Source organism: Flavobacterium gawalongense (assembly GCF_007097265.1).
Classification (GTDB): Bacteria; Bacteroidota; Bacteroidia; order Flavobacteriales; family Flavobacteriaceae; genus Flavobacterium; species Flavobacterium gawalongense.
In genome coordinates this window covers 1-56,913 of record NZ_VJZP01000028.1, presented here as the reverse complement: position 1 = coordinate 56,913, position 56,913 = coordinate 1, and the positions used below count along the sequence as shown (strand labels likewise).

The window sequence follows — 56,913 nt, the reverse complement described above, 5'->3', positions numbered from 1 at the left end:
ATTTTATCAAATTGATTACTCATTATATCCGCATTAAGAGAATCTATCAATATGGTATTCAACTTGTTATTTTTAGGAACAATCTCTTTATTGGCTATTCTCAATGCAAGCTTGATAGCTTCGCTACCGCCTGTTGGATATAAAACAGTGGCTTCTAAAACTCCATCCTTAACTAATTGAATCCCTCCAAATGGACCATTCAGGCCATCAACCCCTATAAATTTTATTTTTTTCTCTAATCCTTTATTTTTAGCAATTTTCCATGCGTTGTATGCTATCATGTCATTAAAAGCATATACATAACCTATGTTAGGCAAACTATCTAATAACTTTATATAGTTTGTTTTAGGATGTCCAAAATCATCTGAATCAATAGTAAAAACTTTAATACCAGGATATTGCTTGACAATTTGTTTAAACCCCAAACTTCTTTCTAAACCAGGTGAAGTATTAAGATCTCCATTAATTTCAATCACATTGGCATGTCCGTTCGAAATTGAAACGATATGTTTTCCGGCGAATCGTCCCACTTCAATATTGTCTGCTCCCAAAAATGCTGTATAATTTGGAGTATTTGCTTTTCTATCCACTATGATTACTGGAATTCCATTAGCTTTGGCCTTCTCTATTACGGGAACAATAGAGTCCGATTCAAAAGGAGAAACTATTATAATACTAGTTTTATCTTTAATCATCCTTTCTATATCATCAATCTGCTTTTTTGCTTTTCTATTGGCATTATAAATCTTCAAGCTAATTTCTGGATGAAGTGAAGCTTCCACCTCCATCGCATGATTCATCGATGTTCTCCAAATATCGTCACCAACACTTTGTGAAAATCCAATAGAAATTTTTTTCCTATCGTTTTCTGATGAATTACAGGAAATTAGTATAGCTATAAAACTTAATAATAGTATGAGACAGGACCCTCTTAACATAGAATTTATGGTTAATTTATAAAAATAAACATACGATATTTAGACCAAAAATCAATTGTTATTATACTTGATTTTTGTAGACCAATATGTATAAAATAATTTATGTAGTTAGATATAGACTTTTTTAAAGTTTCAAAAATACATACTGATTTATTATAATTTCAATCGTGTAGTAATTGTTATTTCTTGTAGAGTTAATATCATTTTTTCTGAATATCAAATGATTTTTTACAATTTTAGACAAATATATAAAAATATGGTATTGTTATTTCATTTTACACAACGATTTTCTTTTTAGAAACTGACAGACAGTTTTTTATCGAAAAGTACTTATTAAAAAATTCGAAATTATAAAAATTGAAAATCAAACATAACTATGCTGATTTAAAAAAGCAAAAAGATTCTAAAAAATGACGTTTGAAAAGCTTTTACTTTAATTTAAATACTTCTCTTTAAAATTAATCATTACAGCAATATGTTTGTATAATTCAGGATGCGCCATTTTAAAAACATGAGGCGTTTCAAAAAAATGTTCCAAGATTACCGATAAAAATTCAAATTGATTTTCATAAGCATACAACCTAAAATACCCTTTCTGGATTAGCTCATTATTTAAAATTGGATCGTTGTAATATTTCATCACTTCATTAAATTCATCAAAAAAGATAATGGCACTTGGATCATTGCTTTTTAAGCAATGAAAATGCAACACATGGGAAAATTCATGTAGACCAAGATTAATATTGTCATTTGAAGTCGCATGCCCCAATAAGAAATCTTCCCACGAAAAAACTATCGCTTTCATTCTTGGGTTGAACTCTCCTTTATGATAGGCTTGATTTACGGTGGAATAATAACTAGAAGGATAAATTATTATTTTGGCAAACAAACTCACAAGATAATTTCTCATTCCAAAAGTCAACATCACATAAGTTCCTGCAATCAGCATTTGCATTTGTTCCGTAATGACAATTTCGTTACCTATGAACTGATAGTTCGAAATAAACTCTTTCACCCTATGTTCAAAATACATTTTCCTTTTAGCGGAAAGCCTATTATAAAATGGAAATTCATTTACTAAAATTTGTCGTTGGTTTAATTTTAATTTCTTGGATAAAGGATACCAATGAATATAAAGTGGCTTATTGAATAGTAAGAGGTTAGCAGGTTCCAGAACTCTAAAAATAATTATTAGAAGGAATAATATCCCAAACAATACGGAAATAAGAAGTTGTTCTGTCATATTTTTTTGTCTCCTTTTAAAACAAAAATACTCCAAAATAATCAAGTTTACTTGAAATTATTTTGAAGCATTTTCGCTTATTTGTGACCGCGGCAGGGTTGACTTCGTCCTACCTTCAAAGCTCCGCTTTGAAAATAGAATAGGATAGAAAAAATTATTCCAAGCGAGCTTGATATTTTTTCTATCCTATTCTATTTATTCGTGACCGCGGCAGGGTTCGAACCTGCAACCCTCAGAGTCGAAATCTGATATTCTATCCAGTTGAACTACGCAGTCTTATAATTTTAAATGTTGATTAACGATTTTATATTTATGATATAAAATCGTTAATCAGCAATCTATTTTTTATGTCAATAATTTTTTAACTATTGTAGAAATGGTTTTTCCCTCAGCAGTTCCGCCTAATTGTGCAGCAGCTAATCCCATAACTTTTCCCATTGAAGCAATACCTGCAGCTCCAGTTTCGGCGATGATTTTTGCAATCACTGTTTCTACTTCTACTTCGCTTAATTGTGCCGGTAAGAATTTTTCGATTACTGCAATTTGAGCTAATTCTGGTTCGGCCAAATCCAAACGGTTTTGTTCTGTAAAAATCTTTGCGCTATCCTTACGTGTTTTTACCAATTTTTGAAGCAATTTTATCTCCTCTTCTGCTGTAATTTCTTCTTTAGATCCTGTTGCTGTTTGGGCTAATAGGATTTCTGATTTAATCGCTCTTAAAGCTTCTAATGCTACTGTATCTTTGGCTCTCATGGCGGTTTTCATTTCGTCCATGATCTGTACTGATAAACTCATACTACTATTTAATTTTAAATTTGCTATTCAATCTAAAAACTGAATACTGATTACTTTTTAAATGCCCCAGATGGTAGTAAAAAACCTTTTTTGGAGAAAATGTATTTTTTCTTGAACTTAAAAAGCGACTTTAGAAGCTCTTTTAAGGACTTAGAAAAAAGCATTTTCGAAAAAAAGCTTGAAACGACAGCTGGATTAAGGCTCGACAAATTTAAAGAAATTTACTGGAATTAACAACAGATTGCTTTCTTCTCGCTACACAAAAAAATAACCCGAAAATTAAATTGAATTTTCGGGCTATCTCATTTTGGTTTGAGTTAGTTAATCTACGTTATCATGTAAATATGAGTTATTAGAACGCAACTGTAAATCGTTGTTGCTGTCTGTCCCCACAGAAATTCTCGAATTTGTATTGTTGGCTTGGTTATTTGAAATGTCTATCCCCAATCTTTTGTAAGCAGGTTCTTTTTCATACTCATCAATTTTAGAAACATTATTATGAAACTTGTAATTGAATTCTTTTAATTTTTTTCTTCTTTCATCAGCTCTCATTCGCAATGATTCTTCAATAGTCATTTCCATAGGAGAAATGGTATCAAAGTCAACGGGCATATTCACTGATGTATTAACTTGTTTCATGGTAATGTTCAACTCAGCTGGGATAACAACTTCTGGAGTTTTTGCAACTGGCTTAGCCATGAAATCATTCTCAGGCTCCATATATTCTTCAAGAGAATATTTGATAATTCCGTTATCAGTCAATTCCGTTACCGGAACAAATTGGACTGCTTCATTTACTTTAATATCACGAGTTTCATTCGTTAGTTCAAACAAAACTTTATTTTCTTCCACTTGTGCTACAGGTTCTGTTTTGAAAAGTGGCAAATCAAAAGAAAAAGTAGTTTGTTCTTGTCTTTCAATAACTTTTGGCTGTACCGCCTTTACTTCTTTAACTTCGGCTACTGGTGAAGTGATTGTAAAATCAATATCAGTAATAGGAGAAACAATTTCGAAAGTCACATCTAAATTTTTAATAAATTCAGACATAACCATCAACTCTTCTTTATTTATTGTTGGAGCAGGTGTTGTTACAACTGGTTCAGGTACAACTACAGTATCTTCTAATAAATCGAAAACAATTCTTTCACTTGAATTAGAAATTGGTGATTCTGTATTCGAATCAAATCCAGCTACAGTTCTATTGGTTAGATTGTGTACACTTCTTTGTTCGTCTTCTAATGTGTGAATTATTTTTTTAGGCTCTGTGTTTACGATTCCATTTTGCTGTTCAATATCAAAACCTGTCGCGATAATGGTTACTGCAATAGCATCCCCTAGAGATTCGTCTTCACCAACCCCCATGATAATATTTGCATTATGACCTGCTTCGATTTGAATGTGATCATTGATTTCTCCAATTTCGTCAATTGTAATTTCATTAGTTCCAGAAACGATAAGCAACAATACGTTTTTGGCACCAGTAATTTTATTATCATTTAACAATGGAGAATCTAAAGCAGCAATAATTGCTTCCTTAGCTCTATTCTCACCTGAAGAAACAGAAGATCCCATAATAGCCGTTCCGCTATTAAACAATACTGTTTTGGCATCTCTTAAATCGATATTTTGAGTATAGTGATGCGTGATTACTTCAGCAATTCCTCTTGAGGCTGTCGCCAAAACTTCATCAGCTTTTGAAAATCCAGCTTTGAAACCAAGATTTCCATATACTTCTCTCAATTTGTTATTATTGATAACAATTAATGAATCGACTTGCTTGCGTAATTTTTCTATACCAATTAAGGCTTGTTCCTGACGCACTTTACCTTCAAATAAGAAAGGCAATGTCACAATCCCTACAGTAAGAATATCTCTTTCTTTAGCTAATTGTGCAATTACTGGCGCAGCACCTGTTCCGGTCCCACCACCCATTCCGGCAGTGATAAACACCATTTTAGTATTGCGATCCAACATTTTTTCAATATCGGAAATACTTTCTATGGCTGATTGTTGCCCAACATCTGGATTTGCTCCAGCACCAAGTCCCTCAGTCAAATGTACTCCTAACTGTATTTTGTTAGGCACAGAACTGTTTTGTAAGGCCTGAGAATCCGTATTACATACGATGAAATCTACGCCTTTGATCCCTTGTTTAAACATGTGATTTATAGCGTTACTACCGCCTCCACCTACACCAATAACTTTTATTACATTTGATTGGTTTTTTGGTAAATCAAATGAAATACTTCCAAATTCTGAGTTGCTCATCATTTTATTTGGTTTTTGATATTTATTATTAATTATTGTGTTTTTGGGCACTGCCCTTATTCTGCATTATCTAAGAAATCTTTAATCTTATCAACATAACGGTCGAAGAAATTTCTCTGAATTCTGTTTACTGTCGAATTCTGTTTTTCATTAGTGTTTCGAACCTCTTCCTCGACTTCATTTTCAGGAACCTCAATCACAACTGGAGCTCTGTAAACTGGAGCTTTTGGTTGTTCGATTGCATCCATTCTTACCGCACTTTGTGTTTTGTTTTCAATACTGTTCATTACTAATCCTACCGCGGTAGCATACAAAGGGCTTGAAATCTCCTCATCTGAATTTCCAGCCAAATGTTCGTTTGGATATCCAATTCTCGTATCCATTCCTGTGATATATTCCACTAACTGTTTGATGTGTTTCAATTGAGCACCACCACCAGTAAGCACTATTCCTGCAATTAATTTTTTACGAGGATCTTCGTGTCCGTAAGCTTTCACTTCCGTAAAAACTTGGTCAATAATTTCAACAACACGAGCATGGATAATTTTAGATAAATTTTTCAAAGAAATCTCTTTTGGTTCTCTACCTCTTAATCCTGGAATAGAAACAATCTCGTTGTCTTTATTTTCTCCTGGCCAAGCTGATCCAAATTTGACTTTCAATAATTCGGCTTGCTTTTCAATTATAGAACATCCTTCTTTGATATCATCTGTGATCACATTTCCTCCAAAAGGAATTACCGCAGTATGACGAATAATACCATCTTTGAAAATAGCCAAATCTGTTGTTCCGCCGCCTATATCAATAAGTGCTACTCCTGCTTCTTTTTCTTCCTGACTCAAAACTGCATCAGCTGAAGCCAATGGTTCCAATGTCAAACCTGACAATTCGATTCCTGAACTTTGAATACATCTGCCTACATTACGAATCGATGAGGCTTGTCCTACTACAACATGAAAACTGGACTCTAATCTTCCGCCATACATTCCTATAGGCTCTTTGATTTCAGATTGTCCGTCAATTTTAAATTCTTGTGGCAAAACATGTATTATTTCTTCACCAGGTAACATCGCCAATTTATTTACTTGGTCGATCAAAAGCTGAATGTCATTCCCTCCAATTACTTCTTCGGGATTGTTTCTGCTTATGTAATCAGTATGCTGAATACTACGGATGTGTTGACCCGCAATTCCCACCACTACATCTTTTATTTTATAGCCTGAATTATTTTCGGCTTCTTGTATCGCTTGCTGTATCGATTGTATGGTTTGAGTAATGTTATTTACAACCCCTCTGGCCACACCTAAACTTTTAGATTTTCCTACACCTAAAATTTCTAGTTTCCCATATTCATTCTTCTTGCCTATCATGGCAACTATTTTAGTTGTCCCAATATCTAGACCTACTGCAATATTCTCTTTTTCCATTATCTATTATTTAGTGCAAACTACTTGTTCCGTAAATCGGAGATCAATCTTTTTATATTTATACAACGAACTATCTAAAACTGCTTTTTGAAAAAAAGCTTTATAATTCTTAAATTTTCGCTCCACATTTATCATTCTACCAAAATCAATTTGATAATCAAAATTTCTATTGAGCATTTTTAAGCTTCCATTCGGCATAATTTCAATTCCAATGATGTTTTTTTTCAAAAACGCATCGTCATAGATTGCGCGAAATAAGTCGGCTAAATCTTCGTTATTTTTTTTATTTATCCCCCCGGATACAAGTGGAACTCTCGCTGTAAAATTAGTTGACAATGACATTCTATTCCCTTCGTAATCAATATAAAAAGAACCACCCTCATTAAAAACTCTAGCTATAGGAGTTTTTTGTTTTACTACTGCTTTCAATACACCGTCAATACTCACAAATACATCTGATTTTTCAACCATTTCTTGTGCATTGAGAGTTCTTTCCAGCTTATTCAAATCTAATTTAACTTTTTGAATGCTTGATGCCTCTCTTTTATTTTCTATTAACAATTTATTAACCGTTTCCTGTTTCACAAAAGGAGCGTTATCTCCTACAAAAACAACAACAGATTTAGTCAATTTTCTGTTTTTATTTCGATTTGAAGTAAACGAAAACAGAAAAATAACCAATACAAACATCAGTAATAATCGAATATTTGTCCAATTAAAGAGTTTCATTTATCGCTTTTTTAATGGATGGCACTAATTCTCCAATATCTCCTGCTCCAATAGTTACAATAACGGTAGCATCGCTAGCTAAAATTGTTGAAATTAAATCGCTTTTAGAGACTATTTTTTTATGATTATTAGTCATTTTATCCATCAACCATTGTGAATTTATGCCTTCCATTGGCAATTCACGGGCCGGATAAATATCTAATAAAACAACGTCGTCAAAAGCAGATAAGCTTTTGGCAAAATCATCTGCAAAATCTCTCGTTCTGCTGAATAAATGCGGTTGAAAAATAGCCAAAACTTTTTGGTTTGGATACAATTCTCTAACCGCCTGATGTACTGCATTTATCTCCGTTGGATGATGTGCATAATCATCAATATAAACTAACTTATCCGTTTTAATTTGGTACGAAAACCTTCTTTTTATTCCTTTGAATGATGCAATGGCTTTTGCAATGGCATCGGTTGGGGTGCCGAATATATTTGCCATTGCAATAGCCATTAATGCATTCATTAAATTGTGTTTTCCCGGTAATCCAAAATATAAATCTTTAATTATCTCATTAGGCGTTTGTACGTCAAAAACATAGCTGCCATTTCCTATTCTAATATTAAAAGCTTTGAAAACAGCATCTTCATTTACAGCACACGTTACGCCTTCTATTGGTAGTTCTTTTGTAATGAAAAGTTTGCTCTTATCTTCTATTTTTGATGCAAATTCAATAAAGGATTCTTCTATCGCTTCACTGGTTCCATAAATATCCAAATGATCCGCATCCATTGATGTAATGCAAGCAATATTAGGATACAAATGCAGGAACGAACGATCAAATTCATCTGCTTCAACAACAGTAACTGTTTTTCCGCTTCCTATTAAATTTGAATTATAATTTTCTACTATTCCACCAATAAAAGCAGTAACATCAGCACCACTTTCGTATAAAACATGGCCTAAAATACTTGAAGTAGTGGTTTTTCCATGTGTTCCCGCTACAGCAAAACAAAAAGTATCTTTTGTGATTATCCCTAAAACCTCCGCTCTTTTTTTAACCTGAAAATCTCTTTCCAAGAAATAATTCCACTCCGAATGTGCTTTTGGAACTGCTGGTGTAATAATTACCAAAGTATTTTCTACATAAAAATCCTTTGGAATTAAATCAATACTATCTTCAAAATGAATTGAAATTCCACTTTCTATTAACTCATTAGTAAGAGCAGAAGGCGTTTTATCGTAACCTGAGACTTGTTTTCCAAGATTCTTGAAATAACGAGCCAAATTACTCATCCCGATGCCTCCAATTCCTATAAAATAGACGTTATGTATTTGATTTAAATTCATATTATTATTATTTTGCCACAAAGGCGCTAAGACACAAATTTTATTTAAAATATTTATTATAATGATTGCATGATTAGATATAAGCCGAATATAATAGAGCCAAACCCCCAATAAAACCTCTCCAATCATTTATATCTTTATGCTTTCTTCTTTTATTGAATACGTAAGACAAAGTGACAATCCCAATTAAAAGAAAAATACAGCCTTTAAAAGCATCATCCATTGACTACTTTATTAATTTTATTATTTCGTCAACAATTTGTTTTGTTGCTTCTGGCATAGCCAATTGTTTTATGTTTTCACTCAGTTGGTTTTGTTTTCCTTTATCTTTCAATAAGGCCTCAAAAACAAGACTGAATTCTGAATCAAGCTCCGATTCTTTAAGCATTAGCGCTCCCTTTTTATCCACTATGGCTTGCGCATTTTTAGTTTGATGATCTTCAGCAACATTGGGAGACGGAATAAAAATCACTGGTTTCCCTACGATACACAACTCCGAAACTGATGACGCTCCTGCACGAGAAATAATAACATCGGCAGCAGCATAAACTAAATCCATTCTTTCAACAAAAGCGACTACCTGAACATTTGCTGAATCGTATTTTTTATAATCTTCTAAATATAATTTTCCGCATTGCCAAATCACCTGGACATTTTGAGAAAGTATATTTTCCAACTCTTTTTCGATTAATTGATTGACTCTTCTCGCACCAAGACTTCCTCCAAGAACCAACAATGTTTTCTTTTTAGAGTCTAAATTAAAATATTGAATTGCTTCCGCTCTTTTACTTTCGATATCTATTAAATCCTGACGCACTGGGTTTCCAGTCAAAATCATTTTCTCTTTTGGAAAAAACCGTTCCAGATTTTCGTAGGCAACACAAATTTTGCTTGCTTTTTTACTCAATAATTTATTGGTGATTCCAGGATAGGAATTTTGTTCTTGAATCACTGTTGGAATACCTGAAATCCCCGCTACTTGCAATAACGGGCCACTTGCAAAACCTCCGGTTCCAATAACAACATCTGGTCTAAAATCCTTTATTATTGTTCTGGATTTTAATAAACTTGAGATTAATTTGATTGGAAAAAGTGCATTGTCAAATGTCAGTCTTCGCTGTAATCCTGCAATCCAAAGTCCTTTGATTTTGTACCCTGCCTGAGGTACTTTTTGCATTTCCATTTTATCATTGGCACCTACAAAAAGAATTTCGGCATTAGGAAAACGAGATTTTAATTCATTGGCAATTGCAATTGCCGGATAAATATGTCCGCCTGTTCCGCCACCGCTTAATATGAATTTATACTGTTTCATTTTTTTTAAAGTTACTGAGTTCCTAAGTTTTTAAAAATTACTTTTTCTCTGAAAACCGAATTACTTATTTAAAAACTGCATGCATTGGATTCGTAGCTTTATCTTCAATAGAATAATCTCCTTCTATCACAACTTCCTCTTCTAATTCTCTATCGATTAATTTCTGCAGTGCTTCTTCTCTTTTGGCAGCATCTTTTAATTCCTGTGCGATTTCTTCCTCCTTTTTAGTTACACTAATGATAATTCCAAGGGCAAAACAGGTCATCCAAATAGAACTCCCACCGCTACTTATTAATGGCAAAGTTTGCCCTGTAACAGGCAATAATTCTACTGCAACTGCCATGTTAATCATCGCCTGAAATATCATGGGAAAACCTAATCCAATAACCACTAATTTCCCAAACAATGTATTGGCTTTATGTGAAGCAATGACAAATCGAAATAGTAATAATAAATATAACGAAAGCACTCCCAAACCTCCTAAAAGTCCGTATTCTTCAACAATAATGGCATAAATAAAATCAGATGAGGATTGCGGCAAGAAATTCTTTTGAACACTTTTTCCAGGACCCAACCCATATATTTTTCCGGAAGCAATGGCGATTTTAGCTTTTTCGATTTGGTAATCATCTTCATCAGGTTTGTCAGTAGTAAAATTTTCAATTCTATTTCCCCAAGTCCCTACTCTACTAAAAAACCTGGAATCAGGAAAAGCTTTGGCAACCAGAATAAAAAAAGCAAGAAATACTATTCCTGAGCCTATTATAACAGCAATATATTTTAACGGATATTTTCCAATAAAAGTCAGCATAAGAATCATGGAAAAAATCAAGGCAGTTGTGGAGAAATTAGCCGGCAAGATTAGTATTAATGTAAAAAACACCGGTAACCAAAGCTCCCATAAAGAAGATTTGAATGTCACTGGTTCTTCTCTGGTTTTCGACAAATAACGTGCTACAAATATAAATAGCACCATGGATGCCAATGTTGATGTTTGAAATGTAATTCCAATAAAAGGTACTTGAATCCATCGACTGGCATTAGCACCAGCGATAACTGTTCCTTTGATTAATGTGTAAGCCAATAATATCCATACAACAGGCAACCCAACTTTAGAAATAGCCCGAAAATAATGATAAGGCACTTTATGTACCCAATAAATAATAGAAAAACCAATACAAATATGCGCTATGTGTTTTACCAAATAGCCTAATGTATTTCCGTTTCCCTGACCTAAGTAGGCCAAATTACTACTCGCACTAAAAACAGGCATAAACGAAAACAAGGCTAATAAGGCCACGAATGACCAAATTCCTTTATCTCCTTTTAAACTGTTAACTAGTTGTTTCATTTTTAATTTTTGTTTAAAGTTTCATTTTGTTTAAAGTTTAGGGTTGAGCAACTTTAAACTTTAAACAAAGAAAACTTTTTTATAGATTCTTAACGGCTTGTTTGAACTGATTCCCTCTGTCTTCATAGTTTTCGAACAAATCAAAACTAGCACAAGCTGGCGATAATAATACTGTATCACCTTTTTCTGATAAACGTTGCGCCATTCTCACTGCATCATTCATGTTATCTACTTCAATCATCATGTCAACCACATTTCCAAATACATCTATAATTTTTTTATTATCTACACCAAGGCAAATAATAGCTTTCACTTTTTCACGAACTAATGACATCAACTCATTATAATCATTCCCTTTATCAACACCACCCACAATCCAAACCGTAGGCGTATTCATACTATCTAATGCAAAAAAAGTGGCATTTACATTGGTTGCTTTAGAATCATTAATGTATTGTACGTTTTGAATTTTCAATACTTTCTCTAAACGGTGTTCTACTCCTTGAAAATTAGACAGGCTTTCACGTATAGTAGCCTTTCTTATTTGCATTAATTTTGCCACAGAGGTTGCTGCCATCGCGTTTTTCATGTTATGTTTCCCTTCTAAGGCAATATGTTCCGTGTCCATTGTAAACTCTTCTTGATTGATTGAAATTTCCATTTTGTTGTTTTTTATATAAGCTCCTTCGCTGAAAGTTTTTGTCAATGAAAAAGGAATTAATTTGGCTTTAGTTGTATGTGTTTTAAACCATTCTGCAATGGCTTCATCATCCGCATCATAAATGAGGTAATCTTCCTCGGTTTGATTCATCGTAATTCTAAATTTTGAATCAATGTAATTTTCATATTTATAGTCATATCGATCTAAATGATCCGGACTTATATTCGTAATGATTGCGATATGCGGTCTAAAATTTATAATCCCATCCAGTTGAAAACTACTCAACTCCAGCACATAAGAATCATATTTATTGTCCGCTATTTGCCAAGCAAAACTCTTCCCAATATTCCCTCCCAATCCCACATTCAATCCCGCTGATTTTAACAAATGATGCGTCAACATTGTAGTGGTAGTCTTTCCATTGCTTCCCGTTATGCCTATTATCGTTGCATCTGTAAAAGGGGCGGCAAACTCAATTTCTGAAATTACCGGAATTCCTTTTGCAATAAGCTTTTTTACTATTGGAGATTTATCCGGAATTCCCGGACTTTTCATCACCACATCGGCATTCAAAATCAAATCTTCAGTATGCTTTTCTTCTTCCCAAACTATTCCATTAATGACAAGAATCTCTTTGTAATTTTCTTTTATTTTTCCGAAATCAGATACAAAAACATCGTATCCTTTTTTCTTACCCAGAATAGCAGTACCTATACCACTTTCTCCTCCGCCTAAGATCACTAGCCTCATATTATCTTAATTTTAAAGTAACAATTGATAATATGGCCAGCATGATCGCAACAATCCAAAATCGGGTTACGATTTTACTTTCGTGATAGCCTTTTTTCTGATAATGATGATGTAAAGGTGACATTAGAAATATTCTTCGGCCTTCGCCAAAGCGTTTCTTGGTATACTTGAAATAACTTACTTGTAAAACAACTGATAGATTTTCGACAAGAAAAATTCCACATAATAATGGAATCAACATTTCTTTTCGAACAGCAATTGCCAGAACGGCAATAATACCGCCTATTGTCAAACTTCCTGTATCACCCATAAAAACAGATGCCGGATAGGAGTTATACCAAAGAAATCCGATCAATGACCCAACAAATGCAGCAATAAAAACCGTCATTTCCCCCGAATTAGGAATATACATAATATTCAAATAATTAGAAAAAATAATATTCCCCGAAACGAACGTAAATATCCCTAATGCGAGGACCGAAATAGCGGAAGTTCCTGCAGCCAATCCATCAATTCCATCTGTTAAATTAGCACCGTTAGAAACCGCAGTAATAATAAAAATAACCACTGGAATAAAAATCAACCAAGCCCATTTTTCATACCCTTCACCTGTCCATGCTAATAATTCAGCATAATCGAATTCGTTATTTTTAAAGAAAGGAATGGTAGTCGCGGTAGATTTTTCTTCAATTGGAGCAGGCGTAATAACCGTTTCTGTTGGCACTTTAAAAATATCCGATTTTGCTGTATCGGTACGAACGGTAACTGCAGGACTAAAATAAAGAACCGTCCCTACTATTAAACCCAGACCTACTTGTCCAAAAACCTTAAATATTCCTTTTAAACCTTCTTTGTCTTTCTTGAAAATTTTAATATAATCATCTATAAAACCAATAGTTCCCATCCAAAGTGTGGTGACAATCAACAAAACGATGTAAATATTATGCAGTTTTGCGAAAAGCATAACTGGAACTAGCGTGGCAAAAATGATGATTAAACCTCCCATAGTTGGTGTACCTGCTTTTTCATTTTGGCCTGCCAAACCAAGCTCTCGAACGGTTTCTCCTACTTGTTGTCTTTGCAGGAAACGGATTATTCTTTTTCCATAAATTGTAGACAATAACAACGAAAGCATCAATGCTAATGCTGATCTGAAAGTAATGTACTGAAAAACGCCTGTTCCGGGAACATCTAATGTTTTGTCTAAATATTCAAATAAGTAATACAGCATATTTTTCTATTTATGGAGTTGGTCTAATATTTCTTTAACTATTTTCATGTCGTCAAAATCATGACGGACGCCATTAATTTCCTGATACGTCTCATGCCCTTTTCCTGCAATCAAAATAATATCATTTGGCTGAGCCAATTGACAAGCTGTTTTTATAGCCTGCTTTCTATCAGTTATAGTCAATGTTTTTTTATAATTTTGAGGTGCTACGCCTTGCTCCATTTCAGTAATAATCATTTCTGGATCTTCATTTCTTGGATTATCCGAAGTAAAAATTGCTTTATCACTCAATTCAGATGCAATCCCAGCCATAATAGGGCGCTTGGTTTTATCTCTATTACCTCCACAGCCTACAACCGTAATTAATTGCTCGTTTTTTGTACGAATGTCATTGATTGTTTTCAGCACATTTTCTAATGCATCTGGCGTGTGGGCATAATCTACAATCGCCGTAATATTTGAATTCGAGACAATAAATTGAAAACGTCCCGAAACACTTTCTAAATCTGATAATAACCGAAGTACTTCAAGACTTTCCATACCTAATTCAACCGCAGTTCCATAAATAGCCAATAAATTATACGCATTAAAAGTTCCAATCAGTTTTACCCAAACTTCATTTCCGTTTATTTTCAACAACAAACCTGACAATTGATTTTCTAATATTTGTGCTTTATAATCCGCATACGATTTTAAGGCATAAGTGAGTTTTTTAGCTGCCGTATTCTGCAACATCACTTGTCCATTTTTATCATCAATATTGGATAATGCAAATGCTGTTTTAGGTAAATTATCAAAAAAAGATTTTTTCACATCTCTATATTCTGCAAATGTTGGATGATAATCCAAATGGTCGTGAGACAAATTGGTAAAAATACCTCCAACAAAATGCAATGCTTCTGTTCTTTTTTGATGAATTCCATGCGAACTCACTTCCATAAAACAATATTCAACACCGTTCTCCACCATTTCTTTTAGATAATGGTTTATTGTAATTGAATCCGGAGTTGTGTGAGTCGCTTTGTATTCAACATCGTCAACTAAAATTTTAACTGTAGACAACAATCCAACTTTGAAACCTGCTTTTTTGAATAATTGATACAACAAAGAAGCAATGGTAGTTTTACCGTTTGTTCCTGTAATTCCAACTAATTTTAAGTTTTGAGACGGGTCTCCAAAATAATTTGCAGCCATAAATGCTAAGGCTGAATTAGTATCTTTTACCTGAACATAGGTAATTCCTTTTTCAAGAGTTTCAGGAAACGTATCACAAATAACTGCAATAGCACCTTGTTGAATCGCTTTTTCTATAAAATCATGACCATCAGAAATTGAACCACGAATAGCAATAAAAACATCATTGCCCTCGATTTTTCTAGAATCGAAATCCATTTTGTTTATAGCGATATCCGTCGAACCTTTTACGGCTTCGATAGCTACTTTATATAATATGTCTTTTAAGATTTTCACGATAATTCTAATAAAATTGTTGTGTTTCTAACTATGTTTTGTCCAGCCTGAAGCGATTGTTTTTTCACTTTTCCAACTCCAATAGCTTTTACCTTTATACCTAAATTTTCTAATAAGGCTACAGCATCCATTCCTGACATTCCTTTTACGTTAGGAATTAACTGCTCTTTCTTTTGTGATTTAACAAAATAAGAATCGTAATTATTTTCTTGTTTTGGTATTTTTCTATCTAAGTTCTTAATTTCATTTGTAGAAGGAGCATCGGTAAAAATCTTTTGCGCGATACGTTTAAAAACTGGACCTGCCACATCGGCACCATAATAATTATTTAGCGCTGTACTTGGTTTATGCACCACAACGATACATGAATACATAGGTTTATCTGCTGGAAAATAACCAACAAATGAAGAAGCATAATATTTCCCAGAACCTCCATCTTTACCATAATTCACTTGTGCTGTTCCTGTTTTCCCCGCCATAGAAAAATCTTTAGAATACAATTTTGAACCGGTTCCTTTTTTGACAACATTTTCCAAAACCGCTTTCAATTTCAAAATAGTTCCTTGCGAGCAAATTCTTGGATTCAAAACTTCTTTATCGTATTTTTTGATGGTTCTGTTCCATTCTTTAATTTCAGAAACAAACTGAGGTTTAACCATTTCACCATTATTAGCAACTGCATTATAAAAAGCCAATGTTTGTAATGGTGTAATAGAAACGCCATATCCAAAGGCCATCCATGGAAGCGAAATGTTTGACCAGTTTTTATCGCTTGGCTGCGGAATATATGGTCGGCCTTCTCCTTTAATCGAAAGTCCTAAAGGTTTGTTTAATCCAAAATTATTAAGATGATTTACGAATTTCGAAGGCTCATTTTTATAATTATCATAAACTGCTTGAACCATAATCGTATTAGATGAAACCTCAAAACCTCTTGCTAAAGAAATTTTACCGTAACCGCCTTCATGCGAGTCGCGAACTTTTTTTCCAGAATAAACGATAACTCCACCTTTACTATCATAAACTGCACTAGTATCCACTTTTTTATCTTCCAGAAGCGCCATTAAATCCGCTAATTTATAAGTAGAACCTGGCTCATGAGATTCTGCTACTGCATAATTTGTTGTTTCATAGTATGTACCGTCTTTCGCTCTTCCTAAATTTGAAATTGCTTTTACATGACCCGTTTTAGTTTCCATAACTACCACACATCCATGATCAGCCTGATACAATTCCAACTGTTTTAGTAAAGCGTGATGCGCTATATCCTGAACATAGACATCAATTGTTGATATAACATCATATCCATCCTGAGGATCAACTTCATTGATATCGCGTATGGGTTTCCACTGCCCTTTTGCTATTTTTTGCTTTAAAATTTTTCCGTCTTTACCGTTCAGATATTTTCTAAAAGCCCATTCAATCCCTTTTCCATCAAGTGTCCCACCATGCGAAGTTCTCTCGTAACCAACGGTACGCTCGGCAATTTTTCCTATCGGATGTTCTCTTACCGTTTCTTGTTCAATAATAATTCCGCCCTTGTAAGCACCCAAATTAAACAATGGGAAGCCTTTAATTTTAAAATACTGCGTGTAACTCAAATTACGGGCTATCAAATAATATCTATTTTTATTTGCTCTGGCTTTTCTTAATTCGTTTTGAAAAAAATTTGATGGCTTTCCTAAAACTAAGGCTAATGAATCTGATAATGACTTAACATTTTTTTCGAATGCTTCAGGTTTTGGAGCCACAGCATCAAAACGTATTTCATAATTTGGAATAGAAGTTGCCAAAAGGCTACCATCAGCCGAGTAAATATTCCCTTTATTAGCAGGAATCACAAAATTTCTAACCGTTCTTTCTTTCGCTAATTTTCTATAATAATCCCCTTCGACCCACTGAATATTTGTCAATTTTACAGCAATCGCAATGGCCATCAAAAAGATAGCGAATGCAACCAGATAAATTCTGTACGATATGTGTTTATCTTCTACTGCCATATTTTTTTCAAAAAGCTTTTCTCTTCTTCTTTTTTAACTTTAATTTTAACAGGAGGAACAGTTGATGGAAAAATTTGTTTTTCTACCATTTTTTCAGAAACGGTAGATTCCATTTTCAGTTTCATTAACTCAGAACGCCTGTCTACAAATTCCGAACGCAACTCTTTAACCTGATTTGTCAACTCGGCAATCTTAAATACTTTTTGCTCAAATCGTTGTGTATTCGCAATCATGACAATAGCCAAAATAATCACAAAAACGATAAAACGCCAATTTTTAACAGCATCATCATCTATAAGAAACCGCGCTTTTAATAGGCTGTAAACTCCGTTTTTCATTTGTCCTCTCCCCGACCCTCTCCAAAGGAGAGGGAGCCGAGATATTAAAAGTTAATATTTATTTTTCCACTTTAACTCCTCCTTTTGGGAAGGCGGGGTGGTGATTAAATCTTTTCAGCTATTCTTAATTTGGCACTTCTCGCTCTGTTGTTTTCTTTTATCTCAGTATTATCCGGCACTATTAATTTTCCAATAGTTTTAAATGGAACAGAAAAATTACCAAAAAAGTCACGTTCAGGCTCCCCTTCAAACATGCCATTTTTCATAAATCTTTTCACTAATCTATCTTCTAAAGAATGGTAAGAAATCACGCTTAATCTACCGCCTGGATTTAATATCTCCAAGGACTGCTCCAAAAACTCTTTCAAAACATCCATTTCCTGATTTACTTCAATTCGAATGGCCTGATACATTTGAGCCAAAATTTTATGGCTTTTATGAGCCGGTAAAAAGCGACCTAAAACCATTTTCAATTGCTCCGTATTTTTAATAGGTTCCGTTTCTCTTGCTTCAAGAATCACTCTTGCTATAGCGGGTGCATTTTTTAATTCGCCATAATCCAAGAATACTCTTCTAAGATTTGTTTCATCATATTCATTTACAACTCGATAGGCATTCAAATCATTTTTCTGACTCATTCTCATATCTAATTCTGCATCAAAGCGAGTAGAAAAACCTCTTTCAGCAACATCAAATTGATGTGACGAAACCCCTAAATCTGCCAAAATTCCATCAACACTTTTCACGCCATAAAAACGCAAAAACCGTTTTATGAATCTGAAATTTTCATTAATAAGAACAAATCTTTCATCTGGCAAGGCATTCGCCAAAGCATCTTCATCCTGATCAAAAGCAAATAACTTCCCGTTTGGACCCAGTCTTTTCAAAATTTCTTTTGAATGCCCTCCACCACCGAAAGTCACATCAACATAAATGCCGTCAGGCTTAATATTTAAACCATCTACTGATGCTTGAAGCAAAACCGGATTATGATATTCCATTGTCGTCGTCATTTATATTTCCCATTACTTCTTCTGCCAAATCTGCAAAATCAACATCTTCACCATTTATTGATTTTTCGTATAAATCTTTATCCCAAATCTCAACAATATTCACTGCCGATGAGAACACAACTTCTTTAGCAATACTCGCAAACATTACTAAATCTTTCGGCACCAACAATCTACCTAAAGCATCTATCTCAACCACTTTAACCCCGGCAGTAAACCTGCGGATAAAGTCATTGTTTTTCTTCACGAACCGATTCAGCTTATTGATTTTTTGCATCATCAAATCCCACTCCTGCATAGGATATAGCTCTAGACAAGGCTGAAAAACGGAACGCTTCAAAACAAAACCGTTTTGAAGTGAAGAAGCCAATTGCTTTTTTAAAGGCGCTGGCAACAGCAACCTCCCTTTAGCATCGACTTTACATTCATATGTTCCAATAATTGTATCCAAGTAAAAAGTTTTAAATGATGTTGAGCAAAAATATAAAAAATATTACCACTATTTACCACTATATACCACTTTGTTAATAAGTTTAACCACTTTTGAATAAAAACCCTTAATTTTTGGACAATCAGAACGTTACCTTCATTTCATTTTATTTGTAAGAAAGATAATGTTATAAAAAAAGGCTGCTAAATACAATGAAATTTTAATTCAAAATGCTAAGAAGAAAAGTGAAATAATTAAAATTTAGAACTAAAAAAAGTAAAAAATAGAGAAACATTTTTACATCAACTCGTATAATTTTACAATTAAAAATTGTTGTAAAAATTCATTTTTATTTATTAAATCCTATATTTGTCAAAATTGAAAATCCGGATTCAAAAAAAATGGAAAAACACTATAAAAAAGAAGGTAGATACAGCTATTATGAAGCTGGCGAAGGAACTCCAATTGTCATCTTACATGGACTTATGGGAGGACTTAGCAACTTTGATGCTGTTGCAAGTTACTTTTCTGCAAAAGGATATAAAATAATCATTCCAGATTTACCTATATACACCCAGAACATTTTAAAAACGAATGTAAAAAGTTTTGCGAAATACGTTAAGGATTTCATCACATTCAAAGGATTAGAAAGAGTAATACTTTTAGGAAATTCGTTAGGTGGTCACATCGCTTTGTACCATACCAAAATGTATCCTGAAAAAGTGGCCGGACTTGTAATAACCGGAAGCTCAGGACTCTACGAAAGTGCAATGGGTGATAGTTACCCAAAAAGAGGTGACTATGAATATATCAAGAAAAAAGCTGAAGATGTATTTTATGATCCAAAAGTAGCTACCAAAGAACTTATCGATGAAGTTTACGAATCCGTAAATGACAGAATAAAATTGATAAAAACATTGACGATTGCTAAAAGTGCTATTCGTCATAATATGGCAAAAGATTTACCAAAAATGCATGTTCAAACCTGTATTATTTGGGGGAAAAATGACAAAGTTACTCCGCCAGATGTTGCAGAAGAGTTTCATAAATTATTACCTAATTCCACTTTATACTGGATAGACAAATGTGGTCATGCTGCCATGATGGAACATCCCGATGAGTTTAATCGTTTGTTAGAGGATTGGCTAACCCATACCCATTTAGCAGCGCACTAATCTTAAAAAGGAGAATTTTACACCTAGAAAAAATGAAAATTAATACCGCCGAATTTATTATTAGTAACTCCGATGTAGCCAAATGTCCGAAAGACTTTTTGCCGGAATATGCTTTTATAGGCCGATCAAATGTTGGTAAATCTTCATTGATTAACATGCTAACTAATCAAAAAAAATTAGCTAAAACATCTGGAAGACCTGGAAAAACACAGTTGATTAATCATTTTTTGATCAACAGCAATTGGTTTTTAGTTGATTTACCCGGTTATGGTTATGCGAAAGTTTCTAAAAAAACAAAATCTATTTTTCAGGAATTTATTACTGATTATTTTGAAACCAGAGAGCAACTAGTTTGTGCTTTTGTTTTGATTGACATTCGTCATGAAGCACAAACAATAGATATAGAATTCATGTCTTATATGGGCGAAAGCGAAATTCCTTTTTGTATCGTTTTCACCAAAGCAGATAAGATAAGCAAAGTAAAAATCGATTCTCATATTGCGGCGTACAAAAAGAAAATGTTTGCTAATAACTGGGCCGAAATGCCTCACTATTTTGTTACTTCAGCTACTGAATCTACAGGAAAAGAAGAATTATTGAGCTATATTGACGAAGTAAATCAAGAAGTTTTCAAAAACAATAGTCAGTTTTAAAAAACACTCCGTTTTCTTTTAAAAATCAAATAAAAAATCCCAAAACTTAAATTTAAGTTTTGGGATTTTTTTGGAACAAGCCTAATTTATTTTGTCAACTCCAATTTTTCTGCAAAATAATCACAAAAATCTTTCATGGTATCAGCCATTTTTTCGTCATCGGTGGCACGTTTGAAAGTTTCAGACATAGCAACTAATGTTTGATGAAAGAAAATTTTCATTTCATCTACTGGCATATCTTTCGTCCATAAATCAATTCGCATACTCTCTTTTGCTTTGCTGTCCCAGATAGACAACATTATAGCTTTAGCCTCTTCCTGTTCTACTCCACCGTCTTTTGCAGACCACATTAATTTTTCAGGAACACGGTTATCATCTAATTCTATTAGAAACTTAATTTCTGATGTATTTTTATTTGACATTACTTTTTAGGTTTATATTTTGATTTCACAAATATTTCTTTCGCATCGGTTTTCAACAAATCAGCAATAGGCACTTCATTATTTTTCATATAAGATCGCACCATTTGCCAACCTATCCAGGCACCAACTTGTCCTGGCGATTCATTATCAATTTCCAAATAAAATTTAGAAAATGGAGCTGGATTAATAAATCGTGGTATTAACTTTTGATCATCGCTGTAGAGCATTTCATTTTCAATAAAATAACGCCACATGTAACTTTCATTTTCTTGACACCACGTTATTTGTTCCGGTGTGTAGCCCATTTTTTCTGCATCACTATAATTTGGCAAAAGTAAGTCTTTTAAATATAATTGTTTGCCAAAATAGATCATTTGACTAAGCATTTTTTTATCAGTAACAGGAGTAATTTTACGCGTTGAAAAACTCGAAACTACATCTGGCATGATTTGTCTTTGCTCAAAATTTTGCTTTATATAGTTAGGAAATTGATAAAATTTATGATTTTTTCCTAAATATAATTCAAGCGAAATAATCACCAGACTATCCGCATAAATAGTCTTATTATTATAATCCATTTCTGAGATTATAGTAATAGCTTTTGGCGTTTTCGTTTGAGGAAAATAATATTTAATGTGTTTAAAAAGCGACTCCAATTCTACTTTTACAGGTTCAAAATTAGCATACTTTTTTTGAACTTCAGTATATAATTCCCTCCAGATTGGATCCTGCATTTTATTCAACCAAATGCTATTATCATTTCCTGCTGGAAAAAAGAAAGGAAAGGCTGCCTTTACTTTTTCTAAATCTTTCGGGGAAGTTTCAAAAAATATTTTGTCAAAGCGCTCTACTTCTAAAGGAATTACTGAAACGGCATTTTCTATCTTATTTTTTTTCTCACAGGATAAAAAAAAGAGACAAAAGACTACAAAAAACAGATTTTTTTTCATATTTATTAATTAAATTTGTGTCCTAAGAATAAAGGAAACGATGCGCAACTAATTTAGTTTGCAAATATACATTCCTGCTTTTTAAAACGTAAACTATTATGACTAAAAAAAGTACAATCCAAGTTGAAAAAGTGAATACTCATATAGTAAATTGGTTAAAAACTTATGCAGAAAATGCAAAAGTTAACGGATTTGTCATCGGGATTTCAGGAGGAGTAGATTCAGCAGTGACCTCTACATTATGCGCACAAACCGGATTACAAGTTTTATGTGTTGAAATGCCAATCCACCAGCCGCACAGCCATGTAACTCGTGGTCGTGAACATATCGAACAATTAAAAAATAGATTCCCAAATGTAACAAGTGTTGAAGCTGATTTAACGTACGTTTTTGAAAGTTTCAAAAAAATAGTCCCGGAGAATGTTGACACACATAAACTTCACTTGACTCAAGCCAATACTCGTGCACGTTTACGAATGACCACATTGTATTACTTCGCTGGTATTTATGGATTATTAGTTGCTGGCACAGGAAATAAAGTAGAAGATTTTGGTGTTGGATTTTACACTAAATACGGTGATGGCGGAGTCGATTTGAGTCCTATTGCTGATTTATTGAAATCTGAAGTTTATAGCCTGGGGGCTTATTTAGAAGTTCCTGATTCGATTTTAAAGGCATCTCCGTCTGACGGATTGTTTGGCGATGAAAGAACTGATGAAGATCAGTTAGGAGCCAGTTATGACGAGCTCGAATGGGCAATGAATGAAGATCAAGCAGGAAAATCAGCAAATGATTTTACTGGCAGAGAAAAGGTGATTTTTGAAATTTACAAGCGTTTAAATACAACCAACAAACACAAAATGAACGCAATACCAGTTTGTTTAATATAAAATCCTAAAAAAATCATATTTTATATTGATTTTCAATTAATTACAGAATTTTTTTATTAAATTTACTATCCAAAAGATAAACAACACTTAAATAAAATTAAATACCATGATTAAAGTATGTTTAGCCGACAATTATCCCGTAGTGCATTTTGGAGTAAAATCTTACTTTAAAGACCATGCCGAAATTTCAATAGTTGCCAATGTTGGTAATTTTTTGATGGTACGAGATATACTGCTTACCAAAGAGATTGATGTATTAATATTGGATTTGGAATTAGAGGGGCTTTCAAGCATTTTCGAAGTAAAATCAGTTTTGAAAAACTTTCCAAAAACAAAAATTATTATATTCAGTGGTCTTTCTGAACAAATTTATGCACCAAATGCTATAAAAGCCGGGGTTTCAGGGTTTATTCACAAAAAAGAAAAACTAGAAACTTTAGGAATTTCAATTATCAAAGTCCATCAAGGAAAGATAATTATTAACGAAACCGTTAAGAAAAATCTGGCATTAATTGCAAAACAAAGTAAGAGCGAACGATTGTATCGAAAGCTTTCTAATCGTGAGGTAGAAGTTTTACGCTATTTAAGCGATGGAAAAAAGAATCATGAAATAGCCGAAATTCTAAAACTCAACGAAAAAACAATTAGTACTTACAAATTAAGATTACTAACAAAACTGAATGTTACCAATTTAGTAGATTTAGTAAACAAAGCAAAAACATTAGAAATCGTCTAGTAATACCTAGACATTACTCTTCCTAATTTTTTTGAAAATGAATGGATTAGCGTGTTATAATCCATAATCATAGACATGGGCTCTGTATTATCTGAATTCGCTTCTGATACTATAGAGCTTTTTAATTCTTCAATGATTTTGCCCACTAAATACCATCTTAAAGTTAAAATGGTCTCGGAAACATTCTGAACTATTGTATCATTTTTAGACTTTGGAAAAATATTCTGTCCCTCCCAATTGTGCAAAATAACTCTTTCATCTTCCATCAAAATATCAGTTACTTCTTGTGCAAAATCTGACTGTAAATGCATCAAATATTGCTCTAAACTAAAGTTTTCATTTTGATGATAGAAGTTTATCAAATCATTGAATATATCCCGAAACAATGGATTTGCTAATTCAACCTCATCCTCCTGCAAACTCAAATAAATTCTCTGATATACTTTATATTCCTTCTTTTCTAAAACATTTTCGATTTCACCATCCTCATTTGTTTTCAAAAAAGCATCTTCAAACTCTTCTGTTTTATTTCCATACAACAAAAGAATCTCGATAATTTTTCTTTCTAAACGATATAGAATATCGACTTTTTCAGCTTCAACCGGATTCTCATCTTTTACAACCTCAAAAACTTTTTGCTCTTGTTTTTGTTTTTTTCCAACTTCAGAAACATCTTTTTGAACTAATTGTGCCAAGGTACTCACAAGCACTTGCTCCGAAATATCCATGATTCTGGAACATTCCTGAATGTAAATTTCTCTCTGAATTCTATCTGGAATTTTAGAAATACTCAATACCATATCCCGAATTAAATCGGCTTTTTTTATAGGATCATTCTTCGCTTCATTCATCAAAAGCGAGGCTTTGAACTGAATGAAATCTTTTGCATTATTTTCGAGATATAAAACTAAATCATCATAGGATGTTTTTTTGGCAAAACTGTCCGGATCCTCTCCATCAGGAAAAGTACACACTTTCACATTCATTCCTTCCTCAAGAATCAAATCGATTCCTCGAATAGAAGCACGAAGTCCCGCTGCATCTCCATCAAAAAGAACGGTAATATTCTTTGTTAATCTGTTTATTAAACGGATTTGGTCTGGTGTCAGAGCCGTTCCAGAAGAAGCAACTACGTTCTCAATTCCAGCTTGGTTGAACTGAATCACATCTGTATATCCTTCAACCAAATAACAATTGTTCAGCTTCGCAATTGATTGTTTGGCTTGAAAAATTCCATAAAGGATTTTACTTTTATGGTAAATGTCACTTTCTGGAGAATTCAGGTATTTTGCCGCTTTTTTATCATTCGTAAGAATACGACCTCCAAAACCGAGTACTCTTCCTGACATACTTTGTATCGGGAAGATAACGCGTCCTTTGAAACGGTCAAATGGTCTGTCTTCTCTAGCAATTGTCAAGCCCGTACTTTCAAGAAACTCTATTTTATATCCTTTTCCTAAAGCTTCTTTTGTAAAAGCATCCCAGGTTTCTGGAGAATATCCTAAACCAAATTTCTTTATGGTCTCATTAGTAAAACCTCGCTCTTTGAAATAAGAATACCCAATAGCTTTGCCTTCCTCAGAGTTTAAAAGTGTATTATGAAAATAGGTTTTTGCAAATTCCGAAACCAAATACATACTTTCACGAACATCAGTATTGGCTTTCTCTTCATCAGTTTGTTCCGTTTCCTCAATTTCAATATTGTATTTTTTGGCTAAATAGCGAATGGCTTCCGGGTATGTGAAATGTTCGTGTTCCATCAAGAAAGCCACAGAATTACCCCCTTTTCCAGAACTAAAATCCTTCCAAATTTGTTTTACAGGAGAAACCATAAACGATGGTGAGCGTTCTTCAGAAAATGGGCTGAGCCCTTTGAAGTTACTTCCAGCGCGTTTTAATTGCACAAAATCACCAATAACCTCCTCTACACGAGCAGTTTCGAAAACAGTATCTATGGTGGCTTTTGAAATCAAATTGTATGAAATATTTAATACTTGAAAAGTTTGCAAAAATACACAAATCAAACTTGATAATTCAATTTCTAAAAACAAAAAAAAGCGTTTTTTTCGAAGTGCTTTCCAAAGTATAAAAACTAATTCAACCCAACTTCGACATACCTTACCTTTTTTTGGACTCTGATAAAAGAAATACATTCGTTCACCATAATTCTTCTAATCCAACCTTCGAAACTTCCCTTGTGCTGAAAATTTTTCAGATTGGTAAAAACTTTCATAAAAGCAGTAATCATGATATCTTCGGCTTGATGAATGTCTTTTATGTATTGTCGACAAACACTTAACATTTTTGGAGAAAACTGGGTGTAAATTTTCTGTTGCGCCTGCCGATTACTTTCGACAGCTAACTGGATCAATTCATTTTCCTCCTGATGTAAGTTGATTACTTTCAAAATCTTTATAAAGTGTTTCTATTAGCATAGACGATTAGCAATGCGAAAAGGTTGCATCCTAACTTGGGGATTTTTCGAATTCATAGTTCGAAAATAAAAAAAGCCAATAAAATCAATGGCTTATGAAATAAAATTATTTGGAAAAAATTATTTTTTTCTTTCAATAACATAGTTTACCATCAGAATCAACGCATCTTTAAACTCAGAATCGGGATAATTATCTAAAAGCAAAAGTGCTTCTTGCTGAAATTCTACCATTTTTTGTTCCGCATAAAGCAATCCATTATTGCTTTTTACAAAAGCAATAACCTCTTTCACCCGTTTTTTATCTTTATTATGGTTTTTAATGGAGTTAATCAACCAACTTTTTTCTTTTGAAGTACACGTATTCAAAACATGAATAAGAGGCAAAGTCATTTTCTGTTCTTTGATGTCAATTCCTGTTGGTTTTCCAATGGCTTCATCCGTATAATCGAATAAATCATCTTTTATTTGAAAAGCCATTCCAATAAGTTCACCAAATTTCCGCATATTCTCCACCTGAACTTCATCCTCGACAACTGATTTTGCACCAAGAGCGCAACAGGCAGCAATAAGTGTTGCTGTCTTTTTTCGAATGATTTCGTAGTAAACATCTTCCGTGATGTCAAGTCTTCGGGCTTTTTCTATTTGTAGTAACTCGCCTTCACTCATTTCGCGAACAGCGACAGAAATAATTCGAAGCAAATCAAAATCGCCATTATCAATAGAAAGCAACAATCCTTTGGATAACAAATAATCACCAACCAAAACTGCAATTTTATTTTTCCAAAGCGCATTGATAGAGAAAAAACCTCTTCGCCGATTGCTGTCATCCACTACATCATCGTGAACTAATGTCGCTGTATGAATCAGCTCGATAACGCAGGCACCGCGATAGGTTCGTTCATTTACAATACCTCCAGAAACCATTTTAGCAGTTAAAAAAACAAACATGGGACGCATTTGCTTTCCCTTTCTGTTTACGATATAATAAGTGATTCTATTTAACAAAGCCACTTTGGAAGTCATCGATTCATAGAACTTTTTTTCAAAAAGTTCCATTTCATCGAAAATCGGCTGTTTTATTTGTGAAGTAATATTCATTTAGATTTCAAATATACTATTTTAAATAAAAAACTTTGTCTATTTCCTGTAAGTATATATTTTTTTGTGCATTTCCTATTTGAAATCAATGATCAAACTCAATTCTGTTTCATAAGAAAAATTGAACACAACCTCAGTCAGGATTTATATATTGACATCATTATTACATTTTCACAAAACTATAAATTGCACAAACATAGGACTAAACTCCTGAAAAATAATTTATTCGAATCGATTTTTTCTATATATTTATAACTTAATTGAGCCCCAATTAAACCTTTTTATAATTTATTTATCAAAAGAAAAACCTTAACCCCATTTATCATGAAAACAAAAATCTTATTATTTGGAATGATTTTGAACATTCTTGCATTTACAAGTTGTTCGCCAGACCCTAATTCTGCTACTGCAGATGCAACTGTAACCAGTAACGATGTTGCTGCTACTCAGAAAATGGATAATGCCATAGACGATATTTCACTTATCGTTGATAATCAGTACGAAGTAAGTGAAGGTTCCACAACTGGAAAAAGCACTGAAAATTACCATTCATTGTTACCTAACTGCGCATCCGTTAGTGATTTAGGGTCAACAACTTCCGTTAGAGTCTTGACCATTACTTTTGGAACTGAAACTTCTGCCTGTATATTTAGAGGACATTCTCTAAAAGGACAAATTATTTTAACTCGCACTATTGGAACCACTTTTCCTAAAATCATGACTGTTACCTACCATAATTTTTATGTAAATGACAACAAACTAGAAGGCACATCAACTTGGAAAAGAGAAATACTAGGCAGTGGAGACACTTTACATCCAAAAACCACATTTACCATGACTGGCATGACACTAACCACGTCAACAGGAGTTTACACCCGTAATGGGGATCGTGTAAGAGAAATGACTGCAGGGTTTTCAACCCGTTTAAGCCCAACTGATGATGTATATTCAACTTATGGCACATTTACTACAAATCATCCAAATGGAACTGTTTTTACTACTTTAATAGAATCAGCAACACCATTAGTTCATAAAACCGCTTGTAGTTTAATACCAGTTCCTATGTCATTTCCTGTATCTGGAATAGTAAAACTTTCAAAAAATTCACACCACGCAACAATTGACTACGGAACAGGTGATTGTGATAATTTAGCCATGCTATCCATTGATGGTGGTGCAGCAACTCAAATTACTTTGGGTAACTAATAGGTTTACCAATATTTTCATATTCGTTCAAGACAAAAAAAGGAGTTCAAAATTGGAGGCCGCTGAAAAAGTCCCTCTTTCCAAAAAACTATTAAAAAAGCAACTAAATAAGGCTTTGATTTTATTTAATCTCCGTTTTTTATTCAAATTTAATTTTATGAGACCAGAAGGTCTTTATAACAACTAAAAGGAGCGAAACCATGGTGTTTTCGCTCCTTTTTAAGTATTTTCATTTTCCGTATTTCAGGTAGTTTTTCAGTGCCCTCCAAAATTGAACTCCTTTTTTTATGCTTCTTTATTGGCTAATTGACCACAAGCAGCATCTATATCTTTTCCGCGGCTACGTCGTACTTTCACAACAATACCGCTGGCTTCAAGTGCTTTTATGTAGGCATTAATAGATTCTTCTGAGGCTTGCTGGAATTCTCCATCGTCAATTGGATTGTATTCTATTAAATTAACTTTACAAGGAACATATTTACAGAATTTCACCAAAGCATCTATTGAGGCTTTATTATCATTGATATCTTTCCAAACTACATATTCATAGGATATCTTACTTTTGGTTTTTCTGTACCAATATTCCAATGATTCACGTAAATCAGCCAAAGGGAAATTTTCACTGAAAGGCATGATTCGAGAACGAATTTCATCAATTGCTGAATGTAAAGAAACCGCGAGTTTAAATTTCACCTCATCATCAGCGAGTTTCTTAATCATTTTTGGCACACCAGATGTTGAAAGCATAATTCGTTTGGGTGACATTCCTAAACCTTCCGGTGACGTAATCATTTCGATTGCTTTCAACACGTTGTTGTAATTCATTAGCGGCTCTCCCATTCCCATAAAAACAATATTTGACAATGGATGATTGTAATACAAACGACTTTCTTTGTCGATGGCAATTACCTGATCATAAATTTCTGCCGGTTCTAGATTACGCATTCTTTTTAATCGTGCTGTAGCGCAAAAATTACAATCCAAACTACAACCTACTTGACTTGAAACACAAGCTGTTGTTCGAGTATTTGTTGGAATCAAAACAGATTCCACCACCAAACCATCATGCAAACGAACAGCATTTTTCACGGTTCCGTCTTCACTGCGTTGCATGGTATCTACTTTGATATGATTGATAACAAAGTTAACCTCAAGCATAGTTCGTGTTCCCTTGGAAACATTTGTCATATCCTCAAAACTATGCGCGCCTTTGCTCCACAACCATTCATAGACTTGATTTCCACGAAAGGCTTTGTCGTTATTAGCCACAAAAAAATCACGTAATTGTTCTTTTGATAAGGCTCGTATGTCTTTTTTATCGATTTGCATGGTGCAAATTTAATGACAATTTGTTGATTTGTTGATTTGATAATTTGATAACTTTGCCTTCTATTGAAAAAAAATCAAAAAATGCATTTCATTTCACAAGAATTAGAAGATTATATCGAGCAACATTCTGAAAAAGAGCCAGCTTTATTGGCTGCTTTGAATAAAGAAACCTACCAAAAAATTCTACTGCCAAGAATGTTGAGCGGTCATTTTCAAGGTCGTGTTTTGAGTATGTTATCTAAGTTGATTCGGCCGGTGAATATTCTTGAAATCGGGACTTATACGGGTTATTCTGCCTTGTGTTTGTGTGAAGGAATGCAGGAAAACGGAACGCTTCATACGATTGACATCAAAGAAGAATTGGTTGATTTTCAGCGCAAGCATTTTGACAAATCACCTTGGGGGAAACAAATTTCCCAATATCTTGGAGAAGCTATTAACATCATTCCAACGCTTGATATGAAATTTGATTTGGTTTTCATTGATGCCGACAAAGAAAATTACCTCAACTATTTTGAGTTGATTGTTCCAAAAATGAATAAAGGCGGAATTATCTTATCGGATAATGTGTTGTGGAGCGGTAAAGTTCTCGAACCATTGAATCCTAAAGATTTGAGCACAAAAATATTATTGGAATACAATAATCTATTAGCAAATGATCCCCGAGTAGAAACAGTTTTATTGCCTATTCGCGATGGATTGACCGTGAGTCGGGTTCTTTAGATTTCAGGTTGTAAATTTTAGATAGCAGAATTCAGGTTTCCGGTTTCTGGCAGTATTAATTTTTTAAAAAAAATAAGCTTTTAAAAACCAATGCCCTAGCCCTGATTAAAACGAAAATCCTTTTTATTTTTTTTTTAAAATAAAAAGATTGAAGTGAAAAGCAGGAAATAGCTCCAAAACCTTCTAACTATCTTTTCGAGGAAAATATTTTAATTGTGCTGCTTTGTATATCTTAAACATTAAGAAGCCAAAAATAAATCCAAACAAAAATCCAGCAAGAATATCTATTGGATAATGTAACCCTAGATATATTCTGCTGTATGCAAATATCAACGGCCATAAAAACAGAAAGCCGAAATATTTGATTTTGTTTTTAAAATTGAAATATAAAAAAGTAGATACGGCCATTGAATTAGCGGCATGTCCAGAGAAAAAACTATAGGAATTACGAAATTGTACAACTCGAATAAATGAATTTATTTCTGGATTATTACACGGTCGCAATCTTTGAAATCCATTTTTGAATAAATTGGTTGTTTGATCTGTAATTGTTAACAACACCGCTATAAATAAAAGTAAGTATAGGGTTTGTTTTGCTCCCAATTTTTTATAAAGCAGGTACGCTAACAGCAAAAATAACGGAATCCAATTACTCTGTCTGGTAATAAACAGCCATAATCCATCATAAGTTTCAGACCCCAAACTGTTCAGGTAAATAAATAATTCGGAATCGAGAGAAAGTATTTTTTCCAACATTACATCTGGCGTTTTATGGGACCAGTAATGTCGTCAATTTCTTCTTTTGCTTTTTCTGTTTCAGTTGTTGTATCCCCCAAAAGATTGTCTTTGGCCTTATTTATTTCTGACGTAATATTTCCCGTCATATCGCTGAATGATGAAGTGTCTCCTAACAGATTATCTTTCGCTTTATTGATTTCCGATGTAATATTACCTCTTATATCGTTCAATGATTTTGTATCAAAACCATTAGCCTCAGCCCCTTTTTGAATTTCACTTTTTATATCGTTGGTCGCATTTTTTATCTGCGCCATCGCTTTTCCCATAGTACGTGCTATTTCAGGCACTTTATCCGAGCCAAAAAGCATGAGTACAATAAACATTATAAAAATTAATTCGCCTCCTCCTATACCAAACATATTTTTAGATTTTTCTTGAATACAAAGATATCATTTTTTGAATCTCAGTATTTTAATTTTTTCATAAAAAAAGAGACTCCAATTGGAGCCTCTTTTATACTGTTCTTATTAGTCAAATTTTGATTTCACTTCTGATTTTGGCCAAGTGTTATTAGTAACATCTATATCAGCAGTTTCCAATTTCGGGTCAATCTGAATCTTTTTTATTACTTTTTCAGTGGCATACACTTTCTTGGTCGTTTCATTATTTTTTCTCCAAATTTGTGCCGGATACTTGAAAGTTTCTTTGGTATCATCCTCATAAGTAATTTCAACAATAATTGGCATCAACATTCCCCCTGGTTTATTGAACTCTATTTCATAGAAATATTTAGGCGTCTTCATCGTTGCTTTTTCTTCGGCTGTAAGTTTTTGGTCTACATATTCTGAAAGCAATTTCACTTCCTCTATTTTCAATGGTTTCTTGTCCGAAGGATTTAATTCTTCGCTTTTCTCTGAAATTAAATATACGAATGGGCCTTTATCTAAACCAAAACGTCCTTTTCTTATCTTAGCATCTTTCAACGCTGCTGTAGGAGTTTCAGAAACATAATATTGTTTCACTTCATTTATACCAATATCAACAAAATCAGTTGAATAAAACCAGCCTCTGAAAAACCAATCTAAATCTACTGCCGAAGCATCTTCCATAGTTCTAAAGAAATCTTCAGGTGTAGGGTGTTTGAATTTCCATCTATTTGCATACACCTTAAAAGCATGATCAAATAATTCTCTTCCCATAATGGTTTCCCTAAGAATATTTAAACCCGTAGCTGGTTTTCCGTAGGCATTATTCCCAAACTGAATAATGCTCTCAGAGTTTGACATGATAGGTTCCAGAAACTTTTGATCTCCACTCATATAAGGAACAATATTTTTTGCAGGTCCACGTCTTGAAGGAAAATTAGTTCCTAATTCCTGTTCTGCCATAAATTCCATAAAAGAGTTTAACCCTTCATCCATCCAAGTCCATTGACGCTCATCAGAATTAACAATCATTGGAAAAAAGTTATGTCCTACTTCATGGATCACCACTCCTATCATTCCATTTTTCACTTGTTCACTAGTTACACCATTTGCATCAGGGCGACCAAAATTCCAACAAATCATAGGGTATTCCATTCCTTGATCTTCCGCAGATACTGAGACTGCTTTTGGATAAGGATAGTCAAAAGTATGAGAAGAATAACTTTTTAAAGTATGCGCTACCATTTGTGTTGAAGTTTCTCCCCAAAGCGGGTTCGCTTCTTTAGGATAAAGTGACTCAGCCATTACAACTTTAGTACTTAATTGTACCGCCATAGCATCATAAATAAACTTTCTTGAAGTGGCAATACCAAAATCTCTTACGTTTTTAGCACTAAATTTCCATGTTTTTTTCTTGTCTGAAAATCCTTTTTCATTGGCTTCAGCCTCAGCTTGCGTTACAACAACAACCGGTTTATCGAATGTTTTTTGTGCCAATTCATATCTTTTTACCTGAGCTGGTGTAAACACTTCGCTTCTATTCATCAATTCTCCTGTTGCATCCATAACGTGATCTGCAGGAACCGTAATATTTACATCAAAATTTCCAAAAGGTAAAGCAAACTCTCCTCCTCCCCAAAATTGCATATTCTGCCATCCTTCCACATCATTATAAACCGCCATTCTTGGATAGAATTGAGCAATTACATACAATCTATTTCCTTCTTTTTCGAATGGTTCATAACCGGAACGACCGCCATCCTGAATGTAGTTATTGATATTGTACCACCATTTAGTTGAAAATATAAATTTTTCTCCTGGTTTAAGAGGAGTAACCAGATTAATACGCATCATGGTTTGATTTATAGTATAAGACAAAGGATTTCCTTTTGCATCTTTTACATATTCAATTTTAAATCCACGATCCAATCCTTGTTTAAAATATTGATTTGCAAACTTTTCAGCAGGTAATACTTGTTCTATTATTTTACTTTCAACTAAAGGAGATTCTGAGTTTTTAGCTGCTTGATTTTGATCTAACTGCAACCATAAATACTCTAAACTGTCTGGAGAATTGTTATAATACGTTACCGTTTCAGAGCCACTTAATTTGGCGTTTTTATCGTCCAACTCCACGTCTATCTTATAATCAGCTTGTTGTTGATAATAAGCTGATCCTGGAGCTCCGGAAGCGGTACGAAACATATTAGGCGTTGCTAATAAGTCATACATTTGACTAAACTTGTTAGTGTCGTACTTTCCTGATTGCTTTGGGGTTAATGTGGTGGTTTTTTCTTGAGCAAATAGAATTACTGGAAAAATAAATAATAATGTGATTTTTTTCATGTTATAGAATGCCGATTATTTAAGCGTGTGAAAATAATAATTTTTAACAAATTACTTGCATTTTATTAGTATTTTAACATTTCACTCCTATTAGAATTTGTAAAGAGTATACTTTTTTTCTCTCCTAATACATTAACATGGGTAATATTTTGCTGTTCGGTATTCCAATCTATCAAAACCGTATTGAAAATTTCAAGCGAATTAATTTTGGCAATTTCCTTTACGTTGCAATAACAAATAAGGATATCCCCTTCCAGCTCTTTGCTTAAAAAATTAACAGGCTTTGTTTGCCCATTTACTTTTACAGAGAATTTCTCTAAAAAATACTTCTTTAGTAAAAGCATTTCTTCAGGTGATTCTTTTTCGGTTCCTAAATACACTTTTTTGTTGTACTTTTTTTCTAAAGCATTATTCAAATCATCAACAAAAATGCGAGAGGTAATTTGGAGCATTTTCTTTTCGGCAGCATAATTGACCTGATATACTGCAACATAAAATTTATGAACACTGAAAGCGGTTAAACTCAGGAATAAAATTCCAATAAAGGCATATAAGATTGTTTTTTTCATACGAAGATTCTATTTGTTTTTTAATGGAATATGGCATCGCCATTCTTCATTATTATTATTATTTATCTTACAAATTTTTTATTTTTATTTGTGTTCGATGATTTTCAATTGTGATTTTGAATCATGGCGATTTCATCCGAAGATTCTATTTGTTTTTTATCGGAATATGGTATCGCCTTTCTTCAATCTTATTTATCTCACAATTTTTTATTTTTATTTGTGTTCGATGATTTTCAATTGCGTTTTGGAATCATGGCGATTTCATTTTTCAAAAGTAGTAATTCTTTTAAATTCTTTGTTTTTTGTAACAAGGAAATCCATCACTTGGAATTCATTGCCAGGTTTCATGACTATTTTTGACTTGGAATCATTCTCACAAAAAATAAGAAAAAGACCAATTTCATCATCATTTAACTTTAATGTGTTCGTGAAAAAGGAGTAACTAACTTTATTCATTACCAGTTCAGTAAAACTTTTATCACTTGTAAAATCTGTTTTTTCAGGATTGTTTTTTCTCAAAGCTTTTAATACATCTTTGTAAATTCGCACAAAATCCATTCCTTTTTCAATACTTCCATCGGATGGCATCGTCCTATTTTTTGGAGAAGACTTCTCATCATCAAAATATTGCATATCGACATACTTTTGTGAATTTCCTGAAATCGGATTTATTTTTTTGTCCCCATAAACCACCACTTCTGGCAACAAATTGACAAATGCAACCAGTTTCACTCTTAATAATGGGGTTGAAATTTCTTTTTGGGTGAGAACTATTTTTTTTGATTTAAAAGTTAAGCCAGAAAAAACCAATGTATCTTTGACTTTTGCCAAAATACTAAAAAAACCTTGTTGGTTTATAACCGTTCCTGTTTTGGAATTAACATTAAAAACAATCCCATTTTCTAACTTAATGGAATCATTTACCACTTGACCATACAATGTTTTTCTTGTCAATTGACTAAAACAAAATTGACAACACAAACACAAAACCAGTATTACGATTTTATTTTTCATTTGTAATGATTTTATTATAGTTTTCAGACAAGCCAGCAATTAAAAACATGATCAATGTTTTATTTTTAGATTTTAATGCCACGGTAAAACTGGCATCATCAACACAATAATATTGAAAATCTTTAATATAATCAGCAGAAATTTTTAGGATTTCTGTATAATATTTATCTTCAAAAAGCGGTGCAAGCCGGTTCAACGACTGTTCTTTATTCTCTACCGCTATTTCTTTTTTAAGCATCGCTTTACGACCTGAAATAGTATTTAGCAAACCATCTATACCACCACCGGAAGTTGCGGTGTATAATTTTCTTTCCGCTGGCGTATATTTCTTTTGACCATAAGGAATAATCCCTAAGTTTTCCGCAGTTATTTGTGGATTTTCATTGACAATAACTTCTTTGAGCACAATGCTTTTTGGCGACATTTGAATCTTAAGAACCTCCGGTATCAAATCCTGTTTACTTATTCTTCTATGTAAAGTTACAAGATTTACAGCAGAAAAAACCAAAACATCTCCTTCTTTTGCGAATAGCGAGAAGAATCCATTCTTATTTGTTACGGTTACTTTTTCAGTAGATGAATTGACGATTTTTATGCCTTCAACAGCGATTGTATCGGCACTAATTTTCCCACGAATTTCTTTTTCAATACTGGTTTGACCAAAAGAGACAGTAGCTATGAAAAACAAAACAAGCAGTAGCATATTATTTATTTTCACTGGCTATTATTTCGTTATATTTTGTGGCTAATTCGCCCAATAAAAATTCAATTGTTGTTCTATTCTTTGAATCCAAAATTTTTGTGAATTTAGCATTCTCAACGGCAAAATATTCGAATCCTTTTACGTATTCAGAAGGAATTTTTAATTTATTTACAAAATGGTCAACATCAAACAGTTTCTCCAATTGTTTTAAATAAGACTCTTTTTTCTCTACTTCCAGTTGTTTTTTGAGCATACCCGTTCTGCCAGAAATAAAATTGAGCAATGGATCGGCTGAAATTGAACCGCCAGCCATTCCCGATAAACTTGCAGATGCATTAAGATCTGTTGCGGTATATAATTTACGTTCCGCCACTGTATAGGATTTCTGTCCTTTTGGAATTATACCAAGTGCAACTGCATTGATATTATCGTATCCTCTTTTAACGATAACTTCTTTTAATTGATTCATGATTGGCTCCATTTTTACATAAAGGAAATCATTTTCAAAATGTTTTTGGGTCAAAACAATACGAATTCCTTTAAATTGCACCGCAGAAAACATAAGTGTGTCTCCTACAACTGCAGGTATCGAAAAATATCCGGATTTTTCAGTAATAACTGCTTTTTCAGTTTTTAAATTTATCACATAAATCCCTTCTAAATTCGACATGTCAGCAATTATTTTTCCGTCCAATTTAACAGGAATAGATTCTTGCGCAAAAGCCTTTGAAGCAATTAAAATAAAAAAAATGCATACAACTCTACTCATTAGATGATAATCAAATTTCGATTATTGGTATGTTGTAAAAGTATCTTACTCTCTTCCAAATTAATTATTAACGACTTGGTAAAAATATGTTAATTAAAAAACGGAATCACAACATAAAAAAACACAATTTTATATCTTTAACCCAAACTATTCTTTACAAGAAAACACAATGAAAAACATACTTATCGCCAGTACATCTACCCTTCATGGCGGGGACTATTTAGAATATTTATTACCTAAATTAAGCTTGCATTTTTTAAATTGCAAAACGATACTTTTTATTCCTTATGCACGTTCAGGAGGTGTTTCACATGAGGAATATACTTCAAAAGTTGCTTTGGCTTTTGCCAAAATAAATAAAACAATAAAAGGAATTCATGAATTTGAAGATGCAGCTGAAGCAATCCAAAATGCAGAAGGTATATTTACAGGAGGCGGTAATACTTTTTTATTGGTTTCACAATTGTATAAAAACAAAATAATGACCGTTCTTGCTGACACCGTTAAAAAAGGAACTCCTTATTTAGGAACAAGTGCCGGAAGTAATATTTGCGGACTGACGATGCAAACCACCAATGATATGCCTATTATTTATCCGCCAAGCTTTCAAACTTTAGGATTAATTCCTTTTAATTTGAATCCGCATTATTTAGATGCTGATGAACAATCAAAACACATGGGCGAAACGCGCGAAACAAGAATAAAAGAATTTCACGCTTTTAATGCTATTCCGGTTTTAGGATTACGAGAAGGAAGCTGGTTAGATGTTAAAGGCGAAAAAATAACTTTAAGAGGAAACTTATCGGCGAGACTTTTTAGACAAAATCAAGATCCTGAAGAATTAGAAAGCGGAACCGACTTGAGTTTTATAAAATGATTCTGAAATGAATTCATACTAAATAAAAAAGCCGAAACAATTACGTTTCGGCTTTGAAGAGCGAAAGACGAGGCTCGAACTCGCGACAACCAGCTTGGAAGGCTGGAGCTCTACCAACTGAGCTACTTTCGCATAAAAATTTTAAATAAAAAACCTCAAACCTAAATTTGAGGCTTAGAGCGAAAGACGAGGCTCGAACTCGCGACAACCAGCTTGGAAGGCTGGAGCTCTACCAACTGAGCTACTTTCGCATTAACAACGGTGCAAATATAATTAATAAGTTTGCTTCAATGCAAGTTTTTTTTCTTAAAAAATTGCAAACTTACCCCCACAGCCCTTTTTATTAAAGCGCGTACAAATCATAAAGAATTTAATATGAAAATATTATACCTTTATTAAGCTGAAAAAACATTTCAAAAAAATAATGCAAAACATCAAAAAAATAGCTGCACTGGAGACATTTCCGGTAAGACATCCTGTCCTTCGAGCCGACAAATCGATAGACAGTTGTCATTTTGATGGCGATAATTTAGAAACCACCTCCCATTTTGGTTTGTTTGACAAGAACAATATCATTGGTGTTATTTCAATATTCGAAGCAAAAAATAATTTATTTGCTGCAGAAAAACAGTATCAAATTCGGGGCATGGCGGTTTTAAAACAGTATCAAAAAAAGGGTTTTGGCGAAAAGCTCATTCTCAATTCAGAGAAACATTGCATGGACCAAAAGGCAAATTTAATTTGGTTTAATGCCAGAAAAGAGGCAATTGGTTTCTATGAAAAAATGGGATACCAAGTTAAAGGATTGCCTTTTGAAATACTAGGAGTCGGTGAACACGTTGTCATGTTTAAAAAAATGAGTGATGAATAAATTATTCCTAATACTATTACTGTGCATCGTAACCAGTTGTAAAAGGGAAGAACTAAAAAGCGAGGTAGTCTTAAAAAATGAGGCTCCTAAACCTCGTATTCAACCTGAATGCAAATCAATTAAAATTGGCTCTACTTTACTAATTTCTTTTAACAATAAAGCACTCACCGATTTTTACAAATCTACTAAATACAGAACGATTTGGCAATCTGAAGAAAATAGAAAAATCATTTTAGCAGAACTCCTTAAATCTGATGAGGAGGGATTAAATCCAGAAGATTACAAAGTAAAAGCATTAAGTAATTTTGAAAAAAAATCAGCAACACTAAACGATTCTGATTTAGCAAAATATGATGTTTTACTGACCGCCAGTTTTCAAAAATACATTTCACATTTGACTAACGGAACACTGAACCCGAGAAAATTGTATAAAAATTGGGACTTGAGAGAAAATTACATTGATATAAATGAGACAATGACACATTTATTAGACAGCGATTCCTTAGCAGATAAAATAGAACAATTAAAACCCAATCATATTGTTTACAAAAGATTGAAAAAAGCACTAAAATTAATTAACACTCTACCAAAAGATAATTTCAAACCGATAAAAATTACTGAAAAAATTACTCCAAATGACACTAATCCTTCTATAGTTGACATCAAAAAAAGATTGATTTATTGGAAAGAATTACAACCAAAAGATAGTTTGACTCCCGTTTACGACGAAGAAACAGTAATTGCCATAAAAAAATTTCAAGTCCGTCACGGTTTAGGTCCGAACGCGATTATTGATGAAGGAACGATTGCCTCCCTCAATTTTTCAAAACAACAACGTATCCATCAAATTATTGTCAATTTAGAGCGCTGGAAATGGTATCCAAAAGAAATGGGAAAAGAATATATAATCATTAATATTCCTGATTACAGATTGACCTTAATTAAAGACCAGGACACTTTGAGAACTCATAGAGTAATAGTAGGAAGAGCCAAAAGAAAAACACCAATCCTAAGTTCAAAATTAACCCAGGTGGTTTTTAATCCAACATGGACTGTTCCTCCAACTATTTTGAGAGAAGATGTAATTCCGGCTATTTTAAAAAGCCGAAGCTATTTAACAAATTCAAACATTAAGGTATATGATAGCAATGGCAGAATAGTAAGTCCTTATGAGTGGCAATTATCCCAAGCCGAAACGTATCGATATGTTCAAAGTCCGGGAACTTTCAATTCGTTAGGTATGGTAAAAATTATTTTTCCAAATCGCTTCTCTGTTTATTTACACGATACAAATCACAGGGATTATTTTGACAAAATAGATCGTTCGTTGAGTTCCGGTTGCGTCAGGGTTGATAATCCATTAGAACTAACAGAGTATTTACTGGACGACGCTGCCAATTGGAATCTAGAGAAAATTACAAAAATATTACAAAGCGAAAAAACAAAATTTATCAAAATCAAAAAAGAGGTTTCGTTCCATTTATTATATTGGACTGCTTGGAGCGAAAACAACAAATTGATTTTTAGAGATGATATTTATGCCCTTGACGCCAATTTATACAATAAATTACGAAATTGATGCAGCTGCTAATTTAGAAACTCTTGAAGGATGATAAATAAAGAAACACGATTTGTTTTTTATTGCACTGATAATTTCTTTAGATAACTCTACCGGTACAGCAGGACAGCCTTGACTTCTTCCTAATCTGTGGTTATTTTTAATAAACGAATTAGAAACATATTCGGCTGCATGCATAACTACACCTCTTGCTCTCGCATTGTCGTTAACTCCTTTTTCTAAACCATCTAATTTAAGGGACATTCCATGTTTTCCATTGTAAATTTCACCTGTAGCATAAAATCCTAAACTGCTTTTATACGATTCAGCTGAGTTTGAAAAATTAGAAGCAAATTCTTCTCCAGTATTTCTTCCATGAGCAACAAGAGAATGAAACAATACGTCACCAGTAATCAAATCAATCACCCAAAGTCTTTTAGTATTGGAAGACAAACTAAAATCAACTAAGGTTAAGATGTCTTTCTTTATCAATCCTTTTTCTTTCAACAAGTAATACCCTTTCAAAGCGACAGCGAAGCTTTCTAATTTAGGCAAAGTGAATTTGTTGGAATGTAAATTATTATATACCATTTCAATTTTAGTCTCAACACCAGATTCTACCGTTTTGGCATAAACCACTGGTTTAGCATTCTTTGGCTCAGAAAAGCTTGTTTTACTCAGAGAGAAGGAAACAAGTACAAACAAAATTGCAGGAAATATCTTATAAATCATTGATTATCTTTAAGTTATAAATTAATTTAGGGTTGCAAACGTACAGCAAAAAATAACAATTAAAAAAAATTTAACAAAACTTTAGTCCAACTATAACGAACAATGAAGGGAAATATTGAGTAAAAAATCATAAAAAAATCACTTTCTATGTTAATTTTGTTATTTTTGTTTTGATACAATCCTAATTTATGTCCAAATTTCAGTCTGCAGCACTAATTTTTTTAATATTCTATAGTTTCAATACCTATAGTCAAAAAAAGGTTCTTTTAGCAAAATCTACTACAGAAAATATCACTATCGATGGCAAAATTAACGAGGAAATTTGGAAAACAGAATCAGTAGCTACCGATTTTGTCATGTTTCAACCTGACAATGGAAAGCCGATAAACACCAATAAGAAAACCGAAGTTAAAGTACTATATGACAATAACGCCATCTATATAGCTGCTTTGTTATATGATAATGAACCCGATAAAATTAAAAAAGAAATAACAAACCGTGATGTTTTTGGGGTTTCCGATAACTTTTCAGTTTACATCAACGGCTTCAACGATGGGCAACAAGACTTCCGATTTTTTGTGAGTTCAGCAGGAGTCCAAATGGATTGTTTAGCAACTGAAGACAGTGAAGATTTTACATGGGATGCCATTTGGGATAGTGAAGTGACACTAACTGACTTTGGTTGGGTAGTCGAAATTAAAATTCCCTATGCAGCTTTACGATTTTCAAATGCTGATAAACAAACCTGGGGTTTAAATTTTATGCGTGAGATAAAACGAGATGTTCAAAAATACACTTGGAATCGTGTAGATACAAAAATTGGTGCAGTAATTCCGCAAGCGGGAATTCTCGAAGGAATTAAAAACATAAAAACGCCTACCAGGCTTTTCTTAATCCCTTACTCATCTGCCTATTACCAAGAAAATGATATTGGCTCAGGAACCACTTTCAAAGCAGGACTGGACATTAAATACGGCATAAATGATTCTTTTACACTCGATGCTATTTTGGTACCCGATTTCGGACAGACAAAATTTGACAATGCTATTTTAAACCTTGAACCTTTCGAGCAAAAGCTAGATGAGAACCGACCTTTTTTTACAGAAGGGACCGATTTATTCAATAAAGGAGGACTATTTTATTCCAGAAGAATTGGTGGAGCACCTAGCACAGAACCTATAATTGCAGCTAACGAAGAAATCATAAATTATCCAAGTACTGTTGATTTGCTGAATGCTGTGAAAGTTTCCGGAAGAACAGAGAAAGGTTTAGGAATTGGTTTTTTGAATGCTGTTACTGAAAAAACCTACGCTACTATTCGGGATAATGACACGAATGAAACACGAAAAGAAGTCATCGAACCATTGACTAATTATAATGTTTTGGTTTTTGATCAGCGTTTTAATCAGAATTCATCGGTTTCTTTTGTAAATACAAATACCACTCGTAATGGCGGCTTTAGAGATGCCAATGTTTCCGCATTATTATTTGATTTAAGTACAAAAGAAAACACGTATAATTTATACGGGGATTTTAAATACAGTTCTATCAATGCAATTGAAGATTATGATGGTTTTAAAACTTCATTAAACTTTGAGAAAACAAGTGGAAAATACCGCTATATACTTTCTGGAAAATACCTATCTAAGGATTATGACATAAATGATTTAGGAATCATTTTTTACACCAATTATCACAATGCCTATGCGAATGCCAGTTATAGAATTTTAAACCCAACAAAAGTTTTCAACACCTTCAAGATAGAGCAGGAAGTCAATTTAGAAATACAAAATACTACTGGAAAATTACAAGAAGGTTGGTATAAATCTGTCATAAAGGCTACATCACGAAACAATGATTATTTTGAATTAGCTTTGATAATAAATCCATTAGAAACGTTCGATTTTTATGAGCCACGTAAAAACGGCAGATATCTACAAATCCCCAGAAAAATAACATCTTATTTTGGAACTGAATTCAATAGCAATAATGCTTTTACTTTTGACTTCACCCCAAGTTTCACAATATATGACCAAGATGATAGAATTACTTACGGTCTCGCTTTAGGCCCAAAATACAGGTTTAATGATAAATTTTCGCTATTTTACGTATTAGATTATACCCGTAAAAAAAATGACAGAGGTTGGGTGGCATTTGACAATATGGGAATTATTTTTGCAGAACGCAATAGGGAAATACTACAAAATGATATTACAGGTAAATATGCACTAAACAATAAGATGACCATCAATTTAACGGCGCGTTATTACTGGTCCTATTCTGAAAATCATGATTTTTTTACTTTACAGGATAATGGTCATCTAGTTCAAAACAACAATTATTCCATGAATAAAAACAGAAATTTTAACTCTTGGAATTTTGATTTATCCTATTCCTGGTGGTTTGCTCCTGGTAGTGAAATATCTATTTTATATCGCAATTATGCACAAGAAAGTACAAGAGATGTAGAGAAAAATTTATCCACAAACTTTAAAAATGTTTTTGACAGTAACCTGACTAATATTTTTTCAATTAGTCTTCGCTACTTTATTGATTATAATGTGGTAAAAAATAAATTCTAAAGCTATTATAACTACCACTCTGTTAAAATAAAATTCAAAAACAATCGTTTTTCAAATCTATGAATTAGGCTTAATAATGTAATTATTATTTTTCTTCTAAAAACTGTAACAATTTGTTAAAAGCATAGTCTATTATTAAAATTATATTTTTTGGAACTTCCTTTTCATCAATCATCCCATCAATCAAAAAAATTATGAGAAAAATACTTTTCATAAGTGTCCTCTTGTTTTCATTCTTTGGCTACAGCCAAAAAAAAGTATTACAAACTAAATTCATTTCAGACAATATAATCATAGATGGAAAACTGGATGAAAACATATGGAAATCTGTTCCAGCAGCGAAGGATTTCATCATGTTTCAGCCAGACAACGGTAAACTTATTCCAGAAAATAAAAAAACCGAAGTAAAAGTTTTATATGACAATGATGCCATCTATATTGCTGCAGCAATGTATGATGATGAGCCTAAGAAAATCCTGAGAGAAATAGTCCAAAGAGATAATTTTGGTGCTTCAGACATTTTTGGAGTTTTTGTAAATGGTTTTAATGATGGACAACAAGATTTTCGTTTTATTGTTTCTGCATCAGATGGACAAGCTGACTGCATAGGAACAGACACCAATGGAGAAGATTATTCATGGGACGCTGTTTGGAAAAGCAAAGCTACTATTACCAATTTTGGTTGGGTTGTAGAAATGCGAATTCCATATGCGGCTTTGAGATTTTCCGGCGAAAAAAAACAGACTTGGGGCCTTAATTTCTTTAGAGAAATAAAGCGTGATAAACATAAATACAGCTGGAACTTTATTGATTCAAAAATTGGAACTTTCACACAACAAACTGGAGTTTTGGAAGGAATTGAAAATATAAAAACTCCTACACGACTTTTTCTTTTACCCTATTCTTCTTTTTATGTAAATGCAAATTCACAGCAAAAAACGTACGGAACAATCAAAGGTGGTCTGGATATAAAATATGGCATAAACGATGCTTTTACACTTGACGCTATTCTTATTCCAGATTTTGGACAAACAAAATACGATGATCAGATTTTAAATTTAGGTCCTTTTGAGCAACAATTTAATGAAAATAGATCTTTTTTCACCGAAGGGACCGATTTATTCAGCAAAGGGAATTTACTCTATTCAAGAAGAATTGGCGGTAGGCCTTCAAATTACCCGACAACTGCAAGTAATGAAGAAATTATTGACAATCCTTCAAGTGTTAATCTTATCAATGCTTTAAAAGTATCCGGTAGAACAAAAGATGGTTTGGGAATAGGAATACTAAATGCTGTTACTGAAAAAACGTATGCATCAATACAGAACAATGACACTAAAGAAATAAGAAGAGAATTAGTGGAACCATTGGCAAATTATAATGTTTTGGTTTTGGATCAACGCTTTCGCAAAAATTCTTCTATTTCATTTATCAATACGAATGTTACCCGAAACGGGAGTTTTCGTGATGGAAATGTTTCAGCATTAGTTTGGGACTTAAATACGAAGAAAAACACCTATAATCTTTCTGGAAATTTCAAATACAGTTACATAAACGATATTGAAGACAAAAAAGGAACTGCGACATCGTTAAACTTCGGTGAAACTTCTGGAAAATACAGATATAGTATAGGAACAGAAATACTATCAAAAGATTTCGACAACAATGATTTAGGAATTAATTTTGAAACCAACTATTATGCAATTTATGGAAATGCAAATTATAGAATATTAAATCCGACCAAATATTTCAATTCGTTCAATACTAATATCAATATGTACACCCAGTTTCAAAAAGAAACAGGAAAAATTCAAGGCAATAATATCAATTTTAATATTAATTCAAACAATAAACAAAACCATTATTTTGGATTAGGAATAAATGCCAATCCAATCGAATCCCATGATTATTATGAACCTAGGACAGAAAACAGGTATTTAATTTTTCCAAAACGAATGGGAGGTTGGTTTATGTTTTCTTCTAATTACAATAATAAATTTGCGATTGACATCAATCCATCATTTGCTGTTTTGAGTGAACCTGGAAGAAATTCATATGGTTTCGATATAGGCCCAAGATACCGTTTCAATGATAAATTTTCATTGAATTATAGCTTTAGCTTTTTTAGACAAAACAACAACAAAGGATATATAGACAGTGTAGAAGATGATTTAAATGCTATAACGCCAAACGCTATCATTTTTGCAAATAGAAATGTTCTTACGTACTCCAACTCTCTTTCCGGAAAATACTCTATCAACAGTAAAATGACTTTTAATCTTTCCTTGCGCCATTATTGGTCTTTTGCCGAAAACAAGAATTTTTTATCATTAGAACAAAACGGAAGACTAACGGATTATATGAATTATACTGAAAATAGAAACTCAAGTTTTTTCTCCTGGAATGGTGATATATCTTATTCTTGGTGGTTTGCCCCAGGAAGTGAAATTTCTATTTTATATAGAAACAACGCCGCCAATTTTCAAAGAGAAATCGATAAAGACTTTGGAAAAAAAGTTACTACTTTACTAACCAACGATCAACTAAAACATGTTTTTTCTATAAGTATTCGTTATTTTATAGACTATAACGCCGTAAAAAATAAATTCTAAGTTGCATTAATTTTAAAAAACTACGGTTTCTGCAACAAAATTATCATTATTTGTTATTGTTATGTTACGAATGAATAATAGTGATTTGGATTTCTTCGAACATTTTTAGAAATGCTTTATCTTTGTTCAAAATATATTCCAATGAACAAAAAAGTAATTCTTATGATTTTGGACGGTTGGGGAAAATCTCCTGACCCTAAGGTATCTGCAATTGATAATGCCAATGTACCATTTATAAATAGCCTTTATAAAAATTACCCAAGTGCCCAACTCAGAACCGATGGTCTAAATGTAGGCTTGCCGGAAGGACAAATGGGAAACAGCGAAGTAGGTCACATGAACCTTGGCGCTGGACGAATAGTATATCAGGATTTAGCTAAAATAAATCTTGCCGTAGCACATAATACTTTGGCAAAAGAACAAGTATTGGTTGATGCTTTTACTTATGCTAAAGAAAACAATAAAAAAGTACACTTCCTAGGTTTGGTTTCTGATGGTGGTGTTCACTCGCATACTTCACATTTACGTGGTTTAATTGATGCAACACAGCAATACGGATTACAAAAAGTTTTCATTCACGCCTTCACTGATGGTCGTGATGTTGATCCAAAATCGGGTAAAAACTACATTCAGGATTTAGAAGATTATATCGCAAATACTACCGTGAAAATAGCTTCTGTAATTGGACGTTATTATGCAATGGATCGTGATAAACGTTGGGAAAGAGTAAAACTAGCTTACGATTTATTAGTAAATGGAACCGGTACCCACACTAAAAATCCAGTTGCATCGATAGTAGAAAGTTATGAAGTTAATGTAACTGATGAGTTTATTCATCCAATGGTTGTGGTTGATGATAACGATACACCGCTTGCGACTATTGAGGAAGATGATGTAGTTATTTTCTTCAATTTCAGAACGGATAGAGGAAGAGAATTAACTGAAGCGCTTTCGCAACAGGATTTTCATGAGCAGAACATGCACAAATTGAACTTGTATTATGTAACGCTTACCAATTATGATGAAACGTATAAAAACGTAAATGTTGTTTATAATAAAGATAACATTACCGAAACCCTTGGTGAAGTTTTAGAAAAAGCACATAAAAAACAAATTCGTATTGCAGAAACGGAGAAATATCCTCACGTGACTTTCTTCTTTTCCGGTGGGAGAGAATTACCTTTTGCCGGTGAAAGTCGCATCTTGAAAAATTCTCCAAAAGTAGCCACTTATGATTTGCAACCAGAAATGAGCGCATTTGAACTTACTGATGCTTTAGTTCCTGAACTTGAAAAAGAAGAAGTGGATTTTGTATGTCTAAATTTTGCCAATGGCGACATGGTAGGTCATACTGGAATTATGAGTGCTGCGATAAAAGCTTGTGAAGCTGTTGATAAATGTGTTGAAAAAGTAATTACAGCCGCATTAGCTCATAATTACACTACCATTGTAATTGCAGATCACGGAAACTGCGAAACTATGATAAATCCTGATGGAAGCCCTAATACAGCACACACAACAAATCCAGTTCCAATTATTTTAGTGGATAAAGACTTAAGGGTTATTCATGATGGAGTTTTGGGTGATATTGCTCCAACTATTTTACAATTGATGGGCATTGAAAAACCGGCAGTTATGACGTGTCATTCTTTGCTGTAAAACTTAGAAGTAATTTGAATCAAAATATTTTAAATCCGATTTAAATATAATTCAAAAAAGCTGTTCTAATCGGAACAGCTTTTTTATTATCAAAAATTTGACATCAAAAGTTCTCATAAAATTGTACTTTTGCAAACTGAAAATTCGAAATTATGATTATTGTAAAATCACGTGAAGAAATAGAATTGATGCGAGAAAGCGCATTGATCGTATCAAAAACATTAGGAATGATTGCTTCTGAAATAAAAGAAGGTGTCACCACTTTATATTTAGACAAATTAGCCGAGGAATTTATTCGTGATCACGGAGCCGAACCAAGTTTTCTTGGTTTGTATGGTTTCCCAAATTCACTTTGTATGAGTCCAAACGCGCAGGTGGTTCATGGAATTCCAAATAATAAACCATTGGAAAGTGGTGATGTAATCTCTGTAGATTGCGGTGCCTATAAAAATGGATACCATGGAGATCACGCTTATTCTTTTGAAATTGGTGAAGTAGCTCCTGAAACTAAAAAATTATTGCAAATAACCAAAGAATCTTTATACGTAGGAATCCGAGAATTAAAATTAGGAAATCGCGTAGAAGATGTTGGAAATGCTATTCAAAGATATACTGAAGCACATGGATACGGAGTTGTTCGTGAATTAGTGGGACACGGAGTAGGACAAAAAATGCATGAAGATCCCGAAATGCCTAATTATGGCAAAAAGGGAAGAGGAAAACTTTTTGTTGAAGGAATGGTAGTGGCTATTGAGCCTATGATTAATATGGGAACCCGAAACATCAAACAATTAAAAGACGGTTGGACAATCCTTACCGCCGATGGAAAACCAAGTGCGCATTTTGAGCATGATGTTGCGATTATCGATGGAAAACCTGAGATTTTATCAACTTTTGGATACATCTACAAAGCATTAGGAATTGTGAGTAATGAAGAAGATGAGTTTAGAAGAGAGCCTTTAAAAATCTAACACGAATTTCACAAATTTCCACGAATTAGCTTTAAAAATTAAGCAAATCCAAATTTAAAAGAATTACTAAATGACTGATCTTTATTTAAAAGAAGAAGCCTATCAAATTATTGGGCTTTGCATGGAGGTCCATAAAATTCTAGGTAAAGGTCATAGTGAAAAAGTTTACGGAGATGCATTAGAATATGAATTCAAGAAAAATGAAATTCCTTACAATCGAGAATCAAAATATCATATAGAATATAAAGACATCATATTATCCAGTTATTATTTTGCTGATTTTGTAGTTTTCAATGAAATTATTTTAGAGATAAAAGCAATTGAAAGTCTTTCTAATGGCGAAATAAAACAAACATTAAATTATTTAGCAGCTTCGCAGAACAAACTTGGATTATTAGTCAATTTTGGAGAAGACAGCCTTAAATATAGAAGAATAATACTTTAACAATAATCTAAGATTCGTGAAATTCATTTTTTTGCATCGTATTTAATTCGTGTAAATTCGTGAAATTCGTGTTTAAATTTATTTCTAAATTGTGAAAAAACTCTTTAAACTTATACTCAATACCATTCCGCGTCCTATACTTATTCGTTTAAGTTACGTGGCCCGTCCAGTTCTTGCAGTTGCATTAAAAGGAACTCAATTTACGGATCCTATTGACGGGAAAAGTTTCAAAATGTTTTTGCCTTACGGTTATGGAACACAAAGAAATAATGTTCTTTCACCAAGTACACTTTCATTGGAAAGACACCGTTTGTTGTGGTTGTATTTGAATGAAGAAACTGATTTTTTTCAATCTGAACTCGTTTCAGATTCTTCGGTTACAAATACCAAAAGAATAAAATTAAGAGATGCTGAAACGAATTCAGCACTAAAAGTGTTGCATTTTGCACCTGAACAAGCCTTTTATAAATTGTTTAGAAATCAGAAAAATCTGGATTATACCACAACCGATTTATTTTCGCCTTTGGCAGATGTGAAAGCGGATATTTGTGATTTGCCTTTTGAAGATAATCAATATGATGTTATTCTTTGCAATCACGTTTTGGAACATATTCCGGATGATACGAAAGCGATGCAGGAATTATATCGAGTTTTAAAACCAGGCGGAATGGCGATTTTACAAATCCCACAAGATTTATCCAGAGCCACTACTTTTGCAGATGATACCATTACTGACCAGAAAGAACGCGCTAAAATCTTCGGGCAATACGATCACGTTCGTATTTATGGCCGCGATTATTTTGATAAATTAAGAAGTATCGGTTTCAAAGTCGTTGAAGAAGATTATACTAATAAAATAGCACCGGAATTAGTAGAAAAATATTGCTTGGCCAAAGGCGAAATTATCCCTGTTTGTTTTAAATAGATTTGGGACAAATCAAATAGGACTACCCTATAATTGGCATAATAATAGTATTGCTTAATTTGTTATATTTACATTTCAGCAATTCAAGATATATGCTTAAAGCTCTTTTTCAAAAAACAGTTCTGCTTTTTATAATCACTTCGGCTACTGCACAAGTAGAAAAAGAGGTTGCTCCGCCCTACAATATTAAGACGATTTCTTTTGTACAAAGTGAACAAAATGTAATTCCAATTTTTAAATTAGGAGAAGGATTTCAGTTGCAATTTGATGATCTATTTGGCAATGAAGCTGATTATTACTACGAAATAACACATTGCAACTATAATTGGAATCCAACAGACATCCCTAAAAGTGAATATTTAAGAGGTTTTGACAACCAAAGAATTTCAGATTACACTAATTCTTTCAACACGTTACAAATCTATTCCCATTATAGACTGGCTATTCCAAATCAGTTTACACAATTATTAATCAGCGGTAATTACATGCTGAAAATTTTAAACAACGACAAAGAAATTGTTTTTTCCAGAAAATTCGTTCTTTATGAAGATGTTGTCACCGTTCCTATCCAAATAAAAAGGGCAAGAACCGTTAGTAATTTGGAATCTAAACATAACTTGGAATTTACTATTAAATCGAGTACAATTACTTTTCAAAATCCATTAAAAAATGTGAAAGTAGTTTTACTCCAAAATGGACAATTCAATGACGCAATTACAAACATTGTCCCTCAATACACTATTGGAAATGATTTAATTTATAAATATGATACTCAAACCCAATTTTGGGCAGGAAACGAGTTTTTGTATTTTGAAAACAAAGACATTAGAGCTGCTAATAATAATGTAGCCCGTGTAGATTCGAATAATGAAATTTACAGTTCTTATTTATATACAAATGATGCCAGAACAAATTATCCGTATTCGGTAACACAAGACGTCAACGGAAATTTTGTTGTTAAGAACATAAATGCGACCGACAGTGAAATCGAAGCCGATTATGCCTGGGCATATTTTAGCCTTTCGGCACCTACTTTTAGAATTAACAAAGACATTTACATTACCGGAATGTTCGATAATTATAATCTAACACCAGAATATAAACTGGATTATAATGAAAAAAAGGGCATTTACGAAAAAGCAGTTTTAATAAAACAAGGGTTTACAAATTTCCAATATACAGTTGCAGATAGCAAAGGAATTATCGATCATGAAAATGCAATTGACGGAAATTTTTATCAAACAGAAAATGATTATTTTATAATGGTCTATTATCGAGAAAATACCGATCGATATGATAGAGCCATCGGAAAAGGGACGGCAAATTCATTAAATATTATCAACTAAAAAAACTTTTCGAAAAATGACTATACGAAATCAAATTTTTGTAAATTTGTCATTATTAAGCACCTATTCATTTATTTATTATGGTTTCTCAAATAACAAGAGGTATAAAAATATCGGTATTGACTAGTTTTGAAGGAACCTACTTCAAAAACTATAAGATTCACTTTGCCTTTAGTTATGAAATCACAATCGAAAACCACAGTAAAGATTCTGTTCAGTTAATTTCTCGCCATTGGGAAATTTTTGACTCACTAAATGATCTTGAAATCGTAGATGGCGAAGGAATAATTGGCAAAAAACCAGTTCTTAAACCAGGTGAATTCCATACTTACAGCTCTGGTTGCTTATTGTCGTCTCCTTACGGCGCAATGAAAGGCTATTTTAACATGATCAATTTTACTTCCACAAAAAACTTCAAAGTGATCGTGCCTACTTTTAGATTGTGCGCTCCTTTTGCTTTGAATTAATACTTTATTTTCTAACACTATTTTAAATTCTCTATCTAATTACTAATAGTGTACAATTTCCCTTTATATTTCATTTTTACATACATTTTCTGCTCAATTTTATCGTTTATTTTAGAATTTATTTGAATTTTCACACACAATCGATATAAGAAAAACAGTCTTTAAACTATCTTATTTTTACCCACAATAATTCAATGCTACCTTTTAAGTTATGTCCACATCCATTTTTTATTAAAAATTAAATAATAAAAAACATCCCAAATAAACACACACAAACACCAGGTACGTATTTTCTTTTATTACTTGATAAATGCTAAATATAACTTATTATCTAAATTTTATTGTGATATTTGACTCTATTTTAACCTAATAAAAGAAATTATTAAAAATATCCTTTGTACTTTTGTTGAATAATTTTAAAAAATTGTTTTTATTAAATCATCGATAAGAAAGTAATGATAAAACAAATAACAGGATTATTCGACAAGCATGTATTATTTTGGGAGAACCCAAAAATAATTAAAACCATAAGTACTTTTTTAGTAGTAATTTTCATAGCTTGTGGAGTATGTAGCTTTTTAGTATCTCAAAAAATAATTTCTTTAGGTCACTTCAATTCTTTATTCAAGCATCGTTTTTTTGCTGTTGAAGTAGTTTTTACCATTCTACTAATTTTTGAATTATTGAGCCTAATATTTGTATTGCCAAAATCCGTAACCCGCTCTTTAGGCAAACAATTTGAACTGCTATCTATGATATTTTTACGGGATGCCTTTAAAGAGTTTAGCCACTTAGACGAATTCGTGTTATGGAGTGACTCAAGTAAGTCTATAATTAATATACTTGTTTATTCCTTTGGTGCACTTACCATTTTTACAATCATGGGGTTTACGCGTAAATTGAATCGCGAAATTCAACTATCAGAAACCTATATCAATCAATTTCAATTTGTACGTATTAAAAAAATGCTGGCCATCTTTTTATTACTGTCCTTTTTCTATATAGGTTTTAACGATTTTATAACATTACTACAAACAGGTGTTTTTTTGCATTCGTTTGAAACATTTTACACAGCCCTAATTTTTACAGATATTGTCATAGTACTTGTCTCATTAAGATTCACAACAAATTACTACAGAGTATTTAGATATTCCGCATTTGTATTAGCTACAATTTTGATCCGAATATCATTAACTCTAGAACCCTGTTACAATGTAATACTAGGAATTATAACTACACTTTTTGTATTCACATTGGCAAAAGTGTATCATTACTTCCAAAAATGGTTAACTCATAGAGAGCTAACAACTTAAGGAAAATAAATTTTAATCCTAATAAAAAAAAGCGTTATGAAAAACAAAAAATTAACTGCACTTCTGCTAATTACTTGTACTATGATGTATTCTCAAAACAAAGAATTGAAATTGTCAGCTTTGAAACAATCTACATCTAGTATTTTGTTGGTAAGACCTGCTAATTTTGGTGTAAATATTCAAACATCGGAAACGAATTATTTTCAAAAAGAACTGAAAGGAATAAGTCCAGAACAATTAAAAAATATAGCGTTAAAAGAATTTGATGATATGGCAGAAAAACTAAAATTAAAAGGAGTTAATGTTAATGTAATAAATGACACACAACTTCCTGTTAAACCAGATGCTGTATTCCCTAATAACTGGGTAAGCTTTCACCCTGATGGAAAAGTTATATTATATCCAATGTTAACGCCAAATAGATTGGCAGAAATTAGGCTAGATATTATTGATTCGTTAAAAACCAAATTCGCAATCTCTGAAATAATAGATTTTTCAAAGGAACATTATAATAAAAAATACCTAGAAGGAACTGGCAGTATTATATTTGACCATGTTAACAAAGTTGCTTATGCTTGCTTATCTCCACGAACTGACAAAGATTTATTTGTAAAAGTAAGCGATTACTTGGGATACAAACCAGTTTATTTTCATTCGTATGATAAAGATCATAAAGAAATTTATCATACTAATGTTATGATGTGCATAGGTTCTCGCTTTGCGGTTGTATGTTTAAACAGCATTACAGATAAAAATGAAAAGCAGCAACTTGTTAAATCACTTACTAAATCAGGACATCAGATTATAGACATCACATTTGAACAACTGAACAATTTCGCTGGAAATATGCTTGAACTTAAAACCAAAAACAATAAAACAATCTTGGCAATGTCGCAAAGCGCATATAATAGTTTAAAATCGAGCCAAAAAAAGGATCTTGAAAAATACTGTGAACTTGTCCCTCTTTCGATAAAAACCATTGAAACAATTGGTGGAGGAAGTGTACGTTGTATGATAGCTGAAATATATTCGAAATCAAAGATCTAATAAAATCAATTACATTGCTATACTTTAAATCACTAATAAAATAGAGTATAGAAATGGCGCATTTAACACAAATAGTTATCAAAAATTCAAATAAACCTTTGTACTTTTGTTACAAAATAAATAATTCCTAAAAATAGGATTGTTTAATTGCCTAATTGTTTAATACTCAAATAAAATTATCATGTTAAAAGGATTTTTTCATGTACCAAAAGCGGTAAACGAACCTGTAAAATCGTATGCTCCCAATTCGCCAGAAAAAGCAAAAGTACTAGAAGCATACCGCCAAATGTGGCAATCTAAAATTGACGTTCCATTATACATTGGAAGCGAAGAAATTAGAACTGGCAATACCAAAAACATGACAGCTCCACACGATCATAAACATATAGTAGGAACATACCATCTTGCCGAAAAATTGCATATAGAAAAAGCCATTGCCAATGCACTGGAAGCAAAAACCGAATGGGCTAACATGGCGTGGGAACAAAGAGCAGCTATATTCCTAAAAGCTGCCGAACTAATTGCAGGTCCTTACAGAGCAAGAATAAATGCCGCAACAATGATTGCGCAGTCTAAAAATATTCATCAAGCCGAAATTGATGCTTCCTGTGAATTGATTGATTTTTTACGTTTCAACGTAGAATTCATGACTCAAATTTATGGTGATCAGCCAAAATCGAATTCAGATATGTGGAACCGATTAGAATACAGACCATTGGAAGGTTTTGTATATGCTATTACTCCATTTAACTTTACTGCCATTGCTGGAAATCTTCCTGCAAGTGCAGCTATGATGGGTAATGTTGTTATTTGGAAACCAAGTGACAGCCAAATTTTCTCTGCAAAAATCATTATCGATGTTTTCAAAGAAGCAGGTGTTCCTGATGGCGTTATCAACGTAGTTTTTGGAGACGCTTTGATGATTACTGATACCGTTTTGGCAAGTCGTGATTTTGCAGGAATCCATTTCACAGGTTCAACTCATGTATTCAAAGACATTTGGGCAAAAATTGGAACAAACATTCACCATTATAAAACTTACCCAAGAATTGTAGGTGAAACTGGTGGGAAAGATTTTATTATTGCTCATCCAAGTGCGAATCCAAAACAAGTGGCAACAGGAATTGTTCGTGGGGCTTTCGAGTTTCAAGGTCAAAAATGTTCTGCAGCTTCAAGATCTTATGTTCCAAGAAGTTTGTGGCCAGCAATAAAAGAACAATTAATCACTGAAGTAAAATCAATGAAAATGGGTTCGCCAGAAGATTTTAGTAACTTTATCACCGCTGTTATTCACGAAGGTTCATTCGATAAATTGGTTAGTTTTATTGACCAAGCCAAAAAAGATGCAGATGCCGAAATTATCGTTGGTGGAAATTATGATAAATCTGTTGGTTATTTTATTGAACCAACAATAATAGTAACAACAAACCCACATTACACTACAATGGAAACCGAATTATTCGGACCTGTTATGACGATTTTCGTTTACGAAGATGCAAAATGGGAAGAAACTTTAGAATTGGTTGACACGACTTCAGAATATGCTTTAACAGGTGCTGTTTTCAGTCAAGACCGTTATGCTATTGAACAAGCGACTACCAAATTGCAAAATGCCGCCGGTAACTTCTACATCAATGACAAACCAACCGGAGCAGTTGTAGGAATGCAACCTTTTGGTGGCGCAAGAGCATCAGGAACTAATGACAAAGCAGGTTCAGCATTGAACTTATTGCGTTGGGCTTCACCAAGAACGATTAAAGAGACATTTATCACTCCAGAAGATTACAGATACGCGTTTTTAGGAGAATAAAGTCATTGCGAGGAACGACGCAATCTTATTTTAGATTTAAAAACCCCATAAAAATTCAAATAATTTTGAATTTTTATGGGGTTTTTTTTGATTTAGATATTTTTGAGAGGTTATGCAACAATTAGAGCTGTTGTTCCAATTTATTTTTTCTTTAACCCAACTTGCAGGGTTTAGCCTGTGAACCATTGTTGAAAACGAGATTCTTGTTTGAGAAGTTCAGATTTGG

The 56,913-nt window shown here is 33.0% G+C and carries 49 protein-coding genes, 3 tRNA genes and 1 pseudogene; 20 read left to right on the top strand and 33 right to left on the bottom strand.

Annotated elements, in window-relative coordinates; all coding sequences use genetic code 11:
- The 17 genes from FNW38_RS13730 to mraZ form a co-directional block, all read right to left on the bottom strand.
- Positions 1 to 938, bottom strand: a 938-nt coding sequence (locus FNW38_RS13730) for a substrate-binding domain-containing protein (protein ID WP_144066699.1), incomplete at its 3' end; no start/stop codon positions are given.
- A gap of 433 nt (positions 939 to 1,371) precedes the next feature.
- Positions 1,372 to 2,181: a zinc-dependent peptidase gene (locus tag FNW38_RS13725; protein ID WP_144066700.1), complete on the bottom strand. Its 810-nt coding sequence runs from the start codon at positions 2,179 to 2,181 to the stop codon at positions 1,372 to 1,374.
- A 202-nt stretch (positions 2,182 to 2,383) separates the two neighbouring features.
- Positions 2,384 to 2,457: transfer RNA gene (locus tag FNW38_RS13720), tRNA-Arg, on the bottom strand.
- A 69-nt stretch (positions 2,458 to 2,526) separates the two neighbouring features.
- On the bottom strand, positions 2,527 to 2,976 hold the full coding sequence (locus FNW38_RS13715) for a GatB/YqeY domain-containing protein (protein WP_144066701.1): 450 nt from the start codon (positions 2,974 to 2,976) through the stop codon (positions 2,527 to 2,529).
- A gap of 321 nt (positions 2,977 to 3,297) precedes the next feature.
- On the bottom strand, positions 3,298 to 5,247 hold the full coding sequence (gene ftsZ, locus FNW38_RS13710) for a cell division protein FtsZ (RefSeq protein WP_143388304.1): 1,950 nt from the start codon (positions 5,245 to 5,247) through the stop codon (positions 3,298 to 3,300).
- A gap of 53 nt (positions 5,248 to 5,300) precedes the next feature.
- Positions 5,301 to 6,671 carry a cell division protein FtsA gene (gene ftsA, locus FNW38_RS13705; protein ID WP_144064762.1) on the bottom strand — a complete coding sequence of 457 codons (1,371 nt, stop codon included), beginning with the start codon at positions 6,669 to 6,671 and terminating at the stop codon, positions 5,301 to 5,303.
- 6 nt (positions 6,672 to 6,677) lie between these two features.
- On the bottom strand, positions 6,678 to 7,400 hold the full coding sequence (locus FNW38_RS13700; RefSeq protein WP_143388306.1) for a cell division protein FtsQ/DivIB: 723 nt from the start codon (positions 7,398 to 7,400) through the stop codon (positions 6,678 to 6,680).
- The gene (gene murC / locus FNW38_RS13695) at positions 7,387 to 8,736 is read right to left on the bottom strand and encodes a UDP-N-acetylmuramate--L-alanine ligase (RefSeq protein ID WP_144064761.1); all 1,350 of its coding nucleotides are present in this window, start codon (positions 8,734 to 8,736) and stop codon (positions 7,387 to 7,389) included. The genes FNW38_RS13700 and murC overlap by 14 nt, the downstream gene beginning before the upstream one ends.
- Positions 8,737 to 8,962: 226 nt before the next feature.
- A complete protein-coding gene (gene murG / locus FNW38_RS13690) occupies positions 8,963 to 10,051 on the bottom strand; it encodes an undecaprenyldiphospho-muramoylpentapeptide beta-N-acetylglucosaminyltransferase (RefSeq protein ID WP_143388308.1) in 1,089 nt (362 codons plus the stop codon).
- 64 nt (positions 10,052 to 10,115) lie between these two features.
- A complete protein-coding gene (locus FNW38_RS13685) occupies positions 10,116 to 11,402 on the bottom strand; it encodes an FtsW/RodA/SpoVE family cell cycle protein (RefSeq protein ID WP_144064760.1) in 1,287 nt (428 codons plus the stop codon).
- A gap of 79 nt (positions 11,403 to 11,481) precedes the next feature.
- Entirely contained in the window at positions 11,482 to 12,813 is a 1,332-nt protein-coding gene (gene murD / locus FNW38_RS13680; protein ID WP_143388310.1) for a UDP-N-acetylmuramoyl-L-alanine--D-glutamate ligase, read from the bottom strand.
- 1 nt (position 12,814) lies between these two features.
- Positions 12,815 to 14,044: a phospho-N-acetylmuramoyl-pentapeptide-transferase gene (gene mraY, locus FNW38_RS13675; protein WP_144064759.1), complete on the bottom strand. Its 1,230-nt coding sequence runs from the start codon at positions 14,042 to 14,044 to the stop codon at positions 12,815 to 12,817.
- A 6-nt stretch (positions 14,045 to 14,050) separates the two neighbouring features.
- Positions 14,051 to 15,514 (bottom strand): UDP-N-acetylmuramoyl-L-alanyl-D-glutamate--2,6-diaminopimelate ligase, encoded by a 1,464-nt coding sequence (locus tag FNW38_RS13670; RefSeq protein ID WP_144064758.1) that lies wholly within the window; start codon positions 15,512 to 15,514, stop codon positions 14,051 to 14,053.
- A complete protein-coding gene (locus tag FNW38_RS13665; protein ID WP_144064757.1) occupies positions 15,511 to 17,514 on the bottom strand; it encodes a penicillin-binding protein in 2,004 nt (667 codons plus the stop codon). Before FNW38_RS13665 ends, FNW38_RS13670 begins: the two co-directional genes overlap by 4 nt.
- Positions 17,505 to 17,852, bottom strand: a complete 348-nt coding sequence (locus tag FNW38_RS13660; protein ID WP_143388314.1) for an FtsL-like putative cell division protein — start codon at positions 17,850 to 17,852, stop codon at positions 17,505 to 17,507. Before FNW38_RS13660 ends, FNW38_RS13665 begins: the two co-directional genes overlap by 10 nt.
- Positions 17,853 to 17,956: 104 nt before the next feature.
- On the bottom strand, positions 17,957 to 18,865 hold the full coding sequence (rsmH, locus tag FNW38_RS13655; RefSeq protein WP_185963147.1) for a 16S rRNA (cytosine(1402)-N(4))-methyltransferase RsmH: 909 nt from the start codon (positions 18,863 to 18,865) through the stop codon (positions 17,957 to 17,959).
- Positions 18,840 to 19,313 carry a division/cell wall cluster transcriptional repressor MraZ gene (gene mraZ, locus FNW38_RS13650; RefSeq protein ID WP_144064756.1) on the bottom strand — a complete coding sequence of 158 codons (474 nt, stop codon included), beginning with the start codon at positions 19,311 to 19,313 and terminating at the stop codon, positions 18,840 to 18,842. The genes rsmH and mraZ overlap by 26 nt, the downstream gene beginning before the upstream one ends.
- Positions 19,314 to 19,693: 380 nt before the next feature.
- Between mraZ and FNW38_RS13645 the strand changes: the two genes are divergently transcribed.
- Positions 19,694 to 20,467: an alpha/beta fold hydrolase gene (locus FNW38_RS13645; RefSeq protein WP_143388317.1), complete on the top strand. Its 774-nt coding sequence runs from the start codon at positions 19,694 to 19,696 to the stop codon at positions 20,465 to 20,467.
- 32 nt (positions 20,468 to 20,499) lie between these two features.
- Positions 20,500 to 21,120 carry a ribosome biogenesis GTP-binding protein YihA/YsxC gene (gene yihA, locus FNW38_RS13640; protein WP_143388318.1) on the top strand — a complete coding sequence of 207 codons (621 nt, stop codon included), beginning with the start codon at positions 20,500 to 20,502 and terminating at the stop codon, positions 21,118 to 21,120.
- A gap of 86 nt (positions 21,121 to 21,206) precedes the next feature.
- Here the strand turns inward: yihA and gldC are convergent, their stop codons facing one another.
- Together gldC and gldB are read right to left on the bottom strand one after the other, a co-directional pair.
- The gene (gene gldC / locus FNW38_RS13635; protein ID WP_143388319.1) at positions 21,207 to 21,542 is read right to left on the bottom strand and encodes a gliding motility protein GldC; all 336 of its coding nucleotides are present in this window, start codon (positions 21,540 to 21,542) and stop codon (positions 21,207 to 21,209) included.
- On the bottom strand, positions 21,542 to 22,492 hold the full coding sequence (gene gldB / locus FNW38_RS13630) for a gliding motility lipoprotein GldB (protein ID WP_143388320.1): 951 nt from the start codon (positions 22,490 to 22,492) through the stop codon (positions 21,542 to 21,544). The genes gldC and gldB overlap by 1 nt, the downstream gene beginning before the upstream one ends.
- A gap of 98 nt (positions 22,493 to 22,590) precedes the next feature.
- Here gldB and nadE point away from each other — a divergent pair, with 98 nt between their 5' ends.
- Together nadE and FNW38_RS13620 are read left to right on the top strand one after the other, a co-directional pair.
- Positions 22,591 to 23,382 (top strand): NAD(+) synthase, encoded by a 792-nt coding sequence (nadE, locus tag FNW38_RS13625; protein WP_143388321.1) that lies wholly within the window; start codon positions 22,591 to 22,593, stop codon positions 23,380 to 23,382.
- 106 nt (positions 23,383 to 23,488) lie between these two features.
- Positions 23,489 to 24,118 (top strand): response regulator transcription factor, encoded by a 630-nt coding sequence (locus FNW38_RS13620; RefSeq protein ID WP_039108911.1) that lies wholly within the window; start codon positions 23,489 to 23,491, stop codon positions 24,116 to 24,118.
- Here FNW38_RS13620 and dnaG read toward each other — a convergent pair.
- The 3 genes and pseudogenes from dnaG to FNW38_RS13605 all read right to left on the bottom strand — a co-directional run bounded on the left by dnaG (position 24,115) and on the right by FNW38_RS13605 (position 27,650).
- The gene (dnaG, locus tag FNW38_RS13615; RefSeq protein ID WP_143388346.1) at positions 24,115 to 26,091 is read right to left on the bottom strand and encodes a DNA primase; all 1,977 of its coding nucleotides are present in this window, start codon (positions 26,089 to 26,091) and stop codon (positions 24,115 to 24,117) included. The two genes, FNW38_RS13620 and dnaG, sit on opposite strands and share 4 nt — an antisense overlap.
- Before the next feature lie 134 nt (positions 26,092 to 26,225).
- Positions 26,226 to 26,525 (bottom strand): annotated as a pseudogene (locus tag FNW38_RS13610) (RNA polymerase sigma factor); the annotation flags it as partial.
- 147 nt (positions 26,526 to 26,672) lie between these two features.
- Positions 26,673 to 27,650 (bottom strand): polyprenyl synthetase family protein, encoded by a 978-nt coding sequence (locus tag FNW38_RS13605; protein ID WP_143388322.1) that lies wholly within the window; start codon positions 27,648 to 27,650, stop codon positions 26,673 to 26,675.
- 324 nt (positions 27,651 to 27,974) lie between these two features.
- On the opposite strand from FNW38_RS13605, the gene FNW38_RS13600 reads away from it, so the two are divergent.
- A complete protein-coding gene (locus tag FNW38_RS13600; RefSeq protein WP_143388323.1) occupies positions 27,975 to 28,856 on the top strand; it encodes a hypothetical protein in 882 nt (293 codons plus the stop codon).
- Positions 28,857 to 29,141: 285 nt separating this feature from the next.
- Here the strand turns inward: FNW38_RS13600 and rlmN are convergent, their stop codons facing one another.
- On the bottom strand, positions 29,142 to 30,185 hold the full coding sequence (gene rlmN / locus FNW38_RS13595) for a 23S rRNA (adenine(2503)-C(2))-methyltransferase RlmN (protein WP_143388324.1): 1,044 nt from the start codon (positions 30,183 to 30,185) through the stop codon (positions 29,142 to 29,144).
- An 81-nt stretch (positions 30,186 to 30,266) separates the two neighbouring features.
- Between rlmN and FNW38_RS13590 the strand changes: the two genes are divergently transcribed.
- Positions 30,267 to 30,908 (top strand): O-methyltransferase, encoded by a 642-nt coding sequence (locus FNW38_RS13590; protein WP_143388325.1) that lies wholly within the window; start codon positions 30,267 to 30,269, stop codon positions 30,906 to 30,908.
- Positions 30,909 to 31,091: 183 nt separating this feature from the next.
- On the opposite strand, the gene FNW38_RS13585 is transcribed toward FNW38_RS13590, so the two are convergent.
- From FNW38_RS13585 to FNW38_RS13555, 7 genes are all read right to left on the bottom strand, one after another.
- A complete protein-coding gene (locus FNW38_RS13585; protein WP_143388326.1) occupies positions 31,092 to 31,664 on the bottom strand; it encodes a phosphatase PAP2 family protein in 573 nt (190 codons plus the stop codon).
- On the bottom strand, positions 31,664 to 32,065 hold the full coding sequence (locus FNW38_RS13580; protein WP_143388327.1) for a Sec-independent protein translocase subunit TatA/TatB: 402 nt from the start codon (positions 32,063 to 32,065) through the stop codon (positions 31,664 to 31,666). Before FNW38_RS13580 ends, FNW38_RS13585 begins: the two co-directional genes overlap by 1 nt.
- Positions 32,066 to 32,173: 108 nt before the next feature.
- Positions 32,174 to 34,417, bottom strand: coding sequence for a M1 family metallopeptidase (locus FNW38_RS13575; protein ID WP_143388328.1), 2,244 nt, complete (start codon positions 34,415 to 34,417; stop codon positions 32,174 to 32,176).
- A gap of 65 nt (positions 34,418 to 34,482) precedes the next feature.
- The gene (locus FNW38_RS13570; RefSeq protein WP_143388329.1) at positions 34,483 to 34,986 is read right to left on the bottom strand and encodes a DUF6702 family protein; all 504 of its coding nucleotides are present in this window, start codon (positions 34,984 to 34,986) and stop codon (positions 34,483 to 34,485) included.
- A 261-nt stretch (positions 34,987 to 35,247) separates the two neighbouring features.
- On the bottom strand, positions 35,248 to 36,000 hold the full coding sequence (locus FNW38_RS13565) for a carboxypeptidase-like regulatory domain-containing protein (protein ID WP_235890206.1): 753 nt from the start codon (positions 35,998 to 36,000) through the stop codon (positions 35,248 to 35,250).
- On the bottom strand, positions 35,990 to 36,703 hold the full coding sequence (locus tag FNW38_RS13560) for a carboxypeptidase-like regulatory domain-containing protein (RefSeq protein WP_143388330.1): 714 nt from the start codon (positions 36,701 to 36,703) through the stop codon (positions 35,990 to 35,992). The genes FNW38_RS13565 and FNW38_RS13560 overlap by 11 nt, the downstream gene beginning before the upstream one ends.
- Before the next feature lies 1 nt (position 36,704).
- The gene (locus FNW38_RS13555; protein WP_144064755.1) at positions 36,705 to 37,472 is read right to left on the bottom strand and encodes a hypothetical protein; all 768 of its coding nucleotides are present in this window, start codon (positions 37,470 to 37,472) and stop codon (positions 36,705 to 36,707) included.
- A 169-nt stretch (positions 37,473 to 37,641) separates the two neighbouring features.
- On the opposite strand from FNW38_RS13555, the gene pepE reads away from it, so the two are divergent.
- Entirely contained in the window at positions 37,642 to 38,349 is a 708-nt protein-coding gene (gene pepE / locus FNW38_RS13550) for a dipeptidase PepE (protein WP_143388332.1), read from the top strand.
- Positions 38,350 to 38,408: 59 nt separating this feature from the next.
- Here the strand turns inward: pepE and FNW38_RS13545 are convergent.
- Together FNW38_RS13545 and FNW38_RS13540 are read right to left on the bottom strand one after the other, a co-directional pair.
- A tRNA-Gly gene (locus tag FNW38_RS13545) sits at positions 38,409 to 38,481 on the bottom strand.
- Between the two features lie 46 nt (positions 38,482 to 38,527).
- Positions 38,528 to 38,600 (bottom strand) — tRNA-Gly (locus FNW38_RS13540).
- 173 nt (positions 38,601 to 38,773) lie between these two features.
- Here FNW38_RS13540 and FNW38_RS13535 point away from each other — a divergent pair.
- Both FNW38_RS13535 and FNW38_RS13530 read left to right on the top strand, forming a co-directional pair.
- Positions 38,774 to 39,220 carry a GNAT family N-acetyltransferase gene (locus FNW38_RS13535; protein WP_143388333.1) on the top strand — a complete coding sequence of 149 codons (447 nt, stop codon included), beginning with the start codon at positions 38,774 to 38,776 and terminating at the stop codon, positions 39,218 to 39,220.
- Entirely contained in the window at positions 39,213 to 40,799 is a 1,587-nt protein-coding gene (locus tag FNW38_RS13530) for a L,D-transpeptidase family protein (protein WP_143388334.1), read from the top strand. The genes FNW38_RS13535 and FNW38_RS13530 overlap by 8 nt, the downstream gene beginning before the upstream one ends.
- On the opposite strand, the gene FNW38_RS13525 is transcribed toward FNW38_RS13530, so the two are convergent.
- On the bottom strand, positions 40,788 to 41,510 hold the full coding sequence (locus FNW38_RS13525; RefSeq protein WP_143388335.1) for a murein L,D-transpeptidase catalytic domain family protein: 723 nt from the start codon (positions 41,508 to 41,510) through the stop codon (positions 40,788 to 40,790). The two genes, FNW38_RS13530 and FNW38_RS13525, sit on opposite strands and share 12 nt — an antisense overlap.
- Before the next feature lie 188 nt (positions 41,511 to 41,698).
- Between FNW38_RS13525 and FNW38_RS13520 the strand changes: the two genes are divergently transcribed.
- The 11 genes from FNW38_RS13520 to pruA all read left to right on the top strand — a co-directional run bounded on the left by FNW38_RS13520 (position 41,699) and on the right by pruA (position 56,687).
- Positions 41,699 to 44,092 (top strand): DUF5916 domain-containing protein, encoded by a 2,394-nt coding sequence (locus tag FNW38_RS13520; protein ID WP_143388336.1) that lies wholly within the window; start codon positions 41,699 to 41,701, stop codon positions 44,090 to 44,092.
- A 194-nt stretch (positions 44,093 to 44,286) separates the two neighbouring features.
- A complete protein-coding gene (locus FNW38_RS13515) occupies positions 44,287 to 46,704 on the top strand; it encodes a DUF5916 domain-containing protein (protein WP_143388337.1) in 2,418 nt (805 codons plus the stop codon).
- 141 nt (positions 46,705 to 46,845) lie between these two features.
- Entirely contained in the window at positions 46,846 to 48,363 is a 1,518-nt protein-coding gene (gene gpmI, locus FNW38_RS13505; protein ID WP_143388338.1) for a 2,3-bisphosphoglycerate-independent phosphoglycerate mutase, read from the top strand.
- A gap of 152 nt (positions 48,364 to 48,515) precedes the next feature.
- Complete coding sequence (map, locus tag FNW38_RS13500; RefSeq protein WP_143388339.1) at positions 48,516 to 49,334, top strand: type I methionyl aminopeptidase; 819 nt, start codon at positions 48,516 to 48,518, stop codon at positions 49,332 to 49,334.
- A 70-nt stretch (positions 49,335 to 49,404) separates the two neighbouring features.
- Complete coding sequence (locus FNW38_RS13495) at positions 49,405 to 49,779, top strand: GxxExxY protein (RefSeq protein WP_143388340.1); 375 nt, start codon at positions 49,405 to 49,407, stop codon at positions 49,777 to 49,779.
- A 91-nt stretch (positions 49,780 to 49,870) separates the two neighbouring features.
- A complete protein-coding gene (locus FNW38_RS13490; protein ID WP_143388341.1) occupies positions 49,871 to 50,704 on the top strand; it encodes a class I SAM-dependent methyltransferase in 834 nt (277 codons plus the stop codon).
- Positions 50,705 to 50,796: 92 nt separating this feature from the next.
- Positions 50,797 to 52,050, top strand: coding sequence for a type IX secretion system plug protein (locus tag FNW38_RS13485; RefSeq protein WP_143388342.1), 1,254 nt, complete (start codon positions 50,797 to 50,799; stop codon positions 52,048 to 52,050).
- 80 nt (positions 52,051 to 52,130) lie between these two features.
- Complete coding sequence (gene apaG / locus FNW38_RS13480) at positions 52,131 to 52,517, top strand: Co2+/Mg2+ efflux protein ApaG (RefSeq protein ID WP_143388343.1); 387 nt, start codon at positions 52,131 to 52,133, stop codon at positions 52,515 to 52,517.
- A 455-nt stretch (positions 52,518 to 52,972) separates the two neighbouring features.
- The gene (locus FNW38_RS13475; RefSeq protein WP_143388344.1) at positions 52,973 to 53,830 is read left to right on the top strand and encodes a hypothetical protein; all 858 of its coding nucleotides are present in this window, start codon (positions 52,973 to 52,975) and stop codon (positions 53,828 to 53,830) included.
- 36 nt (positions 53,831 to 53,866) lie between these two features.
- Complete coding sequence (gene ctlX, locus FNW38_RS13470; protein WP_235890207.1) at positions 53,867 to 54,877, top strand: citrulline utilization hydrolase CtlX; 1,011 nt, start codon at positions 53,867 to 53,869, stop codon at positions 54,875 to 54,877.
- Positions 54,878 to 55,058: 181 nt separating this feature from the next.
- Positions 55,059 to 56,687: an L-glutamate gamma-semialdehyde dehydrogenase gene (pruA, locus tag FNW38_RS13465; protein WP_143388345.1), complete on the top strand. Its 1,629-nt coding sequence runs from the start codon at positions 55,059 to 55,061 to the stop codon at positions 56,685 to 56,687.
- Positions 56,688 to 56,913 lie beyond the last annotated feature (226 nt).

Coding starts and splice junctions, on each gene's coding strand:
- ftsA (WP_144064762.1), bottom strand. CDS start 6,671: ATGGAAAAAGAGAATATTGCAGTAGGTCTAGATATTGGGACAACTAAA.
- FNW38_RS13665 (WP_144064757.1), bottom strand. CDS start 17,514: ATGGCAGTAGAAGATAAACACATATCGTACAGAATTTATCTGGTTGCA.
- apaG (WP_143388343.1), top strand. CDS start 52,131: ATGGTTTCTCAAATAACAAGAGGTATAAAAATATCGGTATTGACTAGT.
- FNW38_RS13555 (WP_144064755.1), bottom strand. CDS start 37,472: ATGAGTAGAGTTGTATGCATTTTTTTTATTTTAATTGCTTCAAAGGCT.
- rlmN (WP_143388324.1), bottom strand. CDS start 30,185: ATGCAAATCGATAAAAAAGACATACGAGCCTTATCAAAAGAACAATTA.
- ftsZ (WP_143388304.1), bottom strand. CDS start 5,247: ATGATGAGCAACTCAGAATTTGGAAGTATTTCATTTGATTTACCAAAA.
- pepE (WP_143388332.1), top strand. CDS start 37,642: ATGAAAAACATACTTATCGCCAGTACATCTACCCTTCATGGCGGGGAC.
- gldB (WP_143388320.1), bottom strand. CDS start 22,492: ATGAAAAAAAATCTGTTTTTTGTAGTCTTTTGTCTCTTTTTTTTATCC.
- rsmH (WP_185963147.1), bottom strand. CDS start 18,865: ATGACGACGACAATGGAATATCATAATCCGGTTTTGCTTCAAGCATCA.
- FNW38_RS13590 (WP_143388325.1), top strand. CDS start 30,267: ATGCATTTCATTTCACAAGAATTAGAAGATTATATCGAGCAACATTCT.
- FNW38_RS13535 (WP_143388333.1), top strand. CDS start 38,774: ATGCAAAACATCAAAAAAATAGCTGCACTGGAGACATTTCCGGTAAGA.
- gpmI (WP_143388338.1), top strand. CDS start 46,846: ATGAACAAAAAAGTAATTCTTATGATTTTGGACGGTTGGGGAAAATCT.
- FNW38_RS13560 (WP_143388330.1), bottom strand. CDS start 36,703: ATGCTACTGCTTGTTTTGTTTTTCATAGCTACTGTCTCTTTTGGTCAA.
- FNW38_RS13525 (WP_143388335.1), bottom strand. CDS start 41,510: ATGATTTATAAGATATTTCCTGCAATTTTGTTTGTACTTGTTTCCTTC.
- FNW38_RS13520 (WP_143388336.1), top strand. CDS start 41,699: ATGTCCAAATTTCAGTCTGCAGCACTAATTTTTTTAATATTCTATAGT.
- murG (WP_143388308.1), bottom strand. CDS start 10,051: ATGAAACAGTATAAATTCATATTAAGCGGTGGCGGAACAGGCGGACAT.
- murD (WP_143388310.1), bottom strand. CDS start 12,813: ATGAGGCTAGTGATCTTAGGCGGAGGAGAAAGTGGTATAGGTACTGCT.
- murC (WP_144064761.1), bottom strand. CDS start 8,736: ATGAATTTAAATCAAATACATAACGTCTATTTTATAGGAATTGGAGGC.
- FNW38_RS13530 (WP_143388334.1), top strand. CDS start 39,213: ATGAATAAATTATTCCTAATACTATTACTGTGCATCGTAACCAGTTGT.
- FNW38_RS13600 (WP_143388323.1), top strand. CDS start 27,975: ATGAAAACAAAAATCTTATTATTTGGAATGATTTTGAACATTCTTGCA.
- FNW38_RS13725 (WP_144066700.1), bottom strand. CDS start 2,181: ATGACAGAACAACTTCTTATTTCCGTATTGTTTGGGATATTATTCCTT.
- FNW38_RS13700 (WP_143388306.1), bottom strand. CDS start 7,400: ATGAAACTCTTTAATTGGACAAATATTCGATTATTACTGATGTTTGTA.
- FNW38_RS13685 (WP_144064760.1), bottom strand. CDS start 11,402: ATGAAACAACTAGTTAACAGTTTAAAAGGAGATAAAGGAATTTGGTCA.
- FNW38_RS13620 (WP_039108911.1), top strand. CDS start 23,489: ATGATTAAAGTATGTTTAGCCGACAATTATCCCGTAGTGCATTTTGGA.
- FNW38_RS13575 (WP_143388328.1), bottom strand. CDS start 34,417: ATGAAAAAAATCACATTATTATTTATTTTTCCAGTAATTCTATTTGCT.
- nadE (WP_143388321.1), top strand. CDS start 22,591: ATGACTAAAAAAAGTACAATCCAAGTTGAAAAAGTGAATACTCATATA.
- ctlX (WP_235890207.1), top strand. CDS start 53,867: ATGAAAAACAAAAAATTAACTGCACTTCTGCTAATTACTTGTACTATG.
- FNW38_RS13660 (WP_143388314.1), bottom strand. CDS start 17,852: ATGAAAAACGGAGTTTACAGCCTATTAAAAGCGCGGTTTCTTATAGAT.
- mraY (WP_144064759.1), bottom strand. CDS start 14,044: ATGCTGTATTACTTATTTGAATATTTAGACAAAACATTAGATGTTCCC.
- FNW38_RS13515 (WP_143388337.1), top strand. CDS start 44,287: ATGAGAAAAATACTTTTCATAAGTGTCCTCTTGTTTTCATTCTTTGGC.
- FNW38_RS13715 (WP_144066701.1), bottom strand. CDS start 2,976: ATGAGTTTATCAGTACAGATCATGGACGAAATGAAAACCGCCATGAGA.
- FNW38_RS13565 (WP_235890206.1), bottom strand. CDS start 36,000: ATGAAAAATAAAATCGTAATACTGGTTTTGTGTTTGTGTTGTCAATTT.
- yihA (WP_143388318.1), top strand. CDS start 20,500: ATGAAAATTAATACCGCCGAATTTATTATTAGTAACTCCGATGTAGCC.
- FNW38_RS13485 (WP_143388342.1), top strand. CDS start 50,797: ATGCTTAAAGCTCTTTTTCAAAAAACAGTTCTGCTTTTTATAATCACT.
- map (WP_143388339.1), top strand. CDS start 48,516: ATGATTATTGTAAAATCACGTGAAGAAATAGAATTGATGCGAGAAAGC.
- FNW38_RS13475 (WP_143388344.1), top strand. CDS start 52,973: ATGATAAAACAAATAACAGGATTATTCGACAAGCATGTATTATTTTGG.
- pruA (WP_143388345.1), top strand. CDS start 55,059: ATGTTAAAAGGATTTTTTCATGTACCAAAAGCGGTAAACGAACCTGTA.
- FNW38_RS13645 (WP_143388317.1), top strand. CDS start 19,694: ATGGAAAAACACTATAAAAAAGAAGGTAGATACAGCTATTATGAAGCT.
- FNW38_RS13585 (WP_143388326.1), bottom strand. CDS start 31,664: ATGTTGGAAAAAATACTTTCTCTCGATTCCGAATTATTTATTTACCTG.
- FNW38_RS13580 (WP_143388327.1), bottom strand. CDS start 32,065: ATGTTTGGTATAGGAGGAGGCGAATTAATTTTTATAATGTTTATTGTA.
- FNW38_RS13605 (WP_143388322.1), bottom strand. CDS start 27,650: ATGAATATTACTTCACAAATAAAACAGCCGATTTTCGATGAAATGGAA.
- FNW38_RS13570 (WP_143388329.1), bottom strand. CDS start 34,986: ATGAAAAAAACAATCTTATATGCCTTTATTGGAATTTTATTCCTGAGT.
- gldC (WP_143388319.1), bottom strand. CDS start 21,542: ATGTCAAATAAAAATACATCAGAAATTAAGTTTCTAATAGAATTAGAT.
- FNW38_RS13495 (WP_143388340.1), top strand. CDS start 49,405: ATGACTGATCTTTATTTAAAAGAAGAAGCCTATCAAATTATTGGGCTT.